Below are 57,341 nucleotides of genomic sequence, written 5' to 3' on the forward strand. Positions count from 1 at the left end.
GGCGTTGTCGTACTTCTGCCCGTAGTGCACGGAGGCCTGCAGCGGCAGGCCTTCGCCGTCCACCGAGCGGCGGCCGTAGACCTCGAGCAGCAGCGCGAGGGTGGCGCCGAGGCCGTCGTAGGCGCGGTTGACGGCCGGGTCGGCGGTCGGCGGGCCGCCCTCGGTGCGCACGGTCCGCCCGGGCAGGTGCTGGGTGTGGCCGGCGTCCGCGATGGTTCGCCCGGGACGGCCGACGGGGGTGGCGGCGCGCAGCCGCAGGGCGTCGGCGCGGGCCGTGCGCAGGGCCGCGTCGGTCTCCAGCGAGCGGCGCGCGGACTCGATGCCGGATTCGGCCAGCCGGTCCAGCAGGTATGGCGGAATGATGGTGCAGAGCTGCGTCATGGCGCCCAGCGTCACGGATCGGTGGCCTGCTGTCACGCAGGAGCCGTCTCAAGGGGTGGAAATGTCGCGCCGCTCACTTCGGCGTCGGGGGCCGCTGGGTTACGCTAGCTCCATCATGCGTTACGGGCTGCTTCTTCTTAGCTGCCGCGGCGAGGGCCTGTAAGACCATTCGGAGGCCGGCTCCCTCGCCGCGGGGTCTGTGCTGTGCGCATTTCAGCGTTGTTGTGCGCCTTTGCACGAGTCGGCCCGTCGGGTGATTTCACCCCGACCAGCCCGCATCCGAAGAGAGCCGAGAGACTCACCCATGACTGAGCAGTCTTCCGTCGCCCGTGCCTTCATCGAGCGTCCGACGCCGATCACCGCGGCCTCCGTGCAGCAGAAGCCGTCCGGGATGCCGTTCCAGCGGTACATCCCGTTCGGCACCGTGGACCTGCCGGACCGGACCTGGCCCAGCCAGGTGATCACCAAGGCGCCGCGCTGGCTCTCCACGGACCTGCGGGACGGCAACCAGGCGCTGATCGACCCGATGTCGCCGGCCCGCAAGCGCAAGATGTTCGACCTGCTGGTGAAGATGGGCTACAAGGAGATCGAGGTCGGCTTCCCGTCCTCCGGGGCCACCGACTTCGACTTCGTCCGCTCGCTGATCACCGAGGGCGCGATCCCCGAGGACGTCACCATCTCGGTGCTGACCCAGGCCCGCGAGGACCTGATCGAGCGCACCGTTGAGTCGCTGGTCGGCGCCCCGCGCGCGACCGTGCACCTGTACAACGCGACCTCGCCGCTGTTCCGCCGGGTGGTGTTCCGGGGCAGCAAGGCCGACATCAAGCAGATCGCGGTGGACGGCACCCGGCTGGTCATGGAGTACGCCGAGAAGCTGCTGGGCGAGGAGACGGTCTTCGGCTACCAGTACTCGCCGGAGATCTTCATCGACACCGAGCTGGACTTCGCCCTGGACGTCTGCGAGGGCGTGATGGACGTCTGGCAGCCCGGCGAGGGCCGCGAGATCATCCTGAACCTGCCCACCACGGTGGAGCGTTCGACGCCCAACGTGTACGCGGACAAGATCGAGTGGATGTCGCGCAACCTGTCGCGCCGTCAGTTCGTCGCGCTGTCCACCCACCCGCACAACGACCGGGGCACCGGCGTGGCCTCGGCCGAGCTGGCCGTGATGGCCGGCGCCGACCGGGTCGAGGGGTGTCTGTTCGGGCAGGGTGAGCGGACCGGCAACCTGGACCTGGTCAACGTCGGGATGAACCTGTTCTCGCAGGGCGTCGACCCGATGATCGACTTCTCGAACATCGACGACATCCGCCGTACCTACGAGTACTGCAACCAGATGAACGTCCCCGAGCGCCACCCCTACGCCGGCGACCTGGTGTACACCTCCTTCTCCGGCTCGCACCAGGACGCGATCAAGAAGGGCTTCGACGCGCTGGAGGCGGACGCGGCGGCGGCCGGCGTGCCGGTGGGCGAGTACACCTGGGGCGTGCCGTACCTGCCGATCGACCCGAAGGACGTGGGCCGCTCGTACGAGGCGGTCATCCGGGTCAACTCGCAGTCCGGCAAGGGCGGCATCGCCTACGTGCTGAAGAACGACCACAAGCTGGACCTGCCGCGCCGGATGCAGATCGAGTTCTCGAAGATCATCCAGGCCAAGACCGACGCCGAGGGCGGCGAGGTCACCCCCGCCGACATCTGGGCGGTCTTCCAGGACGAGTACCTGCCCACCCCGGCGAACCCGTGGGGCCGGCTGTCGCTGCGCGAGCAGCAGAGCCTGACCACCGAGGACGGGCGCGACGCGCTGTCGGTGGCGGTTCTGCTGGACGGCGCCGAGACCGTGCTGACCGGTTCCGGCAACGGCCCGGTCTCCGCCTTCACCGACGCGCTGGCCGGCATCGGCGTCGACGTACGCGTGCTGGACTACGCCGAGCACGCGCTGAGCGAGGGCGGCGACGCCCAGGCCGCCGCCTATGTCGAGTGCGCCGTCGGCGACCAGGTGCTGTGGGGCGTGGGCATCGACGCCAACACCGTCCGGGCTTCGCTGAAGGCCATCATCAGCGCCGTCAACCGAACCGCTCGCAGGTAACTCCCAGGTGTGGCCCAGGATGCATCCAGATGTGTCCTGGGCCACATTTTTCTGTTCCTGCACTCGTTCGGGGTGCTGACACCCGCAGGCAACCGTGGCACCATCGGTGGACCGGAAACGGGGGTCGGTGGGACGACCCGCGGCGCCGGTCGCGTGACCTGCCCGTCGTCGTGCAGGCCGCCTGCCAGGTGTTGGGGAGTTGGCGCCGTGACACGGTTGTGGGGTGTTCGCCCGAGGTGGCGGACGGATGTGCTCGGCGACTTCTTCTGCCCAGGCTGTGGCGGGGACCGCAACTACCGTCGGCAGCACGGTCGGCGGTGGCTGCGGTTGTTCGAGCTCCCGGTGCTGCCGCTGGGCGGCGTGCCGAGCAGCGTGCAGTGCACCAACTGCCGCGGCCGGTACGGCGTGGAGAGCCTGGAGCAGCCCACCAGCGTGCGGCTGACCGGAATGCTGCGGGACGCGCAGTACATCATCGCGCTGACCATGCTCGCGGCCGGCGGGGTCGGCTCCGCTCCGGCCCGCGCCGAGGCCTGCGAGCTGATCCGCACCGCCGGCTTCGAGGACTGCGGCGAGGCCCAGGTGCTGGCGGCGCTCGCCGCGCTCTGCGGCTTCGGCGAGGACGAGCCCTTCGACGGGCACGGCGTCGGCCGCGGGCTGGCCGTCGAACTGCACGCCGCACTGGAGCCGTTGGCTCCGCACCTGGCCCAGCAGGGCCGCGAGCGGCTGGTGCTGCAGGGCGCCTGGATCGCGCTGGCCGACGGCCGGTACCTGCCGCAGGAGCGCGAGGCGCTGGTGGTCGTGGGCAGCTGCCTGCGACTGGGGGAGGACACGGTGGGCCGGCTGCTGGAGGCCGCCACCCGCACCCCGCACTGACCTCGCTCCCTTCCCCCGAACTGGGCCCGACCCCCCTCCGGGCCCGCCGTGTCCCGCACCGGCTCCCCCCGTACAAGCCCGGTGCGGGTACACGGCTGTCCGGGCCGGCCACGAGGTACGGGACAATGGCTGCATGAGCCTGATCCGTGACGACGGCGTCGTCCTGCGCGCGCAGAAGCTCGGCGAGGCCGACCGGATCATCACCCTGCTCACCCGCCAGCACGGCAAGGTCCGCGCGGTGGCCCGGGGGGTGCGCAAGACCAAGTCCAAGTTCGGCGCCCGGCTGGAGCCGTTCTCCCATGTGGACGTGCAGTTCTTCAGCCGGGGCAGCGAGCTGGTCGGCCGCTCGCTGCCGCTCTGCACCCAGGTGGAGACCATCGCCCCGTACGGCGGCGGCATCGTCACCGACTACGGCCGCTACACCGCCGGCACCGCGATGCTGGAGACGGCGGAACGTTTCGCCGAGAACGAGGGCGAGCCCGCCGTCCAGCAGTACCTGCTGCTGGTCGGGGCGCTGCGCACGCTGGCCGCCGGCACCCACGCGTCGCACCTGGTGCTGGACGCCTTCCTGCTGCGCTCGCTCGCGGTCAACGGCTACGGCGCGAGCTTCACCGACTGCGCCAAGTGCGGCCTCGAAGGCCCCAACCGGTTCTTCTCGCTGCAGGCCGGCGGCGTGCTCTGCACGGACTGCCGGGTTCCCGGATGTGCCGTACCCTCCCCTGAGACACTGGTTCTGCTCGGCGCCCTGCTGTCCGGAGACTGGCAGACTGCGGACGCCTGCGAACCCCGCTACTGGCGGGAGGGCAGCGGTCTGGTGGCCGCCTACCTGCAGTGGCACCTGGAGCGGGGTATCCGTTCGATGAGATACGTGGAGAAGTGAGCATGGCAGCGCGACGGCTCTTCGGTGGCAGCAAGCAGCGCGAGTACGCGGCCCCGTCCCCGCACCCGAGCGGCGCCCAGCCGCCGAAGATCCCCGGTGAGCTGGTCCCCGCCCATGTCGCGATCGTGATGGACGGCAACGGCCGCTGGGCCAAGGAGCGCGGCCTGCCCCGCACCGAGGGCCACAAGATCGGCGAGAGCGTCGTGCTGGACGTGATGAGGGGCGCCATCGAGCTGGGCGTCAAGAACATCTCGCTCTACGCCTTCTCCACCGAGAACTGGAAGCGTTCCCCGGATGAGGTGAAGTTCCTGATGAACTTCAACCGGGACGTGATCCGCCGCCGCCGGGACGAGCTGGACGCGATGGGCGTGCGGATCCGCTGGGCCGGCCGGATGCCGAAGCTGTGGAAGAGCGTGGTCCAGGAACTCAAGGTGGCCGAGGAGCAGACCAAGGACAACGACGCGGTCACCCTCTACATGTGCGTCAACTACGGCGGCCGGGCCGAGGTCGCGGACGCCGCCGCGGCGATCGCCGCCGATGTCGCGTCCGGCAAGCTGGACCCGAAGAAGGTCAACGAGAAGACCCTCTCCAAGTACATGTACCACCCGGACATGCCGGACGTGGACCTGTTCCTGCGCCCCAGCGGCGAGCAGCGCACGTCCAACTTCCTGCTCTGGCAGTCGGCTTACGCGGAGTTCGTGTTCCAGGACGTGCTCTGGCCGGACTTCGACCGGCGCGACCTGTGGCGCGCCTGCGAGCAGTTCGCGATGCGCGACCGGCGGTTCGGCGGCGCGCTGCCCAACGAGGTGCCCGCCGAGGTGCCCGCGCAGCGCTGACGGGCCGTCACACGTTCGGGTGGGACCGCTCGGCGGCCCGCCCGAACGGCGCCCGCCGGCCTTGCCTCAGTGCGCCGCGCGCTGCTTGGCCGCGCAGTCCGCGCAGGTGCCGAAGATCTCCAGGGTGTGCGCGATGTCACTGAACCCGTGTTCGGCCGCCACCGAGTTGGCCCACCGCTCGACCGCGGGGCCCTCGACCTCGACCGTGCTGCCGCAGTGCCGGCAGACCAGGTGGTGGTGGTGCCCGCTGCTGCACCGGCGGTAGACCGCCTCGCCGTCGGCGGTGCGCAGCACGTCCACCTCGCCCGCGTCGGCCAGCGACTGGAGGGTGCGGTAGACCGTGGTCAGGCCGACCGAGTCGCCCCGGTGCTTGAGCATGTCGTGCAGTTCCTGCGCGCTGCGGAAGTCCTCGATCTCGTCCAGCGCGGCCGAGACTGCGGCGCGCTGACGGGTGGATCGGGCGCGTGGCGACGGGCCTGCGGTGGTCACCGGTGCTCCTCCAGGGATTCGGGGCGGGTCACAGCTCATTGTGCCAGCCCCGCACCCTTGACCGACTCCGCCGGAAGGGACTGCTCGGCCGCCTGCTGAACCGGAATTCGCCCCTCCGAATCTGCTGCCTCGGCAGCCCCTGCCGCCACTCCCCGGTGCCGCCGCCGGGCCAGTGGCGCGGCGAGCGCGCTGAACACCGCGAAGCAGGCGATCGCCAGCAGCACGATCGCGGAACCTGGCGGCACGTCAGCCTGGTACGAGGTGACCACCCCGCCGAGCGAGACCAGCACCCCGATCCCGATCGCCAGCACCTGGGTGGCCCGGAACGAGCGGGTCAGCAACTGCGCCGCCGCCACCGGCACCACCATCAGCGCGCTCACCAGCAGCAGCCCGACCACCCGCATCGCCACCGTCACGGTGACCGCGGCCATCACCGCGAGCAGCAGGTTGAGCAGCCGCACCGGCAGCCCGGTGACCCGGGCGAACTCCTCGTCCTGGCAGACCGCGAAGAGCTGGCGGCGCAGCCCGATGGTCACCGCGATCACCACCGCGCCCAGCACCGCGATGGTCACCAGGTCGCTCGCGTCCACCGCCAGGATCGAGCCCCAGAGGTAGCTGTCCAGGCTGCCGCTGGTGCCGCTGGCGGCCGGCGACTTGCTGATCAGCAGCCGTCCGCAGGCCATCCCGCCGTAGAAGAGCATGGCCAGCGCGATGTCGCCGCGCTGGTTGCCGCGCGAACGGACCAGCTCCATGATCACTGCGGCCACCACGCAGACCGCCACCGCCATCCAGACCGGGCTGGTCTGGAAGAGCAGCCCGAGGCCGACGCCGGTCAGCGCGACATGCCCGATGCCGTCGCCCATCAGCGCCTGCCGGCGCTGCACCAGGTAGATGCCGACCGAGGGCGCGGTGATCCCGACCAGCAGGGCGGCCAGCAGCGCGCGCTGCATGAAGTCGTAGGAGAGCAGGTCGCTCATGTCAGCAGCCCCTGACGCGCCTCGGCGTGGTGGTGGTCCTGATGGTGGTGGTCGAGTCCGAGCGTCGAGTCCTGCGCCACCCGCCCGTCGGCCAGCAGCACCGCACGGTCGATCAGCGGCTCCAGCGGCCCGAGTTCGTGCAGCACCAGGAGCACCGCCGCACCCCGGGCCACCTCGTGGCGCAGCGTGTCGGCGAGCACCCGCTGGCTGGCAAGGTCGACCCCGGCCATTGGCTCGTCCATGATCAGCAGCTCGGGCGTGCCGACCAGCGCCCGGGCGATCAGCACCCGCTGCTGCTGGCCGCCGGAGAGGTCGGCTACCCCGTCGCCGGCCCGGCCGAGCATTCCGACGGCGTCCAGCGCCCGGTCCACGGCGGCCCGGTCCTTGCGGCGGAACGGCCGCAGCCCGTGCTGCGCCAGCCGCCCGGTCGCCACCACCTCGCGCACCGTGGCGGGCACCCCGCCGGCGGCGGTGGTGCGCTGCGGCACGTAGCCGATCCGGTGCCAGTCGCGGAACCGCGCCCCGGGCACGCCGAACAGCTCGCGCTCACCCCCGGTCAGCGGCACCGAGCCGATCACCGTCTTGATGGTGGTGGACTTGCCGGAGCCGTTGGCCCCGAGCAGCGCGACCACCTCGCCGGGGGCGACCGCCAGGTCGACCCCGCGCAGCACCGGGCGTCCGCCGAGCGCGGCCTGGGCGGCGGTCAGTCGGACCGCGGGTGTGTTCATGTCGGCTGGTCCCCCGTCAGGCGGTGCAGCCGAGGGCGGCCCGCAGGTTGGTCAGGTTCTGCTGCATGACCGAGAGGTAGTTGTCGTTCTTCGCGTCCTTCACGCCCTCCAGCGGGTCCAGGACGGCGGTCTTCAGGTTCAGGTCCTTGGCCACGCTCTCGGCGAGCTTCGGGCTGACCAGGGTCTCGAAGAAGATCGTGCTGACGCCGTGGTCCTTGGCCGCCTGCTGGATCTGGGCCAGTCGCGCCGGGGTGGGCTCGGACTCCGGGTCGACCCCGTTGATCGCGATCTGCTCCAGGCCGTAGTGGTCGGCGAGGTAGCCGAAGGCGGCGTGGCTGGTGACGAAGGCCTTGTTGGTGCAGCCCTTCAGCCCGGACTGGAAGCCCTGGTCCAGGGTGGCGAGCCGGGCCACCAGGTCGTCGGTGTTCTTCTGGTAGTCGGCGGCGTGCGCCGGGTCGGCCTTGGCGAGCTCGGCGCCGACGCCCTTGGCGACGGCCGCGTACCGGGTCGGGTCCAGCCAGATGTGCGGGTCGCCGGCGTCGCCCGGGTGGTCGTGCCCGTCGGTGGCGGTGCTGCCCTCGTCCAGGTGGTGGTCGACCAGCGGGGAGAACGCGGTGGCGTCCACGATGTGCGCGCTCCTGGACTGCGCGACGGCCTTGTCGACGGTGGGCTGCAGGCCCTTGAGGTAGAGGACGGTGCCGGCGTTCTGCACGGCGGCCACCTGTTTGGCCGTCAGCTCCAGATCGTGCGGCTCGGTGCCGGCGGCGGTGAGGTCGGTGACGTTCACGTGCTCGCCACCGATCTGCTCCGCGAGGTACTGCATCGGGTAGAAGGATGCGACCACGTTCAGCTTGCCGTCGGCGCTCTGCGCGCTGCTGCTGCCACCGCAGGCGGTGAGCAGCAGGGAGCCGGTGACAGCGGTGGCGGCCAGGGCGAGTGAGGGAGCGGATATCCGACGGCGGAGCATCATGACAACCATTCTCATCTTTCCTGGAAATGATTGTCAACTTGCCGGATGATCCGACTGTCGTTACGTGAAGTGTTGTGGGTTAACGATTTGAGCCCGCCACCCACCTGCCCGGTAACCTGAGGTATTCGGGTGCGTGCAACCAGCCGCGCCTTGACCGTGCCGTCGTACATGAGTGCGGCGTCGTACTGAAGAGAGCACTGTGGCCGCCGACAAGATCGACACGATCGTCAGCCTGAGCAAGCGCCGTGGCTTCGTCTACCCCTGCAGCGAGATCTACGGTGGCACCAGGGCTGCCTGGGACTACGGGCCGCTGGGCGTGGAGCTCAAGGAGAACATCAAGCGCCAGTGGTGGCGCGCGATGGTGCACGCTCGCGAGGACGTGGTCGGTCTCGACTCCTCGGTGATCCTGGCCCGCGAGGTCTGGGAGGCCTCCGGCCACGTCGCCACCTTCAGCGACCCGCTGACCGAGTGCACCTCCTGTCACAAGCGGTTCCGCGCGGACCACCTGGAGGAGGCCTACGAGGCCAAGCACGGCAAGCTCCCGGCGAACGGCCTGGCCGACATCAACTGCCCCAACTGCGGCACCAAGGGCGCCTTCACGGAGCCCAAGGAGTTCTCGGGCATGCTGAAGACCCACCTCGGCCCGGTCGAGGACGGCTCCGGCCTGGCCTACCTGCGCCCCGAGACCGCGCAGGGCATCTTCACCAACTTCAAGGCCGTCCAGACCACTTCGCGCAAGAAGCCGCCGTTCGGCATCGCCCAGGTCGGCAAGAGCTTCCGCAACGAGATCACCCCCGGCAACTTCATCTTCCGCACCCGCGAGTTCGAGCAGATGGAGATGGAGTTCTTCGTCAAGCCGGGCGAGGACGAGAAGTGGCACGAGTACTGGCTCGAGCAGCGCTGGAACTGGTACACCGACCTCGGCCTGCGGACCGAGAACATGCGCTTCTTCGAGCACCCGAAGGAGAAGCTCTCGCACTACGCCAAGCGCACCGTGGACATCGAGTACCGCTTCAACTTCGGCGGTAGCGAGTTCTCCGAGCTCGAGGGCATCGCCAACCGCACCGACTTCGACCTGTCGACCCACAGCGAGGCCTCCGGCCAGGACCTCAAGTACTTCGACCAGGAGTCCGGCGAGCGGTACTTCCCGTACGTCATCGAGCCCGCAGCAGGCCTCAACCGCGCGCTGCTGGCCTTCATCCTCGACGCCTACTTCGAGGACGAGGCCCCCAACGCCAAGGGCGTGATGGAGAAGCGCGTCGGCATGCGCCTCGACCCGCGGCTCGCCCCGGTCAAGGTCGCGGTGCTGCCGCTGTCGCGCAACGCCGACCTGTCCCCGAAGGCCCGCGGCCTCGCCGCCGACCTGCGCCAGGCCTGGAACGTCGAGTTCGACGACGCCGGTGCGATCGGCAAGCGCTACCGCCGCCAGGACGAGATCGGCACGCCGTTCTGCGTCACGGTCGACTTCGACACCCTCGAGGACAACGCCGTCACCATCCGCGAGCGCGACACCATGGCGCAGGAGCGGGTCTCGCTGGACCAGGTGAAGGCCTACCTGGGTGCGCGGCTGATCGGCTGCTGAGGTCCCTGCTCCGACTGAGGGCCCCTTCCGCTCCGGCGGCAGGGGCCCTCGGCCGTTCTCGGTCAGCCGAGTCCTGGTCAGCCCAGCCTGGTCAGCCGAGTCTTGGTCGGCCCAGTCTCAGTCAGCTCAGTCGCTCCCGGGCCTCCATCAGGGCGAAGCCGAGCAGGTTGAGCCCGCGCCAACGCGCCGGATCGGCGGCGGCCTCGTTGCCGGCGCCGAGGCCGATGCCCCAGATCCGGTCACGCGGGCTGGCCTCGACCAGGACCCGGTTCGCGGTGCCGAGCAGATAGCTGCGCAGCGCCTCGTCCTGACCGAACTTGGCGACATTGCCCTCGGTCACCAGGGCGAACCGGGCCGCGGCCCAGGTCTCCTCCTCGAAGCCCTGCACCAGCCGCCCGAGCTTCTTGGCCTCGGCCGGCGTCCGGGCGGCCAGGATCCCGGGGACGGCCTCCTCGCCCCCGAACAGCCGCGCCTTGCTCGCCATCATCCAGTGCTCGGCGGTGGCGTACTCGATGCCGTCGACGGTGAAGGGGGAGGGCCACCACTGGCTGAGCGAGCCGGGACCGATGCTGCCGTCACGCTGGGGCTGGTGGCCCCAGAAGAACAGGTACTTGGGCTGGACACCGGCGGCGGTGAGGGCGGCCAGGGCTTCGCGGGTACGGGTGGTCGCGGGGTGGGCGGCACGATCGTCGTTCATGGCGGGATCGTCGCAGCAGGGACTGACAGGTGGCGACGGCTTTTCTCAGCCCATCGAGCGCGGCAGTCGGGTGGAGAGCCAGGCGATCACCGTGGCGCCGACCAGTTGACTGCCGAGCACCACGGCCAGGGCGTGCGCCATCCCCAACGACGGGATCAGCGACAGGAACAGGGTCCCGAAGGTGGCCACGCCCAGGGCCAGGCTGGACTGTTGGGTGGTGGCCAGGACCCCGCTGCCGACGCCGGCCCGCTCCAGCGGCACCTTGGCCAGCACCACCCGGAACAGCGGCGTGCCGATCAGGCCGTTGCCCAGACCGATCAGCGCCATGCCGGGCAACAGGGTGAGCACGCCCAGGCCTTGATAGTCCGTCAGGACCGTGGCGATCAGGACCAGCATCCCGACCGGCTGGATCAGCGACCCGGCGGTGATCACCCGGCTGCCGTAGCGCCCGATCAGTCGCGGGCCGGCCAGCGAGGAGGTGAAGTAGCCGACGGCCAGCGGGACCAGTGCCCAGCCGGAGGCGACCGGGCTCAGCCGCAGGCCCTGCTGCAGGGCGATCGCCAGCACGAACATGAAGGCGCCGAAGTTGCCGAAGTAGGGGAGCGCGATGCCCAGGCCGCGGCGCATCTCGGGGATCCGCAGCAGCGAGAGCGGGACCAGCGGCAGCCGTCCGGCGGCCTCCGCCCGGCGCTCGACCGCGACGAACGCCCAGGCGGCGAACGGGAAGACGGCCAGCGAGAGCCAGGTCCACAGCGGCCAGCCGACCGCGCGGCCCTCCATCAGCGGAACGAACAGCGACAGCAGCGCGACGGTCAGCAGCAGGGTGCCCGGCAGGTCCACCCGGCTCGGCTGCTCGGAGCGGCTCTCCGGCACGTAGCGCAGCGCCAGCACGGCGGTGAGCAGCGCGAACGGGACGTTGACCAGGAAGACGGCGCGCCAGCCGGTGCCGAACAGGTCGGCCTGGACCAGCATCCCGCCGAGCACCTGGCCGATCACCACGCTGATGCCACCGACCGCGCCGTAGACGCTCAGCGCGCGGGCGCGCTGCGGGCCGCTGGTGGCGGCGGTGATGGTGGCCAGCACCTGCGGGATCAGCAGTGCGGCCGAGGCGCCCTGGGCGACCCGGGCGGCCACCAGGGTCCAGGCGGTGGGTGCGACACCGCAGGCCAGCGAGGTGAGGGCGAAGGCGGCGGCGCCGGCGATGAACAGCCGGCGGCGGCCCAGGCTGTCGCCGAGGCGTCCGCCGAGCACCAGCAGGACGGCGAAGGCGATGCCGTAGCCGGCGGCGACCAGTTCCAGCACGGCCGGTCCGGCGGCGAGGTCCTGGTCGATGGTCGGCAGGGCCACGTTGACGATGAAGAAGTCCAGCATCGGCAGGAAGGCGCCGAGCAGGACGGTGACCAGGCCGGCGACCGTGAGGGTGCGGTGCGCGGTGGTGGTGGCGGCCGGGTGTGGTGAGCGGGTGGGGCGAGCCGGTGGGCGTTCCAGTTGCTGAGTCACGAGTACTACGATCCGGCTCTCGATACCCTGGTACCAGAGTCTGCTTATCCTGTTATAAGGAGTACCTGGCACCCGCCTCGCGGGTGGCGCATGCTGGGATCATGCACGCCACGAGTACGTCCGACCAGACCCGGCGCCAGGAGCTCGCCGACTTCCTGCGCAGTCGCCGGGAGCGGATCACCCCGGAGCAGGTCGGCCTGCCCAGCACCGGCCGGCGCCGCACCCCAGGGCTGCGCCGCGAGGAGGTCGCGCAGCTCGCCGCGGTCGGGGTCACCTGGTACACGTGGCTGGAGCAGGGACGGGACATCCAGGTCTCCGGCCAGGTACTGGAGGCGGTCTCCCGGGCGCTGCTGCTCGACCCCAACGAGCGCGCGCACCTCTACACGCTGGCCGGCGCGGGCGACCCGTCGCCGACCACGGACTGCCTGGCGGTCACCCCGACCGTCCGGGTGATCCTCGACCAGCTCTCCCCGCTGCCCGCCTGCGTGCTCAACAGCCGTTACGACGTCCTGGCGTACAACGACAGCTACACCAAGATGTTCGGCGATCTGGACCTGCTCCCCTTCGAGGAGCGGAACATGATCTGGCTGATCTTCACCGACCGGGACTACCAGGCCCGTTGGCTCGACCTGGAGGGCGCCCGCGCCCAAGGGGTGGCCCGGTTCCGGGCGGCGATGGCCGACCACGTCGCCGACCCCGCCTGGAAGGCGATGCTCGCCCGGCTGCGGCAGGCCTCGCCCGACTTCGAGGAGGCCTGGCAGCGGCACGACGTCGGGGCCCGGGAGAACGGCAGCAAGGGCTTCCTCCACCCCGAGGTCGGCGTGCTGCGGATGGACTTCACCTACCTGTGGCTCGGCCTGCGGCACGGCACCCGCGTGGTGGTGTACACGCCGGCGGACGAGGAGACCGCGGCCCGGATCGAGGAGCTCGCGCGACTCTAGGGCCGAGTGCCCTCAGCCGACCCAGCAGCCCCAGACCGCCTCGGCCGGCTCAGCCGTCCACCGGTAGCCCGCGCGGTGCCTTCACCCGCTTCATGATGATCTGCGAGTTGACCTCGGTGACGCCCGACAGCGTGGTCAGCCGCTCGATCCAGAGCCGCTCGTAGGCCTGCAGGTCGGCGACCGCGATCCGCAGCAGGCAGCCGGGGCTGCCGAACAGGCGGTAGGCCTCGACCACGTCGGGGATGTCCTGCAGCGCCGCCTCGAAGGCCTCCACGGCCGCCCGGTCGCGCTTGACCTCGATCGAGACCAGCACCTCGAAACCGCGCCCGACCGCCTCCGGATTGATGATCGCGCGGTAGCCCTCGATCACCCCGTCCTGCTCCAGCTGCCGCACCCGGCGCATGCACGGGGAGGGGGTGAGGCCGACCCGCTGGGCCAGGTCCTGGTTGCTCAGCCGGCCGTCGTGCTGGAGCTCGCGCAAGATATCGCGATCAATCCTGTCCATGGCGCGATTATCCACCCCATTCCTCATTGATCGGAGGCAGAACTGGCGATCGCATTGCTCGCCGAGTTTCCTATCATTGCGGAGGAAAATCAGTACGAGTATCGAACGAGGTGACGGGCCATGGCGCGGATCGTCGTCATCAGCACCGGCGGCACGATAGCCAGCCGCTGGCAGGGTGCGGGCTTCGCCGCCGAGGCCCGCGGCCACGAGGTCATGGACACGGCCGACGTGCCGGACGGCGTCACCCTCGAGGTGGTCGACCTCTTCAGTGTCAACAGCCCGCGGCTGACCACCGCCCACCAGCTCACCCTGCTGCGCACCGTGCACGAGGTGCTCGCCGACCCCGGCGTGGACGGCATCGTGGTCACCCACGGCACCGACACCCTGGAGGAGACCGCCTTCCTGGTCGACCTCCACCACGACGACCCCCGCCCGGTGGTCTTCACCGGCGCCCAGCTCCCGCTGGACGCGGCGGACGGCGACGGACCCGGCAACCTGCACGACGCCCTGGTCACCGCCGCGAGCGTGCGCGACCTCGGCGTGCTGGTGGTCTTCGACGGCAAGGTGCACGCCGCCCGCGGCACCGTGAAGACCCAGACGCTGGCCGCCGACGCCTTCGCCGACCCGTCCGGCCACCGGATCGGCGACGTCGGCTTCGGCCGGGTCAGCGTGCTGCGCCTGCCGCAGCGCCCGGCCGCCCTGCCGCTGCCCGAACTGCCCGGCAGCGCGCCGCGGGTCGACCTGGTGATGCACCACTCCGACGGTGACCCGGTGCTGTTCAACGCCTCGGTGGCGGCCGGCGCCCAGGGCATCGTGCTGGTCGCCACCGGCGCGGGCAACGCCACCCCGGAGATCGTCGCGGCCGTGGCCGCTGCCCGCGCCCGTGGCGTGCTGGTCGCCCTCACCACCCGGGTGGCGGCCGGCCCGGTCGCCGAGATCTACACCCACGGCGGCGCGGTCGACCTGGTCGCGGCCGGCGCCGTCCCGACCGGCACGCTGCGCGCGGGCCAGGCCCGGATCGCCGTGCTGAGCACCCTGCTGGCCGCGCCGCGAGACGAGCAGGGCGGTGCGCAGCGTGGTGAGCAGACCGGCGAGCAGCGGGCGGCGGTGCTGCGCTCGCTGCTGGACGAGAGCCCGTCAGCGGAGCTGCTGCACAACTGATTCCCGATCCGCTGCTCGCCGGGCGGAACCGCCCCGCTAGGCTGCGCGTCCACAACGGGTGACAAGCCTAGGAGGGGGACACGTGGGCGACGAGCAGGCCGGTCCGGGCACCGGATTCACCGTGAACCAGGAGACGTTGACCGCTGCCGCGAACACGCTGCAGCAGGCGGCGGACGATCTGGCGACCGTCTCGGGCACGCTCGCCAACCCGGCGGGCTACACCGCCGACAACTACGGCGACTACGGCGCGGTGGCGGCGGCACAGGCCTTCATCCCGGCCTGGCAGGACGAACTCCAGGTGGACCACGACGCGTTGGCGGACCTGGCCGACAAGGTCCGGCAGAGCGCGGCGGCCTACCAGGTCAACGACGGCAAGGTGGCGGCCGGCTTCCGCCGGGGGAGGGAGTTCTGATGGCCACTCAACGCGAGCAGATCGAGTCGCTCAGCAACACCATCAACTCCTCGTACGGCATGTGGGGCGCCGGCGACCTCAAGGACGCCGTCGACGAGGCCCGCGGCCTGCCCGGCCCCAAGGGCTCGCCCGAGGCGCTGCACAACCTGGGCCGCGCCTACACCAGCGCCGGCGGCACGGTCTGGGACGTCCAGGGCCGGGTCAACGGCGTCGCCACCGCCCAACTCCCGGCCGGCTGGACCGGTACGGCGGGCGAGAAGGCCGCCGAGGTGATCAAGGCGGCCGGCGACGACCTCAACCGGACCCAGGACGCGTTCGCCACGGCCGGCAACGCCTTCTCCGTCCTCGCCGACGCGCTGACCGCCGCCCAGGCCCTGCACACCCAGGGGCCCGGCCCGCTCAACCACGCCTACCAGCTGCTGGACGACATCACCCTGTGGGGTGGGCCGGACCCGGTGAACTGGGACGACGACAAGATGCACCAGGCCGAGGCCGCCGCCAAGGAGGGCATCGGGCACATGCTGGACGCCGCCCAGCAGGCCGAGACCGCCGGGCACACCTTCACCGAGACGCTCAACAAGCTGGCCGCCGAGGCGGTGGCCGGCAAGATCAAGGGCGGCGACCTGTCCGCCGCCGACAAGCTGGTGCTCGCCGACGCCGCCGCCCCGGGCGACTACAACGACATCATCACCGCCAACGACGCCACCCGGGCCGGCCAGGCCATGGACAAGATGAGCCCGCAGGACCGGGCCCGGTTCGACGCCCTGCTGGCCGGCGCCAAGTCGCCGCAGGAACGGGCCTACCTGCTCAAGACGCTGGCCGCCGGGCACAACGTCAACGAGGTCGCCTCCTTCGACCAGCTGATCCACGACCACGGCGACGACCCGGCCTGGCTGGCCGACCGGCTGACGCCGATCCGGCTGGACTCGACCTCCACCGCCACCGGTCAGAACGGCAACCAGACGGACATCTCCTACCAGGGCGCTTCCTGGACCCAGGGTCAGCACCCCACCTGCGTGGCCTCCTCGACCGTGATGGCCCGCGCCATGGTCGACCCGATGTACTCGCTGCAGATCACCACCGGCGGCCACCCCGGCGACCCGCAGTACGACAATCCGCAGGCCTTCTCCAAGCGCCTGCTGGACGAGCAGAACCGGGTCTACGACGACGGCCGCGACTTCTACGCCGACTGGCCGGTGGTCGGCTACGACGGCATGAGCAACGACGCCTCCAACGACGAGGCCAACAAGGAGATCGGCGGCGCGACCGGCTCCAAGTACCAGAACGTCGACATGAACAACGACGGCAACCGTCGCGACGCGCTCGGCCCGGTGGAGAACGCGGTCGACCAGGGCCGTCCGGTGCCCATCTCGATCAGTGGTGGCGGCGACGCACACCAGATGATGATCATCGGGCACAGCGGTGACAAGCTGGAGATCTACAACCCCTGGGGCTACACCACCTGGGTCAGCGAGGACGACTTCGTGAACGGCCACATGAACGTCGCGCTCTCCGGCCAGTACCCCGACATGCGCAACGTCGACAGCATCCGGCTCCCGCAGTGAGGCACCGATGACGACCCCGGTTTCGAAGACCGACGCCGAGCTCGCCGAGCTCGACGTCCCCGTGCTGCTCCGCTTCGGCCTCGGGGCGGACGGACCGCACCGCCGCGCCCTCTTCGGCGAGGGCGCGGTGGCGGCCGCACTCCTGGCGGACCGCCAGGAGGTCCAGCCGCGCTCGCTCACCTTCCTCGCGGAGGTGGTCCGCGCGGGCGGCGTCCGCTACGCGACCGGCCTGCCGGAGCCACTGCCCACGCCGGCCGCCACCGCGCTGGCCCGACAGTGGCTGGACGCGGCCGCGATGGTCACCACCGACCCGACCGGCGACGCGCTCGCCGCCCGGTGGCTGGACGCGGTCGCAGCCATCCTCGAACTGCGCCGAGGGAGCGGCTCGTGAGGCGCTCGCTCGGCCTGTTCGCCACCGCTGCCCTACTGCTGACGGGCTGCCAGGTGGAGAGCGGCGGGATGAACCACGGCCAGGTCTTCGCCTTCGGCACCTCGACCATCGACGTCAAGCCCGGCCAGACCTTCTCCCTGCACCAGAAGCTCGCCGTGGTCCCCGGCAGCGACGACTGGCAGGTGGTCGACCCCCGCCCCGACCCCGCCGTACTCGGCGTGGTCGGCACCGACCGGATCAAGCCCGCCGGCGGCCAGGTGGGCGACGGCGGCGAGGTGTACCTGGTCTTCAAGGCGGCGGCCAAGGGCACCACCGAAGTGGTCCTGGAGAACTGCCTCAGCTGCACGGGCGCCCTGAAGCAGACCTACCACTCGCACAACACCTACCGAGTGGTCGTCGGCTAGCGCAGCCGAGCCGCCTGCGGGAGCCGGCCGAGGTGGTGTGAGGTGGGCGGGGCGGGGCGGCGATTTCGTTCCGGGCTCCGGATAGCGTACGGTCAGGTTTACCGACGCGGGGTGGAGCAGCTCGGTAGCTCGCTGGGCTCATAACCCAGAGGTCGCAGGTTCAAATCCTGTCCCCGCTACTGACCGAGGGGCCCGGCGCACACTGTGCGCCGGGCCCCTCGTCGTGTCCCCGCACGGCTCTTGTTGCTGTGCCCCTGCCCTCACTACCCGCTGAACCAGCAGCAGCTCGTGACGGCGGTCCAGGTGCCGAAGAGGTGAGCTAGGCCAGGGCCGGGTCGGCCGCGGTGGGGAGGAGCAGGACCGTCACCGCGTAGGCCGAGAAAGCGAGTGGCGGGTAGCCGAGGTATCCGGGCAGCGGCATCTCGAACAGGTGCGGCCAGGAGTTGACGTACGGGGTGTCGTAGACCCAGCGGTAGCCGGCCGAGCCGCCGTTCCACATCTCCCAGAAGAATCCGCTGGTCAGCCCGGCCAGGGAGAGCACCACGAGCTCGCCCCACCGCCCGTGGGCCAGTTGCCCGAGCAGACTCGGGCGGCCGGTCCACAGGTTGACCGGGTCCAGCAGCAGGACGAATCCGCACCAGAGCAGCGGATAGGTCTGCCGGGGGAGGAGCAGCGGCACCGTGAGCGAGAGCAGGCCGGCCGCGGCGACGATCCGCGGTCCGCGGTCGGTCAGCGGCAGCCGGACGCCGCGAAGGCCCGCCAGCCGGGGGAAGGAGCGGAAGAAGTCACGGGTCTCCCACAGGACCGGGATCACGGTGGTGATCAGCACGCCCTGGACGAGGTCCCAGAGCAGCCGTGGATGGCGTTGGTGGGCCTGGTAGTGCCAGTTCTGCAGGACGTGGTTGTACAGCTCGTAGCAGAACCAGAAGGCGCAGGAGACCGGGAAGAGCAGCAGGAAGAGCCGTGGCCGCCCGGTCAGCAGGGAGGTGCCGGTGCGCAGCCGGACCAGGCCGTCGACCGTGATCAGGTAGCCCAGCCAGAGCGGCAGGAAGAGGTCCTCCGAGTACTGGTCGGCGACGGTCCAGTAGGCCGGCCAGGCGAGCGCGAGCAGCACCGGGCCCGCCACCAACTGCCAGTGGAGGCGGGCGCCGGGCACCGAGTCGGAGCAGGAGTCGGACAGCGCTCAGTTCCAGACTCTGACGCTGCTGACGTAGACGTCCGCCTGCGCGCCGGTGGCGGGGGTGGTGCCGTCGGTGGCCGTCTCCGACTGGAGCACCCAGTGCATCGGGGTGTTCGGGACGAGCGTGTCGGAGTGGCCGATCAGCTGCCCGTCGAGGAGGAAGTCGCAGTGGTCGGCCCGCCAGTCGACCACCGTGGTGTGCCAGCCGCTGGCCACCGCTGCGCCGGTGGAGTAGCTGTCGAGGTCGTTGCCGGAGGAGCCGTTCTGGTGGTGCACGGCTGCGGTGATCTCGCTGTTCAGGCTGCCTTCGGGGAAGTCGATCTCCCCGTCGGTGGGCCAGTTGCCGCTGTCGGGCCAGAGCAGCCAGGCCAGTTTGAAGCCGGGCGTCGGGTCGACGGCCCGCCAGGTGATCTCGTAGCGGCCGTAGCTGCGGCCGCCGCCGGGTCCGTTCCCGCCCGCGATCTTCGGCAGGGGTGCGGCGACCAGGTTGCTGCCGTTCTCGTTGCGCATTCGCAGGTGCAGCGCGCCGTCGGCGATGCTGAGCACCTTGGACGGCGTGTAGCTGCCGTTGTGGGTGGTGTCCGGCGTGCCGTCCGGGTAGGCCCACCAGTTGCCGTCCACGGCGGCCGGCAGCCCGGTGCAGTGGGAGGTCAGGATGCTGCTCCGGTCGCCGCTGTCGCAGCCTGAGAAGCCACCCTCGGCGACCGGGGTGGTGAAGGTGTCGCTGAACACCGGTGAGCCGGCCGGTGGCGCGGCGTCCGGCGCGGTCGGCGCGGCGCCGGTGAAGGCGGGCAGCCCCGGCAGGGCGGTCGCGGCGGCGCTGTCCGCCAGCGGCGCCAGCCCGTACCAGTCCTCGATGGTCCGCAGCACGCTGTCATGGGTGACGTGGCCCGACTGGACGAGCCCGGGGGTGATCCGCTGGCCGACCACCACCAGGGGCACGGGCGCTGTCAGGTCGGTGTCGGAGCTGTTCTCGTCGGTGGTCAGGACGAGCACGCTGTTGTGCGTCTTCGCCCACTGGACGTAGCCGTCCAGGTGGTCCTTGAGCCAGCTGTCGCCCTGCTGGACGGTGCCGTCGTGCCAGTCGTTCTGGAGGTTCGGCACGACGTAGCTGACCTTGGGCAGGGCGGCGAAGTCGGTCGGCCAGGCCGTGAAGTCGTGCTGGGCGTTCTGCGACACGGCGTCGGTGAACTGGGCGAGCGGGTTGTGGCGGCAGGCGTAGTCCGGGTCGGCGGGCAGGCCCTCGAGGTAGCCGCCGACGGAGAGCCCGGCGCCGTCCAGGCGGGTCCCCAGATTGTCGGCCGCGAGGGAGACGCAGGTGTCCGAGCCGTCCTGTCCCTGGGTCGAGCCGCTGTAGAGGTCCAGGTAGTTGGGCAGCGAGGGGTGGCTCTTCCCGGTGTCGTTGGTGTAGGAAGTCCCCTGGGAGAAGAGCGAGTTGACATAGGGTGCGGCCGGGTTGCCGGTGATCTCGGCGAGCCCGTGGTTCTCCATGACCGCCACCACCACATGGTCGGGGCCGGTGGTGGTCGGCGGAGGTGGCGGTGTGGTGACGGTGAGGGTGGTGGCCGGCAGCGGGTGCCAGTGGCGGCCCAGCCGGTAGCTCGGGAAGATCTGGTAGGTGCCGGGCGCGAAGGACTCGGCCGCCGAGGTGAAGGTGTAGCCGGACGGGCAGATCTGCGGGGTGGTCGCCTCGCCGGGGAAGTCGAGGTTGTTGCCCGCGGCGTCCCGGACGGCGACGGTGAACCTGCTCGGCGTGAAGCACGCGTCGCTGTGCACCCGGGCCGTGGCCTGAGCGCTCTGACCTGCCGTCAGCTCGGTCGGCGCCAGTGAGTCCAGGGTGACCGTGGGCCCGAACTGGGTGGTCCAGCCCGTGCAGGGGAGCAGGGCGGCCAGGCTGAGCAGTCCTGCGGCCGGCCCGCTGAGGCGTCTACTTCTTCTCTTCTTCACGTTCGTGGTCATATCAGCCGGTTCCGGGCGAAACCCGGCGGCGTGCCTTCGCGGCTCGGTGGACCACCTGAAGAGCGCACTGGACGCGAGTGAAGATCTCGCAAAAGTTGATCCCGATCTGATGAAGCGACGGTCACTGGACGTGATCATGCGTGGGTGTTTTGCGCCTTGATCGTCCTCTTCGGCTGATCTGCGCGGCCACGCTGTGGCATACGGGACTGATGTGACAGCTGATGCCACGGTGCCGCCGCATTGCTTCATTTGTTCGACGGCAATACCGTGCCCGGCGGCCACACCTCTTGTGCGGCCGGATGTCTGACGACTTGTTGACAAAACGTCATGGGGGCGAAGAGTGCGGTCATTGCCGCTCTGGTTTACCGGTACCCGGGGAAGATCCCGGTACCGACGCGCAACAGTGCTGGTGGCTACGGTGGCGGCGATGTCGCTCGTCGCACCGCTGGCCGAGGCCGACTCGGTGGTCGGCGGATACCGCTACAAGGGCAAGGTGTGGGCGGCGGATCCGCTGCCGGCGCAGCCGAAGGTCAAGGGTCACCCGGCCGGTAGCACGGCGAAGCCGGCCGGGCCGGGCCTCAAGGGCGCGCGGGCGCTGAACCCGCACAAGTCGACCGCTCCGGCCTGGCCGGGCGCGTCCACCGCGACTGTCGACGTCGGCTCCGCCGGCACCGGCCCGGTGTCCATCACGCCGGCGCCGGGCACGACCAAGCCGGCCGCCAACGCCGCAGCCGCAGACGGCGCCACGAGCAGCGCGCCCGCCGCGGTGCGGGTGGTGACGGCCGACCACGAGAAGGCGCAGGCCGCCAACGTCGACGGTCTGCTGCTCGGCCTGTCCCGGGCGGACGGCTCCGGCGGCGACGGACAGGTGTCGGTCTCCGTCGACTACTCCGCCATCGCCCAGGCGTACGGCGGTGGTTGGGCCTCGCGCCTGCACCTGGTGGCGATGCCGGCCTGTGCGCTGACGACTCCGCAGCTCGCCGAGTGCCGCACCCAGCAGCCGTTGGCCACCACCAACGACACCTCCTCGAACAAGCTGACCGCGACGGTCGCGCTGCCCGGCTCGGCGACGGTCAAGGCCTCGCTGCCGGCCGGCCAGGGCAAGGTCGTCCCGGCCGCACTGGTCAACTCCCAGCAGGCCGCGGTGACCGCCGCGAGCACCGCGAGCTCCGGCACCGCCGTGGCCGCCGTCTCCGGCATGTCCGGCTCGCAGGGCAACTACGGCACCACCTCGCTGTCGGCGTCCGGTTCCTGGTCCCAGTCGGGCTCGGGCGCGTTCAGCTACAACTACGCGATCCCGGTGCCGCCGTCGCTCGGCGGCACGGCTCCCGCAGTCGGCCTGTCCTACGACTCGCAGTCGGTGGACGGCGAGACCTCGGCCCGCAACTCGCAGTCCTCCTGGCTGGGTGACGGCTGGTCCTACAGCCCCGGCTTCGTCGAGCGCTCCTACAAGTCCTGCTCCAACGACGGGATCAAGGACTCGGGCGACCAGTGCTGGGCGGGCTGGAACGCGACCATCTCGCTGGGCTCGCACACCGGTCAGCTGGTGCGGGACGGCAGCGGCCAGTACCACCTGCAGAACGACGACGGCACCAAGGTCGAGCTGCTGACCGGTGCGTCGAACGGCCTGTGGAACGGTGAGTACTTCAAGGTCACCACGACCGACGGCACCCAGTACTACCTGGGTCTGAACCACTCCCCGGGCACCACCTCCGACCCGGCGACCAACTCGGCCTGGGGCACGCCGGTCTACATGCCGAAGTCGGGCGACCCCTGCTACGACAGCAGCAAGGGCGACAAGTCCCAGTGCTCGGCCGAGCCGGGCTACCGCTTCAACCTCGACTTCGTGGTCGACGTGCACGGCAACGTGCAGCGCTACGACTGGGCGAACGAGACGAACTACTACAACATGGGCTACGGCCAGGTCGCCCAGTCCGGTGGCGGCGGCACGATGACCGCCTACACCCGTGGCGGCTACCTGACCCAGATCTCCTACGGCTACAAGCTGGCCGACGAGCAGGCCGGCCGTGACCCGGGCGCCAAGGTGGTCTTCACCACCGCGCAGCGCTGCGTGGTCTCCGACACCACCTGCCAGTACTCCAACCTGTCGAGCTCGACGGCGACGAACTGGCCGGACACCCCGTACGACCTCAACTGCACCGCAGGGATGGCCACCTCGGGCACCGGCAGCAACGTCTGCCAGGTCCCCGGTCCGTCCTTCTGGTCGACCTACCGGCTGAAGTCGATCAACACCTCGGTCAAGGTGGGCAACTCCTGGCAGAACGTGGACTCCTGGGCGCTGACCCACCTGTTCTCGGACGCCGGCGGCACCATGGACCCGGTCACCGGCGCCACCGTCGACCCCAAGGACGCCGGTGCGCTGCAGTCGGTGATGTGGCTCTCGCAGATCCAGCACACCGGCCAGGACACCTCGGCGGGTGGCAGCGGCACCATCACCATGGACCCGGTCACGTTCACCGGTATCGAGACCGACAACCGGGTGGACGGGCTGACCCCGGCGGCGCCGCCGCTGTTCCACCCGCGGATCTCGAGCATCCAGACCGAGACCGGTGAGTCGATCGCGGTGACCTACCGGGCGCCTGAGTGCTCGCGGGTGAACAACACCATGCCCGCCTCGGCCGACTCGGACACCATGGCCTGCTACCAGGTCTACTGGAACACGCCGGGTGCCAAGGACCCGATCGCGGACTGGTTCCAGAAGACCCTGGTCTCCCAGGTCTCGGACAACGACGCCACCAAGGCCGGCTCCCCGGCGAAGATCACCAAGTACGCGTACTCCGGTGGCGCGGCCTGGCACCGCGACGACAACGAGCTGACGGACGACCAGTACCGCACCTGGAACGACTTCCGCGGCTTCCGCACCGTCACCACCACGACGGGCGCCGCCCCGGACCCGATCACCCAGACCACCGTCAACTACCTGCAAGGTATGGACGGGGACTACAAGGCCGACGGAAGCAAGCGCTCGGTCAGCCTGACCGACTCCACCGGCGTCACCGTCGCCGACAGCAACTGGCTGGGCGGCACCCCGCAGGAGACCGACACCTACACTCAGGCCGGCGGCAGCATCGTCGCCAAGTCGATCCCCGGCGCACCGGTCGCGACCACCACGGTCACCAGCTCGCGCACGGCCTGGACCTCCAAGACGCCGGCCCCGGCCACCCTGTCCACGCTGCCGGACCTGACGGCCCGTCGGACCCAGTCCACCTCGGCGCGTGAGCTGAGCCTGCTGGCCAACGGCAGCTGGCGCACCACCAGCAGCAGCACCAGCTACGACAGCCAGGGCCGCCTGTACCAGCAGGACGACAAGGGCGACATCAGCGTTCCGTCCCAGGAGACCTGCACCACCACCAGCTACGCGACCGCTCCGGCGGCCAACCCGATGATGCTGCTGTACCCGAGCGAGACCGTCGCGGTCTCCGGTGCCTGCGGCACGGCGGCGAGCGCCACCACCACGATCAGCGACAAGCGGTACTTCTACGACGGCGACGGCACCGTCACCAACCCGGGCACGCTCGGCCAGATCGGCGCGAACGGTTCCACGCTCGGTCTGGTCACCGCCAGCCAGTCGGTGAAGAACTACGACGGCGGTGGGAACCCGGTCTTCCAGACCCTCGGCGCCGCGACCTACGACCAGTACGGCCGCAGCACCAAGGCGGTGGACACCGCCGGCTCGGCGACCACCACCAGCTACCTGCCGGCCAGCGGCACGCTGCCCACCTCGGTCTCCACCAGCAATCCGCTGGGCTGGACCACCAGCAGCACGATCGCCCCGGCCCGCAACCTGGTGACGCACTCGGTGGACGTCAACGGCCGGGTCACCGACAGCACCTACGACGCGCTCGGCCGGGTCAGCCAGACCTGGCTGCCCGGGCGCACCAAGGGCACCCAGTCGCCCGACAAGCAGTTCAGCTACGCGGTGCACGGCGCCGGCAGCAACCCGGACCCGTCCAGCGTGACCACGCAGTCGCTGCGCGAGGACAACTCGTACGGCAGCGCGGTGAGCATCTACGACGGTTTCCTGCAGCGGCGGCAGACCCAGGCGACCACGGCCGACAACAGCGCGGGCCGGCTGCTCTCCTCCGCCCACTACGACAGCCACGGCTGGCTGCACAGCAGCGTCGCCGCCTTCGTGGACACCACCACGGCGCCGGGCAGCACGCTCTTCGTCGAGGCGGAGAACACCGTCCCCTCGGAGACCGTCACCAGCTACGACGGCATGGGTCGCGGCATCAGCCAGACCCTGTACTCCAAGGCATCCCCGCTCTGGACGGCGACCAGCGCCTACCCGGGCGCGGACGAGGTCGACCGCACCCCGCAGGCGGGTGGCACGCCGACCTCGGTCTTCACCAACGCCCTCGGGCAGACCACCGCGCAGGTCGCGCACGGCGGTCCCGGCATCGGTGACGTGACGACCAGTTACACCTACACCCCGGCCGGTCAGACCGCCTCGATCAAGGACACCGCCGGCCACAGCTGGACGTACACCTACGATCTGCAGGGCCGCAAGACCGCGCAGACCGACCCGGACACCGGCAGCACGCTCACCGGCTACGACCAGCTGGGCAACACCGCGTCCGTCACGGACGGCCGCGGCCAGGTGCTCTCGTTCACCTACGACCTGTTCGGTCGCAAGACCGGAGAGTACGCGGGCACCAGCACCACGGACCAGACCAAGCAGCTCGCCGGCTGGTCCTACGACACGCTGGCCAAGGGATACCCGACCTCGGCCATCCGCTATGTCGGTGGCTCGAGCACCGGCGGCAGCGCCTACACCCAGACGGTGGCCGGCTACACCGCCGCCTACCAGCCCACCGGTTCGACGGTCACCATCCCGGCGGCCGAGAAGCAGCTGGCGGGCACCTACACGGTGAGCGCCAAGTACACGCCGAACACCGGGCTGCTCTCCGACAACATCTTCGGCACCGAGGGCAGCCTGCCCTCAGAGGACATCGGCTTCGGCTACAACCTGCAGGGCGGCCTGGTCGCCACCGGCTCGGACACCACCCCGTACCTGGACGTGGTGTCGTACAGCCCGCTGGGCCGGGTCCTGCAGTCGACCTACGGGGTGCTCGGCAAGCAGCTGCGCACCGCGCAGACCTACGACGACGCCACCGGGCGACTGACCACCAACCGGGTCTCGCTGCAGACGGCGACGACCAATCCGATCTCGGCCACCACCTACGGCTACGACCCCTCGGGAAACCTCACCAGCACGAGCGAGCTGCAGTCCTCCGGCGGCACCGACCAGGTCTTCGACACCCAGTGCTTCCAGTACGACGGCCTCAGGCGGCTGACCACGGCGTGGACCGACACCGCCGGCCAGTCCAGCGCGACGGCCGGTCAACTGGCGCACTGCAACTCGGCGAGCCCGGCCCCGGCGAAGATCGGCGGTCCGGCCCCCTACTGGCAGAGCTGGCAGTACAACCTGCTCGGTGACCGGGTGCAGCAGGTCAAGCACGACGTCACCGGCAACACCGCCAAGGACGTCACGCAGACCAGCAGCTACCCGACCGGCGGCGCGCAGCCGAACACGGTCAGCTCCGTCACCACCACCGGACCGACCGGTACCAGCGTCCAGACCCCGCACTACGACGCGGCCGGCAACACCAAGGACCGCGCCACCACCGGTGTCGGCGCCGGCAGCCAGACCTTCAGCTACGACGAGGAGGGCCGCACCAAGTCCGTCTCCACCACCGTGGGCACGGGCACCGCGCAACAGACCAGCTACCTCTACGACGCCAACGGCAACCTGCTGATCCAGCGCGGGCCGGGCAGCACCCTGCTCTACCTGTTCAACGGGGCCGAGCTGCTCACCCTGACCGGAACCGCCGTCACCGGCCAGCGGTACTACACCAACCCTGACGGCACGGTCATCTGCCGGTCCAGCAACGGCACGGTGAACTACCTTCCGGCGACCAGGCAGCGGACCGCGCAGCTCCAGGTCGATGCCAAGACCCTGACCGTCACCCGGCGCGCCTTCGACCCCTACGGCAACCCCCGTGGGACCGTCCCCGGCACCTGGGCGGACAACAGCGGCTACCTCGGTCAGCCGACCGACCCGACCACCGGGCTCGACCTGCTCGGCGCCCGCCACTACGACCCGGCCCTGGGCCGGTTCCTGACCGCCGACCCGCTGCTGGAGACCGACGATCCCAACCAGATCGGCGGCTACACCTACGCCGGCGACAACCCCAGCACCGGTAGCGACCCCACCGGCCTGTCCTGGTACAACGACTGGGACGACTTCACGGACGCCGTGCACAGCGGTGCCAACGAGGTCGGCACTTTCATCGGCGGCGTCGGCGACTCGGTGATCGGAGTCCCCTACGCGTGGGGGGTCAACACCGCCTCTGACTGCTGGAACGGCTTCGCCGACTTCTGGAACAGCAACCTGGACGACCCGCTGGGCGTCCTGCAGATGGCGCACCTCGGCCACACCGGCCACGTCGACGAGCACCCGCTCGCCGACCTGTTCAACATGGACACCAACTCGACCGCCTACCAGGCGGGTGAGTGGACCGGCACCGTGGTGGGCCTGGTCGCCGACGGCGTCACCGTGTTCAAGGCGGCCAGCGCCGGCATCAAGGCGATCCGCGGGATCAAGGCGATCGACGAGGCCGGCGGCATCATCAACTGGGTCAAGCGCCTGGTCACCGACGACAAGCCGCACCCGACGACGCCCAAGGTCGAGCCGCCCGCACCGCCCACGGTCAAGCCCACCGATCCCGGCGCCGGCACCGGCAAGCCCGGGGCCGGAAGCGGTGCCAAGCCTGGCGGCGACGGTCCCCAGCCCGGCACCGGCGGTGCCTACGGCGATCCCTCGCCCGGCCACCCTCGGGTCACCGGCGACGGTGTCGAGTCGACCCTGGACGGCGCCAACCCCGGCGGGCACACCGACAACTGCGCCGCCTGCGCGGCTGCCGGCGACAACCGGATGGCCGGCGGCACCCTGGTGGCCTGGAACAGCGGGATCACCTACACCACCGACGTGGAAAACTACTTCGGGCGAGTGTTCTACTACACCGAGGGGGTCAAGGACATCCGGCAGCAGATGACCGCGCTGGGCTACGGTGCCCGCGGCGTCATCTTCGCCGAGAACGACGCCTCGGAGATCGGCCACTTCTTCAACGTCGTCAACGACGGCGGCCGGATCAAGTTCCTGGACTACCAGTCCGAGTCCTACGCGAACCTCGGCACCTGGGACCGCTTCTACCTGATGGTGACCCATGGAGACTACTGACATGGATCAGCAACAGGCTCAGTCACTCGCCGAGGCGTTCTGCCGCGAGCAGGTACCCAAATGGGAGGTGTACGGCTGCCGGCTCACGCCGGCCAAGGGCGTGGCGCTGGAGGGCTGCTACCTCTTCGCCATCACGGTCGCGCCCGACCCCGACCCGCGCAAGCCCAGGATCGGGCTGGGCGGCAACTACCCGGTGGTCGTCGACCGGGAGACCGGAGCCTGCCGCTTCGTGGCGGGCATGACCGAGTACCAGTCGCTGCGGACCAAGCGCCGCCGCTGACCTGAGACGAGCAGAGGGGCCCGGCACACGCAGAGTGTGCCGGGCCCTTCGTCGTCCGTGCGCGGCGGTGCCGAGGCACCGTCAGGCGGCCAGCGCCAGCGCCAGCTCCGGGCGCGGCGCGGCAGCCGGCACCGTCCGTCCGCGCAGCGCGATCGCCGAGCACAGGGCGGCGAGCGGGAGTTCGGCGCAGACGGCCATCGCCACGGCCACCAGCAGCGAGGAGCCGGCGGTGGAGACGTCGCACCAGGCGTCGCCGACCAGCAGCAGGGCGGCCAGGGCGGCGAGCGGGCGGCGCGCGGCGTGGCCGCGGCGCAGCAGCAGGGCCGAGCCGAGCAGGCAGGCGGCCTCGGCGAGGTCGAGGGCGATCCAGCCGAGCGAGCCGGGGACCAGGGCCAGCACCACGACCCAGGGCAGCAGCGCGAAGCCGGCGCCGGCCAGGACCAGCGGGAGACGGGAGGAGATCGGCATCGTGCTCACACCACCCGGGACGGCCGCAGCCGCTCGACGTTGCCGTCGGCCCGGCGGGCCAGCACGGCCAGGGCCGGTCCGGACACCCGGGCCAGCCAGAAGCCGCCGGGCACCAGCACGGTCTCGGCCGGCTGCCAGCCGGGCCGCAGCCGGCCGGTGGCGAACGCGACCGAGGGCACCGAACCGTCCGCGTCCACCCGGCCCCAGGCGAAGCCGCCGCAGCTCCCGCGCCGGGCCCCGCGCAGGACGCCGACGCCCAGCGTGGTGGCGACCAGCACGTCGATCAACTCGCCGTCCTGGTAGACCTCGAGCGCCGGGCGCCCGCCGGTGCCGCCGGCCACCCGCACCGACCAGTGGCCCAGGACCGGCCGGCCCACCACCGGCTGACCCTCGATCAGCACGTCCATCCTGTCTCCCCCTTCGGTCCCGCACCCGCTCTCCGACGTACACCACCCTCCCGTTCGGGGCCCGGTGACGTCTCTGGCGTGAGGTGCCGTCTTGGGGGTGGTGCTGGGTACACCCCCACCCGGGCCCCAGCGCCACTGACCGCCTGTGGGCCTCCCCCTAAGCTGTCCGACGTGATCAAGACCAGCCGACTGCGCGAGCGGCTCCGTCGTGGGGCCGCGCACCCGGTCCTGGCCTGGGTGACCGGCGACGAGGAGCAGCACCAGGGGCGGCCCGGCGTCCTGCAGGAACTCCTCCTGGTGGGCGCGGGCGTGCCGTTCCTGATACCGCTCTACGCCCTCACCACCAACGCCAGCAAGCTCGCCGTCCCGAGCCTCGTCCCGTTGCTGGTCTTCCTGACCGTCCTGACCGCGCTGCAGCGGGCCCGTTTCCGAGTGCTCGGCGGCCTGGGCATCCCCGAGCGGCAGCCGGACTCGCCGCCCGGTACGCCGGCGCCGCTGCGCCTGCTGGCGGCGGTGCGCTCGGAGGCGACCTGGCGTCAGATCGGCTACCACCTGGTGGTCGGCCCGACCTTGGCGCTGGGCGGGGTGCTGGCGCTGGTCGGCTGCGGGGCGGGCGCGGTGATGGCCACCGTCTTCGGCTGGGGCTGGCTGCTGCCGCCCGGCAGCGTGGCGCATCCGACGGGGCACCGGTACCTGGCCACCGGGCTGGTCACGGCGGGCGGGATCGCGTTGCTGCTGGCCGGGCCCTGGCTGGCGGTGCGGGTGGCCCGAACGGACCGGCGGGCGGCCCGCGCGCTGCTCGGGCCGAGCCGGGCCCGCGAGCTGGAACGCCGGGTCGAGGACCTCGCGGAGAGCCGGGCCGGGGTGGTGGACGCGGCCGACGCCGAGCGGCGCCGAATAGAGCGCGACCTGCACGACGGCGCCCAGCAGCGGCTGGTCTCGCTGGCGATGAACCTGGGGCTGGCCCGCAAGACGCTGAAGAACGTACCGCCGGAGGCGATGCAGGTGATCATCGACGCGCACGAGGAGGCCCAGGCGGCCATCGCCGAGCTGCGCGACCTGGTCCGCGGCCTGCACCCGGTGGTGCTGGAGGACCGCGGCCTGGACGCGGCGCTGTCCGGGATCGCGGCCCGGGCACCGCTGCCGGTGCGGCTGCGGGTCGACCTGCCGCAGCGGCTGTCGCCGACCGTCGAGGCGGTGGCGTACTTCGTGGTCTCCGAGGCGTTGGCCAACGTGGCCAAGCACGCCCGCGCCTCCCGGGTCGACCTGACGGTCCAGCAGCTGGCGGGCCGGCTGCGAATAGAGATCACCGACGACGGGATCGGCGGCGCCGACCCCACCCGGGGCACCGGCCTGGTGGGGCTGCGCAAGCGCGCCGCCTCGGTGGACGGCACCTTGACCATCGACAGCCCCGTCGGGGGCCCGACCAACATCACTGTGGAGTTGCCGTGCGAGCTGTGATCGCCGAGGACTCGGTCCTGCTGCGGGTCGGACTGGTCAAGGTGCTGGAGGCGGTGGGCTACGAGGTGGCCGCCGCCGTCGGCGACGCCGACGCGCTGCTGGTCGCCGTCGAGGAGCACCGGCCGCAGGTCGTGGTGGTGGACGTGCGGATGCCGCCGGGCTTCACCGACGAGGGGGTGCGCGCCGCGCTGGTGATCCGCCGCCAGTGGCCCGAGGTCGCGGTGCTGCTGCTCTCCCAGTACGTGGAGGAGCGGTACGCGGCCGACCTGCTGGCCTCGAACACCAGCGGGGTCGGGTACCTGCTCAAGGAGCGGGTGGCCAATGTGGACGACTTCGTCGAGGCGCTGCAGCGGGTCGCGGCCGGCGGCACCGCGCTGGACCCGGAGGTGGTCGCCCAGCTGCTGGTGCGCCGGCACCGCGATCCGCTGGAGAAGCTCACGCCGCGCGAGCGGGACGTGCTCGGCCTGATGGCACAGGGGCACTCCAACAACGCCATCGCCGAGTCGCTGGTGGTCAGCGAGAGCGCCGTGGCCAAGCACATCAACAGCATCTTCACCAAGCTGGACCTGCCCACCGCCGACGCCACCCACCGCCGGGTGCTCGCCGTGCTGCGCTACCTGGGGGAGGGGTGACGATGACCCGGGCGACCCGCGAGCTGCGGATCTGGCGCGCGATCGCGGTGCTGACCGGCGCCCTGGTGATGGTGTACGGCGCCGGGCAGGCCTGGAACGCGCTCGCCGAACAGGCCGATGTACGTCCCTTCTCCTACTCGGAGCGGATCACAGCCGTCGAACTGGACCTGGGCAGCGCCTCCGCCCAGGTGGTGGGCGGCACCGACGGTGAGCTGACGGTGCGCCAGACCGAGCGCTGGGCGCTCAGCCGCCCGCAGATCACCCGGCGGGTGGTCGGCAGCACGCTGCGGATCACCGCCCGCTGCCCGAAGATCCCCTGGATCGGCGGGGCCGCCTGCGGGGCGGGGTTCCGGCTGGTGGTCCCGCCGGCCACGGCGGTCAGCCTGAAGGCGAGCTCGGGGGCGTTCAGCGCCGAGGGCCTCAGCGGGGATCTGAACCTGAGCACCGACTCCGGCTCGATCCGGCTGAAGAACCTCACCGGCCGGGTCGCGGCACGCCTGACCAGTGGCTCGCTGAGCGGCGAGGGTCTGGCCTCGCCGGAGCTCCAGGCCGAGGTCGACTCCGGCTCGGTGGACCTGGCCCTCACCGCGCCGCCGCGCGCGCTGACCATGGTGTCCACCTCCGGCTCGGTCCGGGCCGCGCTGCCGCCGGACACCCGTTACCGGTTGGTCAGCAGCTACGGCTCCGGCAGCGGACACGTGGCGCCGGCCCTGCAGGACCCCGGCTCGCCGCGCTCGATCACGGTCACCACGGACTCGGGCAGCGTGGACCTCGACTACACGAGCGGCTGACCCCGATCGCGGGTGGGGGACAATGGAGAGTCCCGTCCACTTCCGCAACCGGTGAGGATCCGCCGCGCATGACCACCACCCCCGCCCCTGCCGGCGAGTTCGCGCCCCTGTCGATCGGCCCGATGCAGGTCTGGCCGCCGGTGGTGCTCGCGCCGATGGCGGGGATCACCAACGCCCCGTTCCGCACCCTGTGCCGCGAGCAGTCCGGCGGCAAGGGGCTGTTCGTCTCCGAGATGATCACCACCCGGGCGCTGGTCGAGCGCAACGCCAAGACCATGCAGCTGATCCAGTTCGACCCGAGCGAGCAGCCGCGCTCGATCCAGCTGTACGGGGTGGACCCGGCCACCGTCGGCAAGGCGGCCCGGATGATCGCCGAGGAGGACCTCGCCGACCACATCGACCTCAACTTCGGCTGCCCGGTCCCCAAGGTGACCCGCAAGGGCGGCGGCTCGGCCCTGCCGTACAAGCGCAACCTGCTGCGCGAGCTGCTGCGCGAGGCGGTGGCGGGCGCCGGTGGGCTGCCGGTGACCATGAAGATGCGCAAGGGCATCGACGACGACCACCTCACCTTCCTGGACGCCGGGCGGATCGGCGCCGAGGAGGGGGTCAGCGCGATCGCGCTGCACGGGCGCACCGCCGCCCAGCACTACGGCGGCCAGGCCGACTGGTCGGCGATCGCCCGGCTGCGCGAGGCGGTTCCGGCGGACATCCCGGTGCTGGGCAACGGCGACATCTGGTCGGCCCCCGACGCGGTGCGGATGATGCGCGAGACCGGCTGCGACGGTGTGGTGGTCGGGCGCGGCTGCCTGGGCCGGCCGTGGCTCTTCAAGGACCTGGTCGCGGTCTTCGAGGGCGTCACCGACCCGGTCCGGCCGCGGTTCGCCGAGGTGGCGGCCACCATGTCGCGCCACGCCGAGCTGCTGGGCCGCTGGATGAACGACGAGCACCGCGGCGTGGTCGACTTCCGCAAGCACGTGGCCTGGTACACCAAGGGCTTCTCGGTCGGCTCGCAGCTGCGGGTCAAGCTGGCGATGGCGAGCTCGCTGGCCGAGCTCGGCGAGCTGCTGGCCGAGGTGGAGCAGGAGCAGCGCTGGCCGGCCGGCGCGGACGGCCCGCGCGGGCGCACCAGCGGCAACGGCCGGGTGGTCCTGCCGGAGGGCTGGTTGGACGATCCGTATGACTGCGCCGTACCGAGCGTTGAGGCCGAATCGGACAGCTCCGGCGGATGATCTGGACGATACGTAGAAATTGACCTGACGCAGCGTTGGGACGTTGCGGCCGAGCCCTCTTGGACGATCTGGCCAAGAGGGCTCCCTTTCGGCAGATCATCATCACGCACCGCGCATATTTCGGCGCGTTGAGCGACGGACTGACGAGTTCCGATACGTACGATGAGCGAGCCGCGTCCGTGACTCTGGCCACACGGGGTCGTGGGTGACGGCCCGTCAGGGGTGCCAAAATCGCCAAGGTGTCCAAATCGGTTCCCGAACGGGCGCCCGGGTGGATCCGGCCCCTTGGCTGCAGGAAATCAAGCCGGGGAAACATGGCGGCGCGCCCGCCACTACCCTCTGTCCGATCGATGTGATCTTCACGTATCGCTGCGTTCAATACTTGAACGATCGCTAGCGTCATCCGGACGATTTCAGCAACAGAGGTGAACGCCTTCACAAGCTTTTGATCTCGGGGGTCACGCCAGGCTCCGAGGATCGGACGGCCTATCGACGGCGCAAAACCGCCTTCGAAATGGGTATGTTCTCCGGCGTCAGGGCAACCCCGTGCGAGGAGACCGACCCGTGGCGGCGACGCAGAAGTTTGTTTACTCCTTCACCGAAGGAAACAAGGACCTCAAGGACCTTCTCGGCGGCAAGGGCGCGAACCTCGCCGAGATGACCAACCTGGGCCTCCCGGTTCCTCCGGGGTTCACCCTCACCACGGAGGCCTGCAAGGTCTTCCTGGAGACCGGCGCCGAGCCGGCCTCGCTGCACCAGGAGGTCAGCGAGCACCTGGACCGGCTCGAGCAGCAGATGGGCAAGAAGCTCGGCCAGAGCGACAACCCGCTGCTGGTGTCGGTGCGCTCCGGCGCCAAGTTCTCGATGCCCGGCATGATGGACACCGTCCTCAACATCGGCCTGTCCGACGCCTCGGTGCTCGGCCTGGTGGCCCAGTCCGGCAACGAGCGGTTCGCCTGGGACTCGTACCGCCGACTGGTCCAGATGTTCGGCAAGACCGTGCTGGGCGTGGACGGCGAGCTCTTCGAGGAGGCGCTCGACGAGGCCAAGCACGCCAAGGGCAGCACCAACGACCTGGACCTGGACGCTTCCGACCTCCAGGTACTGGTCGAGACCTTCAAGGGCATCGTGCTGCGCGAGACCGGGCGGGCCTTCCCGCAGGACCCGCGCGAGCAGATGGACCTGGCGATCCACGCCGTCTTCCACTCCTGGAACGGCGACCGGGCCCGGCTCTACCGCCGCCAGGAGCGCATCCCGAACGACCTCGGGACCGCGGTCAACGTCTGCTCCATGGTCTTCGGCAACCTCGGCGAGGACTCCGGCACCGGCGTCGCCTTCACCCGCGACCCCTCCACCGGCGCGGTCGGCGTCTACGGCGACTACCTCTCCAACGCCCAGGGCGAGGACGTGGTGGCGGGCATCCGCAACACCCTCCAGCTGGCCGACCTGGAGCAGCTGGACAAGAAGTCGTACGACGAGCTGATGGCGATCATGCACAAGCTCGAGCTGCACTACCGCGACCTGTGCGACATCGAGTTCACCATCGAGCGCGGCAAGCTGTGGATGCTGCAGACCCGGATCGGCAAGCGCACCGCCGCGGCCGCCTTCCGGATCGCCGTCCAGCTGGTCGACCAGGGCCTGATCGACCTGGACGAGGCGCTGCAGCGGGTGACCGGCGGCCAGCTCGCCCAGCTGATGTTCCCGCGGTTCGCCCCCGAGGCCACCTCCAAGCAGGTCGCCTGGGGCCTGGCCGCCTCGCCCGGCGCCGCGATCGGCAAGGTGGTCTTCGACTCCTACACCGCCGTCAAGTGGTCCCGCTCCGGCGAGAAGGTCATCCTGGTCCGCCGCGAGACCAACCCGGACGACCTGGACGGCATGATCGCCGCCGAGGGCATCCTCACCTCGCGCGGCGGCAAGACCTCGCACGCCGCCGTGGTGGCCCGCGGCATGGGCAAGACCTGTGTCTGCGGCGCCGAGGAGCTCGAGGTCGACACCAAGCGCCGCAAGATGACCACCGCCGACGGCCTGGTCATCGAGGAGGGCGACGTGGTCTCGATCGACGGCGCCTCCGGCAAGGTCTACCTCGGCGAGGTCCCGGTGCTCCCGTCCCCGGTGGTGGAGTACTTCGAGGGCACCCTGCACGCCGGCGCCGACGTCCAGGGCGGACTGGTGCAGGCCGTGCACCGCCTGATGTCGCACGCCGACGGCAAGCGCCGCCTCGCGGTGCGGGCCAACGCCGACAACGCGGACGACGCGAACCGCGCCCGCCGCTACGGCGCCCAGGGCATCGGCCTGTGCCGCACCGAGCACATGTTCCTCGGTGAGGAGCGCCGCAAGGAGGTCGAGCACCTGATCCTGGCGGACAACGACAAGGACCGCGAGCAGGCGCTGTCCACCCTGCTGCCGCTGCAGAAGGCCGACTTCGTCGAGCTCTTCCAGTCGATGGACGGCCTGCCGGTGACGGTCCGACTGCTGGACCCGCCGCTGCACGAGTTCCTGCCCGACATCACCGAGCTGTCGGTGCGGGTCGCGCTCGCCGAGGCCCGCAAGGACCCGAACGAGAACGACCTGCGGCTGCTCCAGGCGGTGCACAAGCTGCACGAGCAGAACCCGATGCTGGGTCTGCGCGGCGTCCGCCTCGGCCTGGTCATCCCCGGCCTGTTCGGCATGCAGGTGCGGGCGATCGCGGAGGCCGCCGCCGAGCGCCGGCTGGCCGGCGGGGACCCGCGCCCCGAGGTGATGATCCCGCTGGTCGGCACCGTGCAGGAGCTCGAGTTCGTCCGCGAGGAGTGCGAGCGGGTGCTCGCCGAGGTCGCCGTTTCGACCGGCGTCCAGCTGGACATCAAGCTCGGTACCATGATCGAACTTCCGCGGGCGGCCGTCACGGCCGGTCAGATCGCCGAGGCGGCCGAGTTCTTCTCCTTCGGCACCAACGACCTCACCCAGACCGTGTGGGGCTTCTCCCGCGACGACGTGGAGGCCTCGTTCTTCACGGCGTACCTGGAGAAGGGCATCTTCGGGGTCTCCCCGTTCGAGACGATCGACCGGGACGGCGTCGGCGCGCTGGTCAAGCACGCCGTCAAGGAGGGCCGCAAGACCCGCCCCGACCTGAAGCTCGGCGTCTGCGGCGAGCACGGCGGTGACCCGGACTCGGTGCACTTCTTCCACGAGGCCGGCCTGGACTACGTCTCCTGCTCGCCGTTCCGGATCCCGGTGGCGCGACTGGAGGCCGGTCGGGCCGCCATCGAGACTGCGGGCAGCGATTCTCGCTGACCGCTTCCCCCTCCAACGGGGAGGGGCGTCCGGCGGTGCTCGGCGCAGGAGAACCGCCGGTCGTACGTAGCCGGGGCGGGAACGGACAATGGCGTCCGGTCCCGCCCCGGCTGCACGCTTGGGGGTCGCCGACCAGGAACGGACTGCTCCGTTTGAGTGAGGGGCAGTACCCCGCTGATCATCGGACAGCGCACCACCGGCAAGCTGGAAGCCATGACCACTCGCCTTCGCCTGATCGCCGTCGCCGCCGTGCTGCTCTGCGCCGTCGCCGCGGCCGGCGTGTACGCGATGGGGCGGCACAAGCCCGCCACCACCGCCGCCGCCCACGCGCCCGCCTCCGGAGCCGGGGTCTGCCAGAGCAAACTGCCCAGCCAGGCCAGGGACACCATCGCGCTGATCGCCAAGGGCGGACCGTACCCCTACCGCACCGACGGCGTGGTCTTCGAGAACCGCGAGGGGCGGCTGCCAAAGCACACCAGCGGCTACTACCACGAGTACACGGTGGTCACCCCGGGCAGCGGCGACCGCGGGACCCGACGGGTCGTCACCGGCACGGTGGGCGAGGAGTACTGGACCGGCGACCACTACGCCACCTTCCAGCGGATCGACCTCGCCTGCTGACCGCCTCAGACGCGTTGGCGGGTCCAGCTGATCCGGTGCCAGGGGCCGTGCGGGCCGCTGGTCAGCAGGGTCCGCAGCTCCCGGACGATCGCCGCCGGGTCGGTGCGGAACTGGTGCGGGGTGGCCCGCACCACCGGCAGCCGGGCGGCCTGCAGCCGGTTGCCCCGGGTCAGGGTGCGCTCGTAGTCGGCCGGCCGCAGGTGCCAGGCCCGCGAGTCCAGCTCCAGTGCCACGCAGGCCTGCGGCCAGAACGCGTCCGGGATCGCCAGGAAGCGTCCGTCCAGCAGCAGCACCGGATTCCACAGCGGCTCCGGCAGCCCGCTGCGGCGCAGCACCTCGCGGGCCTCACTCTCCGCGATCGAGTAGACGCCGCAGGTCAACTCGTCGGCGACGCGTTGCACGTGCGCCAGCGAGGCGGTGGTCGAGGAGCCGCCGAGCAGCCGGGCCAGCAGGTCGGCCCGTTCGCAGTGCCGCCCCTGCACCGCCTCGGTGCAGAGCGCGCGGAACTGGCGGCTGCTCGTCAGGTACGGCGCCACATCGGCCAGCGCCCGGCCGACGCCGACGCTCCACAATCCGTCGTCCCGCTCGAAGCCGGCCGGCATCCCGCTGGGCCGGGTCGGCGCCCGGTGCACCCGGACGAAGTCCCGGCTGGCCACCCGCCGCCCGTTCGGGATCAGGACGTCGATCACGTCGACTTCCGAGGGATGGCCGGCGCTGGCCAGACCGGCGTCGGCCAGCACCGCGAGCCCGGTCAGCAGCACCGCTCCCGGCCTGGGCCGCTCGCCCTTGGGCGCCGCGTAGCTGAGCGCCGCGCGCAGCCGCTGATGTGGTGTCAGCCGGCCGCTCTGCAGGCAGATCACCCGTGGCAGCACCCGCTGCCACGGGCCGCCCGGACGCAGGCGGTGGGCGATGGTCCCGGACGGGACACCGTGCTCGATCAGCTGCGCACGGGTGACGATGTGCTGCTGGTCGGCGCCGAGCAGCCGGACGGTTTCAAGGGCAGTCATGTGCGGGGTGGTGCCCAGCCGGACCGTGGGTATGCGAAATATCCCCCGGAGGTGGTCACTCCCCGCCCATGTTGACTTTCGCGCCCGGCGTGCTCAGACCGTGATCAGGGGGCCGGTGTGTCTGACGCACTCCTGGTCGCGTTCGCGGCCGAGGCCGTGCCCGATCTGCCCGAGGTGGCCGATCCGCCGGTCCGGGGCGCTCGGCGCGATCGCGGCCGCGATCCGCAGCTCGATGATGTCGCGCACCGCCGGCCACTCCTCGGCCAGGATCGAGTAGAACGCGGTGCTGCGCACCACGCCGTCCAGACCCCGGCTGTGGGCCCGGCGGACCCCCTCCGAGGTGGCGCCGAGTCGCTCGATCGCCGCGCGCGAGCGCAGGTTGCGGGCGTCCGCGCGCAGCGAGATCCGCTGCACGCCCCAGGTCTCGAAGGCGTGCCGCAGCATCAGCAGCTTGGCCTCGGTGTTGATGCCGGTGCCCTGGGCGTGCCGGGAGAGCCAGGTGCGGCCGATCTCGGCGGCGTCGGGGGTGGCGGTCAGCGGGTCGCCGACCGGACCGGCCGGCAGCGGCGGCCAGACCACCGGACCCTGCCAGTAGTCCAGTTCCAGGAACCGGGTGGACCCGACCACCAGGCCGTCGGAGGCCCGGACGGTGGCGAAGGCCAGCGAACGGCCGGCCGCCATGTCGGCCTGCGCGATCGCGATGAACTCCCGCGCGGCCGCCACGCCCTGGGGGACGGCGGTGAAGGCGTACGTCGTGCGGTCCTCGGCGGCGGCCGCGGCCAGGGCCTCGGCGTGCCGCTCGGTGAGGGGCTCCAGCCGAACGGTGCGGCCGGTGAGGGTGACAGGTGCTGGCACGGAACCTTCGATCCTTCGGCGGTCGGAGGATGCCCTCGCGCCCAGGTTGCGGGCGTCCGGGACGGTGGACAGGTCGCCCCGCCCAGAGCGGGTCCGCGCCTCCTGGGTACGCCGGAGCATCGGCCGTACGACGGGAGGAAGCGGCCCTTGGGCGGGCAGCGCGGTGCCGGAGCGGGCACGGTTCGCATGGACCGGTCCGGCGGGGATGTGCGGGGGGACAGTGTGCGTCCGCGAGATGGCCGAAGAGGGAATCAGAGCGCGAAGGGAAGCAGGCGGCCAAGTGAAGGCAAGGTGCGAGGCGGTGGCAGACCGAACATGTTCGGGATCGTGGCCCACGGCGTGACAGACGACGTGGCGACGACGCGACGATGCGAGGCAGCGAGAGGACGATACCTGCCTTGGCCCCCCGCGTCACTTCGCGGCGCGCCAAGAAGAGGAGCGAAGGCCTCGATGCTACGCCGCACGGCCCTGTCTTGGCCAGTCCCACGCCCCACTCTGCTGCGCTGACCTGCGAGGATGTCCAGTGGGTGGCGGTTTGGTGGCAGCTCGGAAGTGAGAAGATTCCGGCGTGGGGCGATCGGCGGGAATGTCGGTGCCGCGCGGCACGCTGGTGCTGATGACCGACAGGTAGGACCGACGAGTAGAAACGGGTTGGGTGCGCGGTGCGTGATCCCGAGGCGCTGTACGAGCTTGAGCCGCAGGGCGTGGCGGCGGTGGCGGCCGCGACCGCCGACGACGGCCTGATCCTGCTCTACCACTTCGAGGGCTTCATGGACGCCGGTGAGGCGGGCGGCCAGGTGATGGCCCATCTGCTGGAGCAGGGCAAGCCACAGCTGGTGGCGCGGTTCGACCACGACCGCCTGGTGGACTACCGGGCCCGTCGTCCCGCGATGACCTTCGACCGGGAGAGCTGGACCTCCTACGAGCCGCCGGAGATCCTGCTCCAGCTGGTCCAGGACGCCACCGGCACCCCGTTCCTGGTGCTCACCGGCCCGGAGCCGGACGTCGAGTGGGAGGCCTTCGCGGCCGCCGTCGGCCAGTTGGTCACCGAGCTCGGCGTCCGCCTCACGGTGGACTTCCACGGCATCCCGATGGGCGTGCCGCACACCCGCCCGGTCGGCCTGACCCCGCACGGCAACCGGCTCGACCTGGCCACCGGCTACCCCGTCTGGTTCGAGCGCGCCCAGGTGCCGGGCAGCGCCCAGGCGCTGGTCGAGTACCGGCTGGCCGAGGCGGGGCACGACGTGCTCGGCTTCGCCGTGCACGTGCCGCACTACGTGGCCCGTTCGCCCTACCCGGCGGCCGCGGTGCTGATCCTGGAGGCGGTGCAGTCCGCCAGCGGCCTGGTGCTGCCCGGCCAGGAGCTGCGCGAGCGGGTGGGCGAGGTGTACGCCGACATCGAGGAGCAGCTGGCCCAGGGAGACGACGAGCTGAGCTCGGCGATCCGCGGCATGGAGGGCCAGTACGACGCGGTCGCGGGCGCGGAGAGCCGGGAGAGCCTGCTCGCGGAGGCGGCGGAGCTGCCCTCGGCGGACGAGCTGGGCCGCCAGTTCGAGCAGTTCCTCGCCGACCACGAGCGGGGCGGGGAGTAGTTTCGCGGGTGTCGTTCGTTGGGTCCGGCATGAAGATCCTCGGGCTGCTGGCGGTGCTGCTGCTGCTCGCCGGCTGCTCGGGCTCGGCCTCGGGTGGTGGGCGGCCGGCGGCCGCGAGCGCCGTGCCCGGTAAGGGCGCGCCCAGCACGCCCGCACCCAGCACCCCTGCACCCAGCCCGCCCGCACCCACGGGGCCGTACGTCGCGCTCGGCGACTCGTACACCTCCGGCCTGCAGCTGGAGCCGGCCGGGACCGGGCCCAAGGGGTGCGGCCGGTCGACGGTCAACTACCCCTCGCTGGTCGCGCAGGACCTGCGGCTGACCCAGGGGGAGTTCACCGACGTCAGCTGCTCCAGCGCCACCACCGCCGACCTGACGGCCGCTCAGCGGGTGGACGGCGGCGCCAACCCGCCGCAACTGGACGCGCTCAACGGGCAGACCCGGCTGGTGACGGTCGGTATCGGCGGCAACGACGCGGAGTTCATGAAGGTGGTCGAGCGGTGCGCCGAGCAGGGCGTGCTGAAGGCCGTCGCGCTGGCCAAGGGCGAGGCGCCGTGCAAGGACTCGTACACCGCGCCGGACGGGAGCTCCACGCTGAGCGGGGTGCTCGACACCGTCGGCGTGCGGCTGGCCGGGGTGCTGCAGGAGGTGGCCCGGCGGGCGCCGCAGGCCAGGGTGTACGTGGTGGGGTACCCGGCGCTGCTGCCGACCGACCCGGCCGGCTGCCTGCCGGTCCTCGGTCGCACGGTGGCCGCCGCCGACCTGGTCTTCCTCGCCGAGCAGGAGCAGCGCCTGAACGCCGTGCTGAGTTCGCGCGCCCGTGAGGCCAAGGCCGGTTTCGTGGACACCTACACCCCCTCCGCCGGCCACGACATGTGCGCCGACCGGACCACCCGCTGGATCGAACCGCCCTTCCCGGCCCCCGGCCGCGCCCCGCTGCACCCGAACGCGGCGGGCCAGCAGGGCATGGCCCAGGCGGTCCTACGGGCCGTCCACGCCGGCCAGTAGCCAGGCCGGTCCGACTCAGGTCACCGGGCGGCGGCCTTGCAGACCGCGTCGGTGAGGGCGAGCGCGTACTCGTCGGTGAGGGCCTCGACGCCGAACAGCAGGCGGTACCAGAGCGGCGCGTAGACCAGGTCGAGCAGGAACTCCTCGTCCTGGTGGCCCACCTCGCCGCGCTCCCGGCCGCGGACCAGCAGCTCGCGCACCGCCTCCCGGCGGGCGGCGATCAGCTCCTGCCACATCCGGCGGGCGAACTCCGGGTCCTGCAGCGCCTCGGCGGCCAGTGCCCGGTTGAGGTCGCCGGCCACGCCCTGGGCGGTGCGGAAGGTCAGGGTGAGCAGCTCGGCCAGGTCGCCGCGCAGGCTCCCGGTGTCGGGGGTGGGCAGCTTGGCGACCGCGAAGCCGGCCAGTGCGTCGAGCACCACCTCGCCCTTGCTGCGGTAGCGGCGGTAGACGGTCTGCTTGGAGACCCCGCTGCGGGCCGCGATCCCCTCCATGCTCAGGCCGCGGTAGCCGTGCTCCTTGGTGAGCTGCAGCGCCGCGTGGCGGATGGCTTCGTCGACGGCAGGGTCGCGGGGGCGTCCGGTCATGGGCCCAGGATACCCGTTGACATACGGTGCGTCTCGTATTGAAATAGAGATACGCAACGGACCGTATGTGAATGGGGGTCTCCGATGCGCTCTCCCCGCGGCGCGTTACCCGCGCTGCTCTCGCTCTCCCTGGGGTACTTCACCCTGGGCACCGCCTCGCTCGCCGTGGTCGGCCTCGGCGGGCCGATCGGCCGGGCCCTGCACACCGGACCGGCCCAGGTCGGGGTGCTGGTCAGCGTCTTCGCGCTGACCTTCGCGGTGGCCGCGCCGCTCGCACCGGCCGTACTGCGCCGGCTGGATCGGCGCCGGGTGCTGCTGCTCGGCCTCGGGCTGCTCGCCCTCGGCGGACTGGCCGGCGCGCTGGCCCCGAACTCCGCCGCGCTGATCGCCGCCCGGGTGGTCGGCGGCCTCGGCGGCGCGGTCTTCGGCCCCGCCTCCTCGGCGGCGGGCTCGCTGCTGGTCCCCGAGGAGCGCCGCCCCCGCGCGCTGGCCACCGTCTTCGCCGGGATGACGGTCGCGGCCGTGCTCGGCGTACCGCTCTCCTCCTACCTGGGCGGCGCGATCGGCTGGCGCTGGACACTGGCCGGACTGGCCGCCGTCACCGCCCTGGCCCTGGTGCTGGTGGCCGCGTCGGTGCCGCCGCTGCCGGCCGGACCGCCGCCGACAGCCGCCGGGTACCGGGCTGCGCTGCGCACCCCGGGCGTGCTGGCGGTGGTGCTCACCACGCTCTGCACGATGGCCGCGCAGTTCACCGTCTACGGGGTGGCCGGCGCCTACCTGGCCGAGCGGTTCGGGCTGGCGCCCGAGGAGGTGACCCTGGTGCTCTTCGCCTTCGGGCTGGTCGGTGTGCTCGGAAACGCCTGCGGCGCCCGGGTGTTCGGCCGACTCGGCGGCGGACGGACCATCGCGCTGACCCAACTCGGCCTGGCCGCCGCCTTCCTGGGGCTGCTGGTGGCACCGTCCGGGCTGCTGCCCGCCGTTGCCCTGCTGGCGCTCTGGGCCTTCTTCAGTCAGCTCTACCAGGCACCGCAGCAGGCCAGGTTGATCGCGCTCGCACCCGAGCAGCGCGGACTGCTGCTGGCCCTCAACGCCTCGATGCTCTACGTCGGGATCAGCCTCGGCAGCCTGCTGGCCTCGGCCCTGCTGCCCCGGCTCGGCGCCGACACACTGGCCGCCGTCGGACTGCTGCCGCTGGCCCTGGGCGCCGTGGCCCACCTGGTCTCGACCCACCGTTTCGCAAACTCCCTTGAAAGAGCCTTGATATGACGAACGGTCAGCTGATCCGCGACTACCTGGAGACGGTCTGGAACCAGGGCCGCACCGAGCAGGCCGACCGCTACCTCGCCGCCGACCTGGCCCAGCACAACGCCAAACTGCCCGACGGCCGGGCGGCGGTCGCGGGCCTGGTGGACACGCTGCGCGGCCAGTTCCCGCAACTGCACTTCGAGCTGCGGCGGATCGCCGCCGAGGGCGAGCTGGTCTTCGCCCACTCGCTGGCCACCCTCACCCCCGGTGAGCCCGGCATCGCCGTGGTGGACGTCTTCCGGATCGAGAACGGCCTGATCGTCGAGCACTGGGACGTGAGCGAGCAGGTGCCGGAGGCGACGGCGAGCGGCCGGCCGGTGATCTGACGCAGCGTCAGCCATGGACGCGCTGTCCCACGGGCCCTCGGCTCGTGGGACAGTTCCGCGCATGAGCAGACCTTCCTACCCGCTGCCCGACGTGCTGCGCGTCGTCGCCGAACTGATCGCCTGGGTGGCCCTGCCCTGGGCCCTGGGCCGGATCTCGATCCTGTTGGCGATCCTCGCCGTGCTCCTGCTGATCGGGCTGCCCGCCGTGCTGGCCACCCCCGGTGACAACGGAAAGACCAAGGTGCTGGTCCCCATCCCGGGGTGGGGGACCATCGGCCTGGTGCTGATGGAGCTGAGCGCGGCCGTGGCGGGAGCCTGGCTGCTCTGGCCGGCCTGGGCGTCGGTGCCCGTCACGCTGCTGGCACTGGCCTGCGTGGTCACCGAACAGCCGCGCTGGCGACGGCTGCTGGGGCACGCCGGCTGAAGGATGGTCTCAGCCGCCGCGCTGGTGGCGGCCCGGGGTGGTGCCGAAGGCGTGCCGGAAGGCCTCGATGAAGGCGCTGGGGGAGTGGTAGCCGGAGGCGGCGGCCACCGAGGTGACCGAGCGGCCCTCGGCGAGCAGGGTCAGCGCGTGCTGCAGCCGGAACTGGGCGCGCCACTGCTGGAAGCTCAGCCCGGTGCGGCCGAGTCGGCTCCCGGCGGCGGGTGTTGAACGGCCGCCGCCGGGCCGCGCTCAGATCCAGCTGGTGTCCGCGGCGATCGCCGCCAACTGGTCAGAGCTCAGGGCCAGCGCTGTGTCGGTGAACTGGTAGCCGTTGGTCCCGCTCCACTCCACGACCTCCACCCGGGTCCCGTCGGGGTGCTGGGTGTGGACCACTCGGCCGCGCACTGTCCCGCCGTCGGTGCCGGGCTCGGCGGACCAGCTGACCACGCTGGTCCCGTCGGCGGTGTGGGTCACGGTGTTGCTCTGCGGAGCCGCGTCGAAGGTCTCCCGCGGCGACCTGGGCAGGCCCAGGTTCCAGTCCCGCAGGGCCGTAATGGTGAGCATGCTGGTCCGTCCTTCCAGAGTGACTGTCAGATGAGCGGTGCCGAGGGTGACCTGCTTGCTGGGGTCCGCCTCGCACCGGGCGCCCGCCGGCAGTAGCTTCTCGACCGCCGCGATGATCTCCGACGGCGTCCGTTCGGCCGTGGCGGCGGGCGGGGCGCTGGCCGAGACGGTGAACTCGGCGAACAGCAGGTCCCACTCGGCGCTTACCGCGACGGCGGTCAACTGGTCGCCGCCCAGCGGAGGTTGAGGCCGGGTGGTCGGGGCTCCGGTGGTGCGTGAGTTGCGCTCGTCGATCCGCACCCGCCGCCCGTCGGTGCCGGTGTACAAGACGGTCCAGGTCGCCGGTGCGCCGGCCGTGCGGGGAGCTTCCCGCTGGAACACCACCACTGAGCCGTCCGGCCGCACCGTGCGGGTGCAGCCTTCGACGGGCGCGTTGAACGGGTCGGGGCACTGGGTTCCGCCGGTCCACCTGGTGACCGGGAGGCTCAGCCGGTCAGTGGTGAGCTGGACCAGTGCGGCACCGTGCCCGTCGTCGTACAGCAGCGAGGCCTGCGGTCCCCCGCCGGGCGTCGAGCCGTCGCCGATACCGCTGCCGTGCGCCTCGCTGATCCGGCCGGGCGGCAGTAGCGAGGTCAGCGTGTCGATCATGAACTGCGCCGAGACCCCGCCGGAGCGGTCATGGCTCGCTGCCACGGAGAGGCCCCCCGGCCGCAGTTCGGCGGCACCCAGGCCGACCACCAGCAGCGCGGCCGCACCCCCGGCCACCGCCGCGCGCCTGCGCGCGGTGTGCCGGCGGCTCCGCCGCTCGGCGGCGTCGGCCAGCGCGCTGCCGGGCGGGTCGGGTGCCAACTCGGCGGCTTCCTGGAGCAGTCGGGTGAACTTGTCGTCAAAAGGCATGGCCGCGGGCCCCTCCTGTCGGATGGCTGGCTGAGTGGGAGGCGCATCAGGTGCGCGCGAGGTCGTCCAGTTCCTCGCCGAGGACGCCACGCAGGCGCTCGAGGGCCCGGCTGCTGCGTGAGCGGACACCGCTCGGGCTCAGCCGCAGTGTCTCGGCGGTCTCCTCCACGCTCTGGTCCTCCCAGAAGCGCAGCACCAGGACGGCGCGGTCCTGCGCGGACAGTTCACCGAGGGCCCGCAGCAGGGTGACCCGCAGCGAGGGGTCGGCGTCGCTGACCGCCACCTCGGCGAAGGTGTCGGTCACCTGCTCGGCGCTGCTGCGCCGGCGGCGGTGGGAGAGGAAGGTGTTGACCAGGACGGTCTGTGCGTAGCCGGCCGGGTTGTCGAGCCGGGATATCCGGCGCCACTTCCCGAAGACCCGGCCCAGCGCCTCCTGGGCGAGGTCCTCGGCCAGGTGCGCGTCGCCGCCCGTCAGCAGGTAGGCCGTCCGGATCAGGTGGCGGCCCCTCGCGGCGGCGAACTCCCGGAAGTCCAGCGGGCCCGGCGGCGCGGGACTGGGCGTTGAACGCTTCATACCTGTCTAACGCGATGGGTCGGCGGGCGCGTCCCAGCCCCGGAGCGGCGGGCGCTCCGGGGCTGGGAGGTGAGTGCGGGAGGTGAGTGGCGGTCAGGCCGCCGTCGGCATGGTCAGGTCGGTCGGCAGGTCGCGGTAGCGGCGCAGCGGGGAGAACCAGAGGGCCAGGGCGGCCAGCGGGACGCCGGCGCAGGTCAGCCACATGGCCGGGACCAGACCGAGGACGTCGGCCAGGCCGCCGCCGAGGAGGGCGCCGAGCGGGATGGTGCCGTAGTTGAGGAAGGCGCCGCTGGCGGAGATCCGGCCGAGCAACTCGGCGGGGGTGTAGCGCTGGGTGAAGGTGGCGCGCAGCACGTTGCCGGCCACCACACCGCCGGAGACCGCGAGGCCGCCGACCAGGAAGCAGAGCACGCCGGCGCCGTCGGTGGTGAGCGGGATCAGCAGGACCAGTGAGGGCAGGCCGAGCAGGAAGAAGAGCATCGCCCGAGCCGTGCCGATCGCGGTGCCGACCCGGCGGGCCAGGGTGGCGCCGAGCACGCCGCCGATGCTGGCGGCACCGATCAGGGTGCCGAGCGCGCTCTCCGGCAGGCCGGCCTGCTTGATCAGGAAGACCACCAGGATCGACTGGTAGGCCGTCAGGAAGAGGTTGGCCAGCGCGCCGTGCATCATGAACGGCCGCAGCCACGGGTCCCGGGTGACCAGCCGCAGGCCCTGGCGCACCTCGCCGAGCAGGGCCCGCTTCGGCCGCTCGGTGGGCTCCTTGACCGGTTCGCGCTGCTTGATCGCGGCGGTGGAGCCGAGCGAGATCAGGAAGGTCACGGTGTTGGCGAGCAGGCTGTTCACCGGTCCGAAGAGCTGGGCCAGGGCGCCGCCGGAGCCGAGGCCGACGATCTGCGCGGCCGAGGCGCTGCCGTGCAGCTTGGCGTTGCCCTCCGCGCGGTCCGTCTCGTCGACCAGGGTGGGCAGGTAGGCGGTGTAGGCGGTCTGGAAGAAGACCGCGCCGGCCCCGGCGCAGAGCGCCACCAGCAGCAGCTGGGGGTAGCTCAGCAGGCCCATGGCGGCGGCCACCGGGATGCTCAGGTAGCAGAGCAGCTGGACGGCGGCGGAGACCAGCATGACGGTCCGTCTGCGCATCCGGTCCACCCAGGCGCCGACCGGCAGGCCGATCAGCAGCCAGGGCAGCCAGGTGGCGGCGGGCAGCGCGCTGACCTCGAAGGCGCCGGCGTGCAGGGTGCCGACCGCGATCAGGGGTAAGGCCAGGCCGGTGACCGAGGAACCGTACTTGCCGGCCACCTCGCCGGTGAAGAGCAGTCGGAAGTCGCGGTGGCGGCGCAGCAGGCTCCGGCGGCGGTCGGCGGCCGGGGCGTGCGGGGTGGTGGTGCCTGCGGTGGTGGCGGCAGTGGTGGCGGTGGCAGCAGCGGTGGCGGTGGTCTTCATCAGGACTCCTCGGCGTTCATCAGCAGGGTCTGGAACTGGATCAGCACGGGCCGCGCCTCGGCCGGCACCGGCGCCTCGGGGTCCGGAACGTGACGGCCGATCACCTCCATCAGCTCGGCGCCGAGTGCGCTGAGCTGGGCCGGGGTCATCCGGACGTCGCCCCAGTCGGACATGTTTCCGGAGCCGATCCAGCCCCCGGTGAGCGGTTGGGCGAGCGCCTGCGCGGCCCGCTGGAAGCTGCGCTCCAGGTAGTGCCGCTTGTACTCGGACATCGCCTGGCTGGTCTCCGGGTCGAGGGTCAGCTCGCTGGTGTTGAAGACCAACTTCGGGCTGATCCGCCGCCACCAGCGCTCGCGCTTGGTGCCGCGGCCCTCCTCCTCCTCGATGAAGCCGTGCTCGGCGAGGTGGCGCAGGTGCCAGCTGACCGTGCCGGTGTTCTCGCCGAGTTGCTCGGCCAGTCGGGCGGAGGTGCTCGGGCCCTGGTCGGTGAGCTGGTCCAGGATCCGCATCCGGAGCGGATGGGCCAGGGCCCGCAGGCTGCGCGGGTCGACGGTGCGGGCTTCGCGGGGTGTGTGCTCGGGTGCTGCGTTCGAGGGTGCCGCGTTCGCTTGTGCTGCGTTCTCGGGTGGCGTGCTCTCGCTCATGGCAGGAACTCTAGCTTGCAGAGAGTTCTCTGCATAGCGATATCTGCAGAGAACTCTCTGCATCTTTGAGGCCTGCGCGCTGCCGCCGATCCGTCACTGCCGCGGCGTACCGTGTGACCCAATGGACAACGTCACGAAAGACGAGCACGCCGAAGCCCGCTGGGTGCCCGAGCCGGACAAGCGCCCCGGCCGCACCGCCTACCAGCGCGACCGCGCCCGGGTGCTGCACTCCGCCGCGCTGCGCCGACTGGCCGGCACCACCCAGGTGGTCGCCCCGATGCGCAGCGACTTCCCCCGCACCCGGCTCACCCACTCGCTCGAATGCGCCCAGGTGGGGCGGGAGTTGGGGGCCGCCCTGGGCTGCGACCCGGACTTGGTGGAGACCGCCTGCCTGGCCCATGACATCGGCCACCCGCCCTTCGGCCACACCGGCGAGGAGGCTCTGGACCAGGCCGCCGAGGCCTGCGGCGGATTCGAGGGGAACGCCCAGTCGCTGCGCATCCTGACCCGACTGGAGCCCAAGCGCTTCGCCCCGCAGGACGAGCAGCCGGCCCGGCTGGCCCCCTGGCCGGGCCGCAGCGTCGGCCTCAACCTGACCCGCGCCGCACTGGACGCCGCCACCAAGTACCCCTGGCCGCGCGGCGGCCACCCCACCGACCCGGACTCCGCCAAGTTCGGCGTCTACGGCGACGACCTGCCGGTCTTCCGCTGGCTGCGGTCCGGTGCGCCGCCCGGCGGCAAGTGCTTCGAGGCCACCGTGATGGACTGGTCCGACGACGTCGCCTACTCGACCCATGACGTGGAGGACGGCCTCTACGCCGGCCACATCGACCCGACGGCGCTGCGCAGCCCCGAGGAGCGGGTCGAGCTCTTCAAGGTCGCCGAGCGGTACGCGCCCGGCGCCGAGCCGGAGGAGTTCGGCGAGGCGCTGGACCGCTTGCAGGCCGAGGAGTGGTGGCCGCGGGCCTACGACGGGACGGCCCGCGCCAGGGCCGGCCTGAAGGACCTCACCAGCCAGCTGATCGGCCGGTTCTGCCAGGCCGCCGAGCAGGCCACCCGGGCCAGGTACGGTCCGGGCCGGCTCACCCGGTACATGGCCGAGCTGGTGGTCCCGCGCTCGGTCCGACTGGAGTGCGCGGTGCTCAAGGCGGTCGCGGTGCGTTACGTGATGCAGCGCGACGAGCAGGCCAAGCTGCGGGCCAGTCAGCGGATCGTGATCGCCGAGCTGGCCTACGTACTGAGCCGGGAGGCACCGGTCGGCCTGGACCCGGTCTTCCACGCGCTGTACGAGGAGGCCGAGGACGACGGGGCGGCGCTGCGCGCGGTGATCGACCAGATCGCCACCCTGACCGACGCCTCGGCGCTGGCCATGCACTCCCGGCTGGTCGGCCAGGCCTGGACCTGAGCATCGGGGGAAAACGGTCGTCAACCCGTACACTCGCCAGGTGGCCGGGCGGATCAGGGATGAAGACGTACAGGCAGTGCGTGACGCGCTGCCCATCGACGTGGTCGTCGGCGACTATGTGCAGCTCGCCAACGGTGGCGGCGGCCAGCTGAAGGGCGTCTGCCCGTTCCACGACGAGAAGTCGGCCTCCTTCTACGTCAGCCCGAGCAAGGGCGTCTTCCACTGCTTCGGCTGCCAGGAGAGCGGCGACACGATCTCCTTCCTGATGAAGATCGAGCACTTCTCCTTCGCCGAGGCCGTCGAGCGGATGGCCGCCCAGGCCAACATCACGCTGCGGTACGAGGAGGGCGGCTACTCCTCGCGCGGCCAGCAGGGCGAGCGCACCCGGCTGGTCGAGGCGCACAAGGTGGCCGCCGCCTGGTACCGGGAGCAGCTGGAGACGCCCGAGGGCGAGATCGGCCGCGCCTTCCTGGCCGAGCGCGGCTTCGACGCCGAGGCGGCGGCCCGGTTCGGCGTCGGCTACGCACCGGCCGGCTGGGAGCACCTGGTCCGCTACCTGCGCGGCAAGGGCTTCACCGACCGGGAGATCCTGCAGGGCGGCCTCGCCTCGCAGGGCCAGCGCGGCGGGTTGATCGACCGCTTCCGGGGCCGGCTGGTGTGGCCGATCCGGGACGTGGCCGGCGAGGTGGTCGGTTTCGGTGCGCGCCGGCTGCGCGAGGACGACAACGGGCCGAAGTACCTCAACACCCCCGAGACGCCGATCTACAAGAAGTCCCATGTGCTCTACGGCATCGACCTGGCCAAGAAGGAGATCGCCAAGACCGGGCGGGCCGTGGTGGTCGAGGGCTACACCGATGTGATGGCCTGTCACCTCTCCGGCGTCACCACGGCGGTGGCCACCTGCGGTACGGCGTTCGCCGAGGACCACATCAAGATCATCCGCCGGCTGCTGATGGACACCTCGCAGTACCGTGGCGAGACGGTCTTCACCTTCGACGGCGACGCGGCCGGCCAGAAGGCCGCGCTGCGCGCCTTCGAGGACGACCAGAAGTTCGCCGCCCGCACCTCAATCGCGATCACCCCCGGCGGCATGGACCCGTGCGAACTGCGGCTGGCCCAGGGCGAGGACGCGGTGCGCGAGCTGATCGCCAACCCGGTGCCGCTGTTCGAGTTCGCGCTGCGCTCCACGGTGGCCCGGCACCGGGTGGACGCGGCCGAGGGTCGCGCCGCCGCACTCGAGGAGGCGGCGCCGATCGTCGCCAAGATCAAGGACCCGTCGATCCGCCACGAGTACGCCGTCCAACTCGCGGGCCTGCTGGGCATTCTGGACGAGCAGTTCGTGGTGCGCCGGATCAGCCAGATCTCGCGCTGGCAGCGGGAGGCGCCGCAGCAGGCGCGAAGCCAGCGCGCACCACTGGCCCAGCAGCAGCCGCAACCCGTCCAGCAGCGCCCCGCGTTCCGCCTCAACCCGCGCGACCCGGCCCAGTTCGTCGAGCGCGAGCTGCTCAAACTCGCCCTCCAGCACCCGGAGTTGGTCAGCCCGGCGTTCGACCAGTACGGCGAGGACGAGTTCCCGACCCCGCCGTACGCGGCGGTCCGCCGAGCCCTCGGCAAGGCCGGCGGCACCAGCTACGGCGCGAGCGTGCCGAACTTCCTCGGGCTGGTCCAGGAGGCTGCCGAGGATGCCCAAGTCCGCTCTCTGGTCACCGAGTTGACGGTCGAGCCGATCCGCACCCGGCGCAAGCCGGACGAGATCTACGCGGGGGAGTTCCTGGTCAACCTGCGCCGCGCCGCGGTCCGGCGCCGGGTGGAGGAGGTCCGCGGCCAGCTCCAGCGACTCGGGAACCGGGCGACGGCCGAGGAGTTGGCGCCCGTGCAGCAGGAGCTGTGGGCGCTCCAGCAGTACGACGACAACCTGAAGGTGCGCGGCGCGGCCGGGCTCTAGGTGAAAGTAGGCGCACGCCCCTCGGCGGGGGAGTGTGGCGTACCCCACACTGAAGGGGTCCTCGTTCCAGGCCTCAGCAGAGGTGGGTCCCTTTGGAGATCGCCACCACCGAGCACCCCCCGGAGAGCGCTCCCGAGCCGTCGTTGGAACGCGCCCCCGAGCCCGATGCCGGGACCGACCCGGACGCCGACGCCGACCCCGAGGCCGACCCCGAGGCCGAGTCGGACGCCGAGTCGGACGCCGATCCGGACCCGGACGGGGACCCCGGCGAGTTCGACCGGCCCGTCGCCCTCGCCCGGCTGGACGAGCAAGTCGGCCCCGCCGCAGACCTGTTCCGCCAGTACCTGCGCGAGATCGGCCGGATCCGGCTGCTCAGCGCGGCGGAGGAGGTCGAACTGGCCCGGCAGGTCGAGGCCGGCCTGTTCGCCGAGGAGCACCTGCAGCAGCACGGACTGCCCGAGGGCCGGTTCGCCGACGACCTGGACCACCTGGTGGTGCTGGGCCGGATCGCCAAACGCCGGCTGATCGAGGCGAACCTGCGCCTGGTGGTCTCGGTGGCCAAGCGCTTCGTCGGGCGCGGACTGACCATGCTGGACCTGGTCCAGGAGGGCAACCTCGGGCTGATCCGTGCGGTGGAGAAGTTCGACTACACCCGCGGCTACAAGTTCTCGACCTACGCGACCTGGTGGATCCGGCAGGCGATGAGCCGCGCGCTGGCCGACCAGGCCCGCACCATCCGGGTCCCGGTGCACGTGGTGGAGCTGATCAACCGGGTGCTGCGGGTGCAGCGCCGGATGCTGCAGGAGCGCGGCAGCGAGCCGACGGCCGCCGAGCTCGGCCTGGTCCTGGAACTGACCGAGACCCGGGTCCGCGAAGTGCTGCGCCTGGCCCAGGAGCCGATCTCGCTGCACATCCCGATCGGCGAGGAGGAGGACGTCGCGCTCGGCGACCTGATCGAGGACGCGGACGCGGCCGAGCCCGCCGAGAGTGCCGCCTTCCTGCTGCTGCGCGAGCACCTGGAGGCAGTGCTGGCCACGCTCGGCGAACGCGAACGCAAGGTGGTGGAACTGCGCTACGGCCTCACCGACGGCCGCCCGCGCACCCTGGAGGAGATCGGCGCCCTGTTCGGCGTGACCCGCGAGCGTATCCGTCAGATCGAGGCCAAGACCCTGGCCAAGCTGCGCGACCACGCCTTCGCCGAGCAGCTGCGTGGTTACCTGGACTGACGAAGGCCCGCCCCGCCCGCGGGTCGGCGGGTGGGGCGGGCCGGCCGGCGGCTCGCGGTCCGGGCTCGGGCGGTCAGTGCGGGACCGTCCAGCGCTGGGCGCCGGTACCGTTGCAGCCCCAGATCTGGAGCTGCGTACCGTCGGTGGTGTTGCTGTTCGGCAGATCCAGGCAGAGGCCGGACGGCGGGTTGACCAGTGAGCCGTCCGAGCGCGGCCACCACTGCTGGGCCCCGGTGCCGTTGCACGGCCACAGGTCCACCAGGTTGCCGGCCGTCGTCCCACTGTGCACGACGTCCAGGCAGGAGCCGAGGACCTGGACGCTGCCGTCCGAGGCCAGGGTCCACTGCTGGGCGCCGGTGCCGTTGCAGTCCCAGATCTGGATCTTGTTGCCCCAGCTGGTCTGGCTGTGGTAGTCGTCCACGCACTTGCCGGCCAGGCCGGTGATCGGGCCGGTGACCGGCATGGCCGGACCGGTGTCGAAGGACGGCGGGGCGTTCGCCGCCGCCGTGCCCCAGCCGGGCGAGTCGGTGCTGCTGAGCCCGTAGGCCAGCGTGCCGCCGTGCTGCACGAAGTCCTCGCTCAGCCACGGCTGCTGGGACCAGGAGCCGTTGACCTGAAGGCTGGTGACATAGGGCGTGTTGCCGGTCGCGCCCGGCGCGGTGATGTCGATCGTCACCCCGTTGCCCCGGCTGATCGTGATGGCCGGGAAGAGCGGGCTGGCCAACGCCAGTTCGGCCCGCCCGGGGATCTCCGGGTACATCCCGACGGCGGCCCAGACGGCCCAGGCGGACATCTGGCCGAGGTCGTCGTTGCCGACCTCGCCGTTCGGACCCCACGAGAACAGCGTGGTCAGCGCCTGGCGGACCACAGCCTCGGTCCGGTCGGGCCGGCCCGCGTAGTCGTAGAGCCAGGGGATGGCCGAGGACGGCTCGTTGCCGAGGTAGGCGCCCGCCGAGTTCGGGCCCGCGTTCAGGCCGTTGCCGAAGAGCGAGTCCAACCGGGAGACCACCGGGCCCGGGCCGCCCAGCGCGGCGATCAGACCCTTGGGGTTCTGCGGCACCAGCCAGGTGTACTGGGCGCCGTTGCCCTCCACCCACCCGCTCTGCGAGGTCGGGTCGAAGCCCGGCCAGCTGTGGTCGGCGTTGCGCGGCTGGAGGTAGTGGTTGTCCTGGTTGAGGATGTCGCGCCAGTTCGAGGACTGGTGCAGCAGCACGTCGTGGATCGCCGTGTCGCCCAGCCGGCCCGCGAGTTGGGAGATCGCGAAGTCGGCGGTGGCGTACTCCAGGGTGGCCGCGGCGGCGCCCCAGCCGATGCCGTTCGGCACGAAGCCCTCGGTGTGCTCGCTGGCCTGGCCGGGCCGCTCGTTGTCCTTGACGGTGCCCTGCCAGGACTGCCAGAGAAGGCTCCAGTAGTCGAAGTCGGTGGCGCCGAAGGCGAACAGGTTGCTGCCGATGATCGGCAACGGGTCGCCGATCATCACCCCGGTGTTGCCGTTCGCCAGCGTCCAGCGGTCCAGATACCCCGCCTGCGCCCCCTGGTTGACGATCGACTGGGCGACGTCCGAGGCCTGCTGCGGGGCCAGCAGCGCCAGCAACTGCGCCTGGGAGCGGTAGACGTCCCAGCCGGAGAAGTCGGCGTACTCGGCGTGGCCTGCCGGGACGGTGTGGAGCTGCCCGTCGAATCCCGGGTAGCGGCCGTCCGTGTCGCTGAACACGCTCGGGTCCTGCAGGGCGTGGTACAGCGCGCTGTAGAAGGTCACGGTGTCGAAGATGTTCCCGCCGGCCACCGCGATCCGCCCCAGCATGCCGTTCCACCCTCCCCGGGTCAGCGAGCTGACCTGGCTGAAGCTGTAACCCCCCTGCTCGGCCTGGAGGTTGGCGTACGCGTTGTCCGCGCTGACGAAGGAGATCCCGACCTTCGCCGTGACGGTCCGGTTGGCCGAGGTGTCGAAGGAGACCTGGGCCGACGACCCGCCACTGACACTGCTGCTCGCGAACGGGTGGTCGAAGACCACCGAGAAGAACAGCCGGTAGTGGTTGCCGGTGCCGCAGAAGTTGCCGCTGTCGGTGTAGCCGGCGATCCCGTTGGAGCTGACCGCCACGCTGCCGGTGGCGGCGTTGAAGGCCTTGCCGGCGTCCACCGTGAGCGAGGCGGTCTGGCCGGCCGGATAGCTGAACTGGGCGATGCCCGAGCGTTGGGTGACCGCCAGGTCGGTTCTGATCCCGTTGTCGAAGGTGACCGAGTAAGTCCCTGGCGAGGACGACTCGTTGCTGTGTGAGAAGGTCGAGTAGCCGGGCGAGCCGCTGCCGAGGAACGGCAGGAACGGGACGTTGCCGTAGTCCCCGCAGCCCGCCCCGGATATGTGGGTGAGGCTGAACCCGCGGATCCGGTTGTCGTCGTAGTCGTAGCCGCCGTGCTGGTACGTGACCGTGTCGGGGCTCCACTGGATCATGCCCAGCGGTGCGACCGCGCCGGGGAAGGTGTTGCCGGCCCCACCGCCGTTGCCGTAGTCGACCGCACCCTGCTGGGTGCCGACGAAGGTGTTCACCCACTGGGCCGGGTCGTTGACCGTGATCCGCGCCACGGCGCCGCGCGCGTTGGTGGGCGTGTGGGTGGATGGCGCGGAGGCCTGGGTGGGCAGCGCGGAGGAATGCGTGGACTGGATGCAGCTCGCGCTCACCAGGGCGGCGCAGGCGGCCAGGGCGACCTTCCCGCGCGGCCGGGCGGGGCGCGCGGGACGAGGGGGACGCGGGGGTGGGGTGGGACCCTTGGAGCCGCCTGGGCGGCGCCGCGGGCGAGGGGGCCGAAGAGGCCGCAGGGGGCGCGTGATTCTCTGGCGTGGCAGGATGCGCACGTGAACTCCCTCCTGACTCAGAGTCAGTGTTCCCGTGCGGTACGTAATCATTCTACGGATCGGTCATCTGTTCATCTGACTTTCTCGGCGTGGCTCTTCTGACCAAGGGTCAGACTGTGATAATGGGGCCTGCGGGCTTGGTCCTAGTGGTGGAACCCGCTCGTGGGCTCGATTCCCCGCTCCTGCAACGGCCCCGGCTGGTGCAGCAGTTCGGGCAGCAGTCGGGCCAGGTCGGCGAGCAGCAGGTCCGCCAGGTCGAGGGTGAACCCGTTGCGGCAGACCACGCGCAGCACCGACAGGTCGGTCCGGTTGTCGGGGAAGGTGTAGGCCGGCACCTGCCAGCCGCGCTCGCGCAGCCGCCGCGACACGTCGAAGACGTCGAAGGCCGTCACGTGCTCGGCCACCGTGAAGGCGAACACCGGCAGCTCGTCGCCCTTGGTGAGCAGCCGGAAGGCGCCCAACTTCTCGATCCCGGTGGCCAGATGGCGGGCCACATGGCGACAGGACTGCTGCACCGCGCGGTACCCCTCGAAGCCCAGGCGCAGGAAGGTGTAGTACTGCGCGACCACCTCGGCGCCGGGCCGGGAGAAGTTCAGCGCGAAGGTGGGCATGTCGCCGCCCAGGTAGTTGACCTTGAAGACCAACTCCTCGGGCAGCGCCTCCTGGTCGCGCCACAGCGCCCAGCCGACACCCGGGTAGACCAGGCCGTACTTGTGGCCCGAGGTGTTGATCGAGGCGACCCGCGGCAGCCGGAAGTCCCAGACCAGCTCCGGGTCCAGGAAGGGCGCCACCATGGCCCCTGACGCACCGTCGACATGCACCGGGATGTCCAGGCCGGTGCGGTGCTGCAGCTCGTCCAGTGCCGCGCAGATCTGCGCGACCGGCTCGTAGGACCCGTCGAAGGTGGAGCCCAGCACCCCGACCACGCCGATGGTGTTCTCGTCGCACAGCGCCACCGCCGAGGGCGCGTCCAGGTGGTAGCGCTCGCCCTCCATCGGCGCGAGCCGGCACTCCACCTCCCAGAAGTTGCAGAACTTCTCCCAGCAGACCTGGACGTTGGCGCCCATCACCAGGTTCGGTCGGGCCCCGGCGTCGTAACGGGCCTGGTTGCGGCGCATCCAGCGGCGCTTGAGCGCCAGCCCCGCCAGCATGCAGGCCTCGCTGGAACCGGTGGTGGAGCAGCCCACCGCCCGGTCCGGCTCGGGCGCGTGCCACAGGTCGGCCAGGATCGCCACGCAGCGCCGCTCCAACTCGGCGGTCTGCGGGTACTCGTCCTTGTCGATCATGTTCTTGTCGAGGCACTCCGCCATCAACCGGTCGGCCTGCTCCTCCATCGTGGTGGTGACGAAGGTGGCCAGGTTGAGCTTGGCGTTGCCGTCCAGCATCAGCTCGTCGTGGATCAGCTGGTAGGCGATGTGCGGCGGCAGCGGCGTCCGGTGCAGCCGGTGCTTGGGCGGGGCCTGGCGCATCGCTCCTATCGGATCGGCCTCGCCCAGCAGGGCGCTGACGCTCAGTCGGTGGTCCTCGCTCGTGCCCTTGTGCAGCGCCATGCGGGAGTTGCCCTTCGCTCGGGTGCCGTTCTCCTCACGCTAGGACATCTCGTTGAGCTCAGGATGGGTTTGGCCGCGCACCACGCCGTACTGTCGCCGTACTGCGTCACCAAAGGGCTGGTCCGGGTCGGGCTCGATGGTGAGGGCCTCGGGCAGCGCCCACTGCGGCGGCTCCTCGGTGCCGGCCAGCGCCCAGGCCGCC

General features: G+C 71.4%; 50 protein-coding genes and 1 tRNA gene (2 of these 51 only partly in view). 28 read left to right on the forward strand and 23 right to left on the reverse strand.

The annotated features are described in order from the left end of the window. Positions 1–381, reverse strand: the 5' portion of a protein-coding gene (locus BR98_RS29180) for a M4 family metallopeptidase (RefSeq protein WP_051971210.1). 636 nt of this gene lie to the left of the window's left edge; the window shows 381 of its 1,017 coding nt (coding positions 1–381); its start codon is at positions 379–381; its stop codon lies beyond the left edge, outside the window. A gap of 304 nt (positions 382–685) precedes the next feature. On the opposite strand from BR98_RS29180, the gene leuA reads away from it, so the two are divergent. The 4 genes from leuA (at position 686) to BR98_RS29200 (ending at position 5,056) form a co-directional block, all read left to right on the forward strand. After that, entirely contained in the window at positions 686–2,467 is a 1,782-nt protein-coding gene (gene leuA, locus BR98_RS29185; protein ID WP_035849333.1) for a 2-isopropylmalate synthase, read from the forward strand. A gap of 327 nt (positions 2,468–2,794) precedes the next feature. Then, the gene (locus BR98_RS29190; RefSeq protein WP_232247658.1) at positions 2,795–3,340 is read left to right on the forward strand and encodes a TerB family tellurite resistance protein; all 546 of its coding nucleotides are present in this window, start codon (positions 2,795–2,797) and stop codon (positions 3,338–3,340) included. Positions 3,341–3,473: 133 nt separating this feature from the next. Then, the gene (recO, locus tag BR98_RS29195) at positions 3,474–4,220 is read left to right on the forward strand and encodes a DNA repair protein RecO (protein ID WP_035849337.1); all 747 of its coding nucleotides are present in this window, start codon (positions 3,474–3,476) and stop codon (positions 4,218–4,220) included. Between the two features lie 2 nt (positions 4,221–4,222). Continuing rightward, a complete protein-coding gene (locus tag BR98_RS29200; protein WP_035849339.1) occupies positions 4,223–5,056 on the forward strand; it encodes an isoprenyl transferase in 834 nt (277 codons plus the stop codon). A 66-nt stretch (positions 5,057–5,122) separates the two neighbouring features. Here BR98_RS29200 and BR98_RS29205 read toward each other — a convergent pair whose 3' ends face one another. From BR98_RS29205 to BR98_RS29220, 4 genes are read right to left on the reverse strand one after another with little or no spacing between them, the layout of a single operon-like run. Beyond that, a complete protein-coding gene (locus BR98_RS29205) occupies positions 5,123–5,545 on the reverse strand; it encodes a Fur family transcriptional regulator (protein ID WP_035849342.1) in 423 nt (140 codons plus the stop codon). Positions 5,546–5,580: 35 nt separating this feature from the next. Further along, positions 5,581–6,522: a metal ABC transporter permease gene (locus BR98_RS29210; protein ID WP_051970327.1), complete on the reverse strand. Its 942-nt coding sequence runs from the start codon at positions 6,520–6,522 to the stop codon at positions 5,581–5,583. Beyond that, complete coding sequence (locus BR98_RS29215) at positions 6,519–7,250, reverse strand: metal ABC transporter ATP-binding protein (protein WP_083977108.1); 732 nt, start codon at positions 7,248–7,250, stop codon at positions 6,519–6,521. Before BR98_RS29215 ends, BR98_RS29210 begins: the two co-directional genes overlap by 4 nt. Positions 7,251–7,266: 16 nt before the next feature. Next, positions 7,267–8,220, reverse strand: coding sequence for a metal ABC transporter substrate-binding protein (locus BR98_RS29220; RefSeq protein ID WP_035849345.1), 954 nt, complete (start codon positions 8,218–8,220; stop codon positions 7,267–7,269). A gap of 199 nt (positions 8,221–8,419) precedes the next feature. On the opposite strand from BR98_RS29220, the gene BR98_RS29225 reads away from it, so the two are divergent. After that, complete coding sequence (locus tag BR98_RS29225) at positions 8,420–9,802, forward strand: glycine--tRNA ligase (protein ID WP_035849347.1); 1,383 nt, start codon at positions 8,420–8,422, stop codon at positions 9,800–9,802. Between the two features lie 121 nt (positions 9,803–9,923). On the opposite strand, the gene BR98_RS29230 is transcribed toward BR98_RS29225, so the two are convergent. After that, a complete protein-coding gene (locus BR98_RS29230; RefSeq protein ID WP_051970329.1) occupies positions 9,924–10,499 on the reverse strand; it encodes an NADAR family protein in 576 nt (191 codons plus the stop codon). A gap of 45 nt (positions 10,500–10,544) precedes the next feature. Continuing rightward, positions 10,545–11,999: an MFS transporter gene (locus BR98_RS29235; protein WP_083977110.1), complete on the reverse strand. Its 1,455-nt coding sequence runs from the start codon at positions 11,997–11,999 to the stop codon at positions 10,545–10,547. 101 nt (positions 12,000–12,100) lie between these two features. Between BR98_RS29235 and BR98_RS29240 the strand changes: the two genes are divergently transcribed. After that, entirely contained in the window at positions 12,101–12,940 is an 840-nt protein-coding gene (locus BR98_RS29240) for a helix-turn-helix transcriptional regulator (protein WP_035854274.1), read from the forward strand. Between the two features lie 49 nt (positions 12,941–12,989). Here the strand turns inward: BR98_RS29240 and BR98_RS29245 are convergent, their stop codons facing one another. Continuing rightward, positions 12,990–13,445 (reverse strand): Lrp/AsnC family transcriptional regulator, encoded by a 456-nt coding sequence (locus tag BR98_RS29245; RefSeq protein WP_035849350.1) that lies wholly within the window; start codon positions 13,443–13,445, stop codon positions 12,990–12,992. Between the two features lie 120 nt (positions 13,446–13,565). On the opposite strand from BR98_RS29245, the gene BR98_RS29250 reads away from it, so the two are divergent. The 6 genes from BR98_RS29250 (at position 13,566) to BR98_RS29275 (ending at position 17,557) form a co-directional block, all read left to right on the forward strand. Next, entirely contained in the window at positions 13,566–14,606 is a 1,041-nt protein-coding gene (locus BR98_RS29250) for an asparaginase (RefSeq protein WP_083977112.1), read from the forward strand. 82 nt (positions 14,607–14,688) lie between these two features. After that, positions 14,689–15,018: a WXG100 family type VII secretion target gene (locus BR98_RS29255; RefSeq protein ID WP_035849353.1), complete on the forward strand. Its 330-nt coding sequence runs from the start codon at positions 14,689–14,691 to the stop codon at positions 15,016–15,018. Beyond that, complete coding sequence (locus BR98_RS29260; RefSeq protein ID WP_051970332.1) at positions 15,018–16,583, forward strand: hypothetical protein; 1,566 nt, start codon at positions 15,018–15,020, stop codon at positions 16,581–16,583. The genes BR98_RS29255 and BR98_RS29260 overlap by 1 nt, the downstream gene beginning before the upstream one ends. Before the next feature lie 7 nt (positions 16,584–16,590). Continuing rightward, a complete protein-coding gene (locus tag BR98_RS29265) occupies positions 16,591–16,974 on the forward strand; it encodes a hypothetical protein (protein ID WP_035849356.1) in 384 nt (127 codons plus the stop codon). Continuing rightward, on the forward strand, positions 16,971–17,378 hold the full coding sequence (locus BR98_RS29270) for a protease inhibitor I42 family protein (RefSeq protein ID WP_035849359.1): 408 nt from the start codon (positions 16,971–16,973) through the stop codon (positions 17,376–17,378). Before BR98_RS29265 ends, BR98_RS29270 begins: the two co-directional genes overlap by 4 nt. A gap of 105 nt (positions 17,379–17,483) precedes the next feature. After that, positions 17,484–17,557, forward strand: a tRNA-Met gene (locus tag BR98_RS29275). Positions 17,558–17,697: 140 nt separating this feature from the next. Here the strand turns inward: BR98_RS29275 and BR98_RS29280 are convergent. Both BR98_RS29280 and BR98_RS36710 read right to left on the reverse strand, forming a co-directional pair. Beyond that, entirely contained in the window at positions 17,698–18,534 is an 837-nt protein-coding gene (locus tag BR98_RS29280; RefSeq protein ID WP_035849362.1) for a hypothetical protein, read from the reverse strand. A gap of 27 nt (positions 18,535–18,561) precedes the next feature. After that, on the reverse strand, positions 18,562–20,517 hold the full coding sequence (locus BR98_RS36710) for an alkaline phosphatase family protein (protein WP_051970334.1): 1,956 nt from the start codon (positions 20,515–20,517) through the stop codon (positions 18,562–18,564). Positions 20,518–20,944: 427 nt separating this feature from the next. Here BR98_RS36710 and BR98_RS29290 point away from each other — a divergent pair, with 427 nt between their 5' ends. Together BR98_RS29290 and BR98_RS29295 are read left to right on the forward strand one after the other, a co-directional pair. Next, complete coding sequence (locus BR98_RS29290) at positions 20,945–27,781, forward strand: RHS repeat-associated core domain-containing protein (protein ID WP_051970337.1); 6,837 nt, start codon at positions 20,945–20,947, stop codon at positions 27,779–27,781. Position 27,782: 1 nt separating this feature from the next. After that, on the forward strand, positions 27,783–28,061 hold the full coding sequence (locus BR98_RS29295; protein WP_035849364.1) for a hypothetical protein: 279 nt from the start codon (positions 27,783–27,785) through the stop codon (positions 28,059–28,061). Between the two features lie 81 nt (positions 28,062–28,142). Here BR98_RS29295 and BR98_RS29300 read toward each other — a convergent pair whose 3' ends face one another. Together BR98_RS29300 and BR98_RS29305 are read right to left on the reverse strand one after the other, a co-directional pair. After that, the gene (locus BR98_RS29300) at positions 28,143–28,529 is read right to left on the reverse strand and encodes a hypothetical protein (protein ID WP_051970343.1); all 387 of its coding nucleotides are present in this window, start codon (positions 28,527–28,529) and stop codon (positions 28,143–28,145) included. Positions 28,530–28,534: 5 nt separating this feature from the next. Continuing rightward, a complete protein-coding gene (locus tag BR98_RS29305; protein WP_035849377.1) occupies positions 28,535–28,936 on the reverse strand; it encodes a hypothetical protein in 402 nt (133 codons plus the stop codon). Between the two features lie 171 nt (positions 28,937–29,107). On the opposite strand from BR98_RS29305, the gene BR98_RS29310 reads away from it, so the two are divergent. From BR98_RS29310 to BR98_RS29335, 6 genes are all read left to right on the forward strand, one after another. Next, positions 29,108–30,397, forward strand: coding sequence for a sensor histidine kinase (locus BR98_RS29310; RefSeq protein ID WP_232247659.1), 1,290 nt, complete (start codon positions 29,108–29,110; stop codon positions 30,395–30,397). Next, positions 30,385–31,029 carry a response regulator transcription factor gene (locus tag BR98_RS29315; RefSeq protein ID WP_035849384.1) on the forward strand — a complete coding sequence of 215 codons (645 nt, stop codon included), beginning with the start codon at positions 30,385–30,387 and terminating at the stop codon, positions 31,027–31,029. Before BR98_RS29310 ends, BR98_RS29315 begins: the two co-directional genes overlap by 13 nt. A gap of 2 nt (positions 31,030–31,031) precedes the next feature. Then, positions 31,032–31,820 carry a DUF4097 family beta strand repeat-containing protein gene (locus BR98_RS29320; protein ID WP_035849386.1) on the forward strand — a complete coding sequence of 263 codons (789 nt, stop codon included), beginning with the start codon at positions 31,032–31,034 and terminating at the stop codon, positions 31,818–31,820. A 68-nt stretch (positions 31,821–31,888) separates the two neighbouring features. Further along, positions 31,889–33,049 (forward strand): tRNA dihydrouridine synthase DusB, encoded by a 1,161-nt coding sequence (gene dusB, locus BR98_RS29325; protein ID WP_035849388.1) that lies wholly within the window; start codon positions 31,889–31,891, stop codon positions 33,047–33,049. A 564-nt stretch (positions 33,050–33,613) separates the two neighbouring features. Then, the gene (gene ppdK / locus BR98_RS29330; protein ID WP_035849390.1) at positions 33,614–36,322 is read left to right on the forward strand and encodes a pyruvate, phosphate dikinase; all 2,709 of its coding nucleotides are present in this window, start codon (positions 33,614–33,616) and stop codon (positions 36,320–36,322) included. A 213-nt stretch (positions 36,323–36,535) separates the two neighbouring features. Continuing rightward, positions 36,536–36,943 (forward strand): ribonuclease domain-containing protein, encoded by a 408-nt coding sequence (locus tag BR98_RS29335; protein WP_035854282.1) that lies wholly within the window; start codon positions 36,536–36,538, stop codon positions 36,941–36,943. Positions 36,944–36,948: 5 nt separating this feature from the next. On the opposite strand, the gene BR98_RS29340 is transcribed toward BR98_RS29335, so the two are convergent. Both BR98_RS29340 and BR98_RS29345 read right to left on the reverse strand, forming a co-directional pair. Continuing rightward, on the reverse strand, positions 36,949–37,950 hold the full coding sequence (locus BR98_RS29340; protein WP_051970347.1) for a hypothetical protein: 1,002 nt from the start codon (positions 37,948–37,950) through the stop codon (positions 36,949–36,951). Positions 37,951–38,043: 93 nt separating this feature from the next. Continuing rightward, entirely contained in the window at positions 38,044–38,805 is a 762-nt protein-coding gene (locus tag BR98_RS29345; RefSeq protein WP_083977116.1) for a GNAT family N-acetyltransferase, read from the reverse strand. Positions 38,806–39,467: 662 nt separating this feature from the next. On the opposite strand from BR98_RS29345, the gene BR98_RS29350 reads away from it, so the two are divergent. Both BR98_RS29350 and BR98_RS29355 read left to right on the forward strand, forming a co-directional pair. Then, positions 39,468–40,397 carry a PAC2 family protein gene (locus BR98_RS29350; protein ID WP_035849392.1) on the forward strand — a complete coding sequence of 310 codons (930 nt, stop codon included), beginning with the start codon at positions 39,468–39,470 and terminating at the stop codon, positions 40,395–40,397. 8 nt (positions 40,398–40,405) lie between these two features. After that, on the forward strand, positions 40,406–41,404 hold the full coding sequence (locus BR98_RS29355) for an SGNH/GDSL hydrolase family protein (RefSeq protein WP_157537975.1): 999 nt from the start codon (positions 40,406–40,408) through the stop codon (positions 41,402–41,404). A 20-nt stretch (positions 41,405–41,424) separates the two neighbouring features. On the opposite strand, the gene BR98_RS29360 is transcribed toward BR98_RS29355, so the two are convergent. Beyond that, on the reverse strand, positions 41,425–41,988 hold the full coding sequence (locus tag BR98_RS29360; protein WP_051970352.1) for a TetR/AcrR family transcriptional regulator: 564 nt from the start codon (positions 41,986–41,988) through the stop codon (positions 41,425–41,427). An 84-nt stretch (positions 41,989–42,072) separates the two neighbouring features. On the opposite strand from BR98_RS29360, the gene BR98_RS29365 reads away from it, so the two are divergent. The 3 genes from BR98_RS29365 (at position 42,073) to BR98_RS29375 (ending at position 44,043) form a co-directional block, all read left to right on the forward strand. Continuing rightward, positions 42,073–43,254 (forward strand): MFS transporter, encoded by a 1,182-nt coding sequence (locus BR98_RS29365; RefSeq protein ID WP_035849393.1) that lies wholly within the window; start codon positions 42,073–42,075, stop codon positions 43,252–43,254. Next, the gene (locus BR98_RS29370; RefSeq protein ID WP_035849396.1) at positions 43,251–43,619 is read left to right on the forward strand and encodes a nuclear transport factor 2 family protein; all 369 of its coding nucleotides are present in this window, start codon (positions 43,251–43,253) and stop codon (positions 43,617–43,619) included. The genes BR98_RS29365 and BR98_RS29370 overlap by 4 nt, the downstream gene beginning before the upstream one ends. Positions 43,620–43,680: 61 nt before the next feature. Further along, positions 43,681–44,043: a hypothetical protein gene (locus tag BR98_RS29375; RefSeq protein ID WP_035849399.1), complete on the forward strand. Its 363-nt coding sequence runs from the start codon at positions 43,681–43,683 to the stop codon at positions 44,041–44,043. 9 nt (positions 44,044–44,052) lie between these two features. Here BR98_RS29375 and BR98_RS38475 read toward each other — a convergent pair whose 3' ends face one another. The 5 genes from BR98_RS38475 to BR98_RS29395 all read right to left on the reverse strand — a co-directional run bounded on the left by BR98_RS38475 (position 44,053) and on the right by BR98_RS29395 (position 48,159). After that, positions 44,053–44,232: a helix-turn-helix domain-containing protein gene (locus BR98_RS38475; protein ID WP_083977118.1), complete on the reverse strand. Its 180-nt coding sequence runs from the start codon at positions 44,230–44,232 to the stop codon at positions 44,053–44,055. Between the two features lie 60 nt (positions 44,233–44,292). Further along, the gene (locus tag BR98_RS29380) at positions 44,293–45,504 is read right to left on the reverse strand and encodes a hypothetical protein (protein ID WP_035849402.1); all 1,212 of its coding nucleotides are present in this window, start codon (positions 45,502–45,504) and stop codon (positions 44,293–44,295) included. 46 nt (positions 45,505–45,550) lie between these two features. Continuing rightward, a complete protein-coding gene (locus BR98_RS29385; RefSeq protein ID WP_051970356.1) occupies positions 45,551–46,078 on the reverse strand; it encodes a SigE family RNA polymerase sigma factor in 528 nt (175 codons plus the stop codon). 93 nt (positions 46,079–46,171) lie between these two features. Next, entirely contained in the window at positions 46,172–47,515 is a 1,344-nt protein-coding gene (locus BR98_RS29390) for an MFS transporter (protein ID WP_083977120.1), read from the reverse strand. Then, positions 47,515–48,159, reverse strand: coding sequence for a winged helix-turn-helix domain-containing protein (locus BR98_RS29395; RefSeq protein WP_083977122.1), 645 nt, complete (start codon positions 48,157–48,159; stop codon positions 47,515–47,517). Before BR98_RS29395 ends, BR98_RS29390 begins: the two co-directional genes overlap by 1 nt. 121 nt (positions 48,160–48,280) lie before the next feature. On the opposite strand from BR98_RS29395, the gene BR98_RS29400 reads away from it, so the two are divergent. The 3 genes from BR98_RS29400 (at position 48,281) to BR98_RS29410 (ending at position 52,735) form a co-directional block, all read left to right on the forward strand. After that, positions 48,281–49,564 (forward strand): deoxyguanosinetriphosphate triphosphohydrolase, encoded by a 1,284-nt coding sequence (locus BR98_RS29400; protein WP_051970362.1) that lies wholly within the window; start codon positions 48,281–48,283, stop codon positions 49,562–49,564. 40 nt (positions 49,565–49,604) lie between these two features. Beyond that, positions 49,605–51,509, forward strand: coding sequence for a DNA primase (dnaG, locus tag BR98_RS29405; RefSeq protein ID WP_035849404.1), 1,905 nt, complete (start codon positions 49,605–49,607; stop codon positions 51,507–51,509). 92 nt (positions 51,510–51,601) lie between these two features. Continuing rightward, positions 51,602–52,735 carry an RNA polymerase sigma factor gene (locus tag BR98_RS29410; RefSeq protein WP_035849406.1) on the forward strand — a complete coding sequence of 378 codons (1,134 nt, stop codon included), beginning with the start codon at positions 51,602–51,604 and terminating at the stop codon, positions 52,733–52,735. A 73-nt stretch (positions 52,736–52,808) separates the two neighbouring features. Here BR98_RS29410 and BR98_RS29415 read toward each other — a convergent pair whose 3' ends face one another. The 3 genes from BR98_RS29415 to BR98_RS29425 all read right to left on the reverse strand — a co-directional run. Beyond that, entirely contained in the window at positions 52,809–55,415 is a 2,607-nt protein-coding gene (locus BR98_RS29415; RefSeq protein WP_083977124.1) for a GH92 family glycosyl hydrolase, read from the reverse strand. Between the two features lie 317 nt (positions 55,416–55,732). Beyond that, a complete protein-coding gene (locus BR98_RS29420; protein WP_035849409.1) occupies positions 55,733–57,139 on the reverse strand; it encodes a glutamate decarboxylase in 1,407 nt (468 codons plus the stop codon). Between the two features lie 39 nt (positions 57,140–57,178). Further along, positions 57,179–57,341 carry the final stretch of an FGGY family carbohydrate kinase gene (locus BR98_RS29425; protein WP_035854296.1) on the reverse strand. Its footprint extends 1,274 nt past the window's final position, so 163 of the gene's 1,437 nt are visible here — the last part of the coding sequence; the start codon falls outside the window, past its right edge; its stop codon occupies positions 57,179–57,181.

Source organism: Kitasatospora azatica KCTC 9699 (assembly GCF_000744785.1).
Taxonomy (GTDB): Bacteria; Actinomycetota; Actinomycetes; order Streptomycetales; family Streptomycetaceae; genus Kitasatospora; species Kitasatospora azatica.

What these genes read in the sequence shown, in the direction of transcription:
- BR98_RS29420 (WP_035849409.1), bottom strand. Translation starts at nt 57,139, where the DNA reads ATGGCGCTGCACAAGGGCACGAGCGAGGACCACCGACTGAGCGTCAGC.
- BR98_RS29370 (WP_035849396.1), top strand. Translation starts at nt 43,251, where the DNA reads ATGACGAACGGTCAGCTGATCCGCGACTACCTGGAGACGGTCTGGAAC.
- BR98_RS29390 (WP_083977120.1), bottom strand. Translation starts at nt 47,515, where the DNA reads ATGAAGACCACCGCCACCGCTGCTGCCACCGCCACCACTGCCGCCACC.
- BR98_RS29250 (WP_083977112.1), top strand. Translation starts at nt 13,566, where the DNA reads ATGGCGCGGATCGTCGTCATCAGCACCGGCGGCACGATAGCCAGCCGC.
- BR98_RS29215 (WP_083977108.1), bottom strand. Translation starts at nt 7,250, where the DNA reads ATGAACACACCCGCGGTCCGACTGACCGCCGCCCAGGCCGCGCTCGGC.
- BR98_RS29240 (WP_035854274.1), top strand. Translation starts at nt 12,101, where the DNA reads ATGCACGCCACGAGTACGTCCGACCAGACCCGGCGCCAGGAGCTCGCC.
- BR98_RS29380 (WP_035849402.1), bottom strand. Translation starts at nt 45,504, where the DNA reads ATGCCTTTTGACGACAAGTTCACCCGACTGCTCCAGGAAGCCGCCGAG.
- BR98_RS29245 (WP_035849350.1), bottom strand. Translation starts at nt 13,445, where the DNA reads ATGGACAGGATTGATCGCGATATCTTGCGCGAGCTCCAGCACGACGGC.
- BR98_RS29295 (WP_035849364.1), top strand. Translation starts at nt 27,783, where the DNA reads ATGGATCAGCAACAGGCTCAGTCACTCGCCGAGGCGTTCTGCCGCGAG.
- BR98_RS29220 (WP_035849345.1), bottom strand. Translation starts at nt 8,220, where the DNA reads ATGATGCTCCGCCGTCGGATATCCGCTCCCTCACTCGCCCTGGCCGCC.
- BR98_RS29335 (WP_035854282.1), top strand. Translation starts at nt 36,536, where the DNA reads ATGACCACTCGCCTTCGCCTGATCGCCGTCGCCGCCGTGCTGCTCTGC.
- BR98_RS29300 (WP_051970343.1), bottom strand. Translation starts at nt 28,529, where the DNA reads ATGCCGATCTCCTCCCGTCTCCCGCTGGTCCTGGCCGGCGCCGGCTTC.
- BR98_RS29200 (WP_035849339.1), top strand. Translation starts at nt 4,223, where the DNA reads ATGGCAGCGCGACGGCTCTTCGGTGGCAGCAAGCAGCGCGAGTACGCG.
- BR98_RS29265 (WP_035849356.1), top strand. Translation starts at nt 16,591, where the DNA reads ATGACGACCCCGGTTTCGAAGACCGACGCCGAGCTCGCCGAGCTCGAC.
- BR98_RS29365 (WP_035849393.1), top strand. Translation starts at nt 42,073, where the DNA reads ATGCGCTCTCCCCGCGGCGCGTTACCCGCGCTGCTCTCGCTCTCCCTG.
- BR98_RS29210 (WP_051970327.1), bottom strand. Translation starts at nt 6,522, where the DNA reads ATGAGCGACCTGCTCTCCTACGACTTCATGCAGCGCGCGCTGCTGGCC.
- leuA (WP_035849333.1), top strand. Translation starts at nt 686, where the DNA reads ATGACTGAGCAGTCTTCCGTCGCCCGTGCCTTCATCGAGCGTCCGACG.
- BR98_RS29230 (WP_051970329.1), bottom strand. Translation starts at nt 10,499, where the DNA reads ATGAACGACGATCGTGCCGCCCACCCCGCGACCACCCGTACCCGCGAA.
- BR98_RS29375 (WP_035849399.1), top strand. Translation starts at nt 43,681, where the DNA reads ATGAGCAGACCTTCCTACCCGCTGCCCGACGTGCTGCGCGTCGTCGCC.
- BR98_RS29395 (WP_083977122.1), bottom strand. Translation starts at nt 48,159, where the DNA reads ATGAGCGAGAGCACGCCACCCGAGAACGCAGCACAAGCGAACGCGGCA.
- dusB (WP_035849388.1), top strand. Translation starts at nt 31,889, where the DNA reads ATGACCACCACCCCCGCCCCTGCCGGCGAGTTCGCGCCCCTGTCGATC.
- recO (WP_035849337.1), top strand. Translation starts at nt 3,474, where the DNA reads ATGAGCCTGATCCGTGACGACGGCGTCGTCCTGCGCGCGCAGAAGCTC.
- BR98_RS29260 (WP_051970332.1), top strand. Translation starts at nt 15,018, where the DNA reads ATGGCCACTCAACGCGAGCAGATCGAGTCGCTCAGCAACACCATCAAC.
- BR98_RS29340 (WP_051970347.1), bottom strand. Translation starts at nt 37,950, where the DNA reads ATGACTGCCCTTGAAACCGTCCGGCTGCTCGGCGCCGACCAGCAGCAC.
- BR98_RS29290 (WP_051970337.1), top strand. Translation starts at nt 20,945, where the DNA reads ATGTCGCTCGTCGCACCGCTGGCCGAGGCCGACTCGGTGGTCGGCGGA.
- BR98_RS29305 (WP_035849377.1), bottom strand. Translation starts at nt 28,936, where the DNA reads ATGGACGTGCTGATCGAGGGTCAGCCGGTGGTGGGCCGGCCGGTCCTG.
- BR98_RS36710 (WP_051970334.1), bottom strand. Translation starts at nt 20,517, where the DNA reads ATGACCACGAACGTGAAGAAGAGAAGAAGTAGACGCCTCAGCGGGCCG.
- BR98_RS29400 (WP_051970362.1), top strand. Translation starts at nt 48,281, where the DNA reads ATGGACAACGTCACGAAAGACGAGCACGCCGAAGCCCGCTGGGTGCCC.
- BR98_RS29360 (WP_051970352.1), bottom strand. Translation starts at nt 41,988, where the DNA reads ATGACCGGACGCCCCCGCGACCCTGCCGTCGACGAAGCCATCCGCCAC.
- BR98_RS29320 (WP_035849386.1), top strand. Translation starts at nt 31,032, where the DNA reads ATGACCCGGGCGACCCGCGAGCTGCGGATCTGGCGCGCGATCGCGGTG.
- BR98_RS29385 (WP_051970356.1), bottom strand. Translation starts at nt 46,078, where the DNA reads ATGAAGCGTTCAACGCCCAGTCCCGCGCCGCCGGGCCCGCTGGACTTC.